The 57,225-nt window shown below is 57.4% G+C and carries 53 protein-coding genes, 1 pseudogene and 1 riboswitch (1 of these 55 only partly in view); of the genes and pseudogenes, 27 read left to right on the top strand and 27 right to left on the bottom strand.

From position 1 onward, the window contains the following. Positions 1-767, top strand: the 3' end of a protein-coding gene (locus ACR0BK_RS10180; protein WP_480554581.1) for a cyclic nucleotide-binding domain-containing protein. Its footprint begins 2,230 nt before the window's first position; 767 of the gene's 2,997 nt are visible here — the last part of the coding sequence; its start codon lies off the left edge, out of view; its stop codon occupies positions 765-767. Between the two features lie 6 nt (positions 768-773). Here the strand turns inward: ACR0BK_RS10180 and ACR0BK_RS10175 are convergent, their stop codons facing one another. From ACR0BK_RS10175 to ACR0BK_RS10135, 9 genes are all read right to left on the bottom strand, one after another. Then, positions 774-1,061 carry an ArsR/SmtB family transcription factor gene (locus tag ACR0BK_RS10175; protein ID WP_480473809.1) on the bottom strand — a complete coding sequence of 96 codons (288 nt, stop codon included), beginning with the start codon at positions 1,059-1,061 and terminating at the stop codon, positions 774-776. Between the two features lie 111 nt (positions 1,062-1,172). Next, the gene (locus ACR0BK_RS10170) at positions 1,173-2,405 is read right to left on the bottom strand and encodes a mandelate racemase/muconate lactonizing enzyme family protein (protein ID WP_480518703.1); all 1,233 of its coding nucleotides are present in this window, start codon (positions 2,403-2,405) and stop codon (positions 1,173-1,175) included. 23 nt (positions 2,406-2,428) lie between these two features. Continuing rightward, the gene (locus ACR0BK_RS10165; RefSeq protein WP_480518705.1) at positions 2,429-3,523 is read right to left on the bottom strand and encodes a Zn-dependent alcohol dehydrogenase; all 1,095 of its coding nucleotides are present in this window, start codon (positions 3,521-3,523) and stop codon (positions 2,429-2,431) included. 82 nt (positions 3,524-3,605) lie between these two features. After that, positions 3,606-4,805 carry a TCR/Tet family MFS transporter gene (locus tag ACR0BK_RS10160; RefSeq protein WP_480518707.1) on the bottom strand — a complete coding sequence of 400 codons (1,200 nt, stop codon included), beginning with the start codon at positions 4,803-4,805 and terminating at the stop codon, positions 3,606-3,608. A gap of 86 nt (positions 4,806-4,891) precedes the next feature. Then, complete coding sequence (locus ACR0BK_RS10155) at positions 4,892-5,608, bottom strand: alpha/beta fold hydrolase (RefSeq protein ID WP_480554545.1); 717 nt, start codon at positions 5,606-5,608, stop codon at positions 4,892-4,894. Between the two features lie 12 nt (positions 5,609-5,620). Beyond that, complete coding sequence (gene pcaD, locus ACR0BK_RS10150; protein ID WP_480554544.1) at positions 5,621-6,409, bottom strand: 3-oxoadipate enol-lactonase; 789 nt, start codon at positions 6,407-6,409, stop codon at positions 5,621-5,623. Between the two features lie 60 nt (positions 6,410-6,469). Continuing rightward, positions 6,470-7,444, bottom strand: a complete 975-nt coding sequence (locus ACR0BK_RS10145) for a threonine ammonia-lyase (protein WP_480554542.1) — start codon at positions 7,442-7,444, stop codon at positions 6,470-6,472. Further along, positions 7,441-8,271, bottom strand: a complete 831-nt coding sequence (locus ACR0BK_RS10140; RefSeq protein ID WP_480554541.1) for an alpha/beta fold hydrolase — start codon at positions 8,269-8,271, stop codon at positions 7,441-7,443. The genes ACR0BK_RS10145 and ACR0BK_RS10140 overlap by 4 nt, the downstream gene beginning before the upstream one ends. Next, positions 8,271-8,957, bottom strand: coding sequence for a haloacid dehalogenase type II (locus ACR0BK_RS10135; RefSeq protein ID WP_480473801.1), 687 nt, complete (start codon positions 8,955-8,957; stop codon positions 8,271-8,273). The genes ACR0BK_RS10140 and ACR0BK_RS10135 overlap by 1 nt, the downstream gene beginning before the upstream one ends. Before the next feature lie 125 nt (positions 8,958-9,082). Here ACR0BK_RS10135 and ACR0BK_RS10130 point away from each other — a divergent pair, with 125 nt between their 5' ends. Beyond that, entirely contained in the window at positions 9,083-9,511 is a 429-nt protein-coding gene (locus ACR0BK_RS10130; protein WP_480554540.1) for an FKBP-type peptidyl-prolyl cis-trans isomerase, read from the top strand. Between the two features lie 33 nt (positions 9,512-9,544). Here ACR0BK_RS10130 and ACR0BK_RS10125 read toward each other — a convergent pair whose 3' ends face one another. From ACR0BK_RS10125 to fabA, 4 genes are read right to left on the bottom strand one after another with little or no spacing between them, the layout of a single operon-like run. Further along, on the bottom strand, positions 9,545-9,724 hold the full coding sequence (locus tag ACR0BK_RS10125; RefSeq protein WP_267366102.1) for a hypothetical protein: 180 nt from the start codon (positions 9,722-9,724) through the stop codon (positions 9,545-9,547). A 58-nt stretch (positions 9,725-9,782) separates the two neighbouring features. Beyond that, positions 9,783-10,574 (bottom strand): enoyl-ACP reductase FabI, encoded by a 792-nt coding sequence (locus ACR0BK_RS10120; protein ID WP_267366101.1) that lies wholly within the window; start codon positions 10,572-10,574, stop codon positions 9,783-9,785. A gap of 5 nt (positions 10,575-10,579) precedes the next feature. Continuing rightward, positions 10,580-11,809, bottom strand: a complete 1,230-nt coding sequence (gene fabB, locus ACR0BK_RS10115; RefSeq protein WP_480518720.1) for a beta-ketoacyl-ACP synthase I — start codon at positions 11,807-11,809, stop codon at positions 10,580-10,582. 31 nt (positions 11,810-11,840) lie between these two features. Next, entirely contained in the window at positions 11,841-12,350 is a 510-nt protein-coding gene (fabA, locus tag ACR0BK_RS10110; RefSeq protein WP_209598228.1) for a bifunctional 3-hydroxydecanoyl-ACP dehydratase/trans-2-decenoyl-ACP isomerase, read from the bottom strand. A gap of 188 nt (positions 12,351-12,538) precedes the next feature. On the opposite strand from fabA, the gene irrA reads away from it, so the two are divergent. Continuing rightward, on the top strand, positions 12,539-12,955 hold the full coding sequence (gene irrA / locus ACR0BK_RS10105; protein ID WP_267366106.1) for an iron response transcriptional regulator IrrA: 417 nt from the start codon (positions 12,539-12,541) through the stop codon (positions 12,953-12,955). On the opposite strand, the gene ACR0BK_RS10100 is transcribed toward irrA, so the two are convergent. Beyond that, positions 12,933-13,856: a LysR family transcriptional regulator gene (locus ACR0BK_RS10100; protein ID WP_480473797.1), complete on the bottom strand. Its 924-nt coding sequence runs from the start codon at positions 13,854-13,856 to the stop codon at positions 12,933-12,935. The two genes, irrA and ACR0BK_RS10100, sit on opposite strands and share 23 nt — an antisense overlap. 83 nt (positions 13,857-13,939) lie before the next feature. Between ACR0BK_RS10100 and ACR0BK_RS10095 the strand changes: the two genes are divergently transcribed. Then, the gene (locus ACR0BK_RS10095) at positions 13,940-14,737 is read left to right on the top strand and encodes a phytanoyl-CoA dioxygenase family protein (RefSeq protein WP_480554539.1); all 798 of its coding nucleotides are present in this window, start codon (positions 13,940-13,942) and stop codon (positions 14,735-14,737) included. A gap of 6 nt (positions 14,738-14,743) precedes the next feature. Here ACR0BK_RS10095 and ACR0BK_RS10090 read toward each other — a convergent pair whose 3' ends face one another. Beyond that, the gene (locus ACR0BK_RS10090; protein ID WP_480554538.1) at positions 14,744-15,607 is read right to left on the bottom strand and encodes a hypothetical protein; all 864 of its coding nucleotides are present in this window, start codon (positions 15,605-15,607) and stop codon (positions 14,744-14,746) included. Positions 15,608-15,729: 122 nt separating this feature from the next. On the opposite strand from ACR0BK_RS10090, the gene miaB reads away from it, so the two are divergent. The 10 genes from miaB (at position 15,730) to cmk (ending at position 26,210) form a co-directional block, all read left to right on the top strand. After that, positions 15,730-17,049 (top strand): tRNA (N6-isopentenyl adenosine(37)-C2)-methylthiotransferase MiaB, encoded by a 1,320-nt coding sequence (miaB, locus tag ACR0BK_RS10085; protein WP_480554536.1) that lies wholly within the window; start codon positions 15,730-15,732, stop codon positions 17,047-17,049. Between the two features lie 115 nt (positions 17,050-17,164). Then, positions 17,165-17,986, top strand: coding sequence for an outer membrane protein (locus ACR0BK_RS10080; RefSeq protein ID WP_480554534.1), 822 nt, complete (start codon positions 17,165-17,167; stop codon positions 17,984-17,986). A 136-nt stretch (positions 17,987-18,122) separates the two neighbouring features. After that, on the top strand, positions 18,123-19,145 hold the full coding sequence (locus ACR0BK_RS10075; RefSeq protein WP_480494855.1) for a PhoH family protein: 1,023 nt from the start codon (positions 18,123-18,125) through the stop codon (positions 19,143-19,145). A gap of 36 nt (positions 19,146-19,181) precedes the next feature. Continuing rightward, complete coding sequence (gene ybeY, locus ACR0BK_RS10070) at positions 19,182-19,676, top strand: rRNA maturation RNase YbeY (protein WP_480473791.1); 495 nt, start codon at positions 19,182-19,184, stop codon at positions 19,674-19,676. A gap of 35 nt (positions 19,677-19,711) precedes the next feature. Further along, positions 19,712-20,599, top strand: coding sequence for a hemolysin family protein (locus ACR0BK_RS10065; RefSeq protein WP_480476819.1), 888 nt, complete (start codon positions 19,712-19,714; stop codon positions 20,597-20,599). Then, positions 20,596-22,110 (top strand): apolipoprotein N-acyltransferase, encoded by a 1,515-nt coding sequence (gene lnt, locus ACR0BK_RS10060; protein WP_480554532.1) that lies wholly within the window; start codon positions 20,596-20,598, stop codon positions 22,108-22,110. The genes ACR0BK_RS10065 and lnt overlap by 4 nt, the downstream gene beginning before the upstream one ends. Positions 22,111-22,140: 30 nt before the next feature. Next, positions 22,141-22,189: riboswitch (SAM-SAH riboswitch) on the top strand. A 5-nt stretch (positions 22,190-22,194) separates the two neighbouring features. After that, positions 22,195-23,376: a methionine adenosyltransferase gene (gene metK / locus ACR0BK_RS10055; RefSeq protein ID WP_480518737.1), complete on the top strand. Its 1,182-nt coding sequence runs from the start codon at positions 22,195-22,197 to the stop codon at positions 23,374-23,376. A 94-nt stretch (positions 23,377-23,470) separates the two neighbouring features. After that, complete coding sequence (gene trmB / locus ACR0BK_RS10050; RefSeq protein WP_480473788.1) at positions 23,471-24,181, top strand: tRNA (guanosine(46)-N7)-methyltransferase TrmB; 711 nt, start codon at positions 23,471-23,473, stop codon at positions 24,179-24,181. A 68-nt stretch (positions 24,182-24,249) separates the two neighbouring features. Beyond that, entirely contained in the window at positions 24,250-25,596 is a 1,347-nt protein-coding gene (aroA, locus tag ACR0BK_RS10045; RefSeq protein ID WP_480488258.1) for a 3-phosphoshikimate 1-carboxyvinyltransferase, read from the top strand. Further along, positions 25,593-26,210 carry a (d)CMP kinase gene (cmk, locus tag ACR0BK_RS10040; protein WP_480488256.1) on the top strand — a complete coding sequence of 206 codons (618 nt, stop codon included), beginning with the start codon at positions 25,593-25,595 and terminating at the stop codon, positions 26,208-26,210. The genes aroA and cmk overlap by 4 nt, the downstream gene beginning before the upstream one ends. Positions 26,211-26,234: 24 nt before the next feature. On the opposite strand, the gene ACR0BK_RS10035 is transcribed toward cmk, so the two are convergent. After that, on the bottom strand, positions 26,235-26,711 hold the full coding sequence (locus ACR0BK_RS10035) for a YHS domain-containing (seleno)protein (RefSeq protein WP_480473785.1): 477 nt from the start codon (positions 26,709-26,711) through the stop codon (positions 26,235-26,237). Positions 26,712-27,340: 629 nt separating this feature from the next. On the opposite strand from ACR0BK_RS10035, the gene rpsA reads away from it, so the two are divergent. The 6 genes from rpsA (at position 27,341) to ACR0BK_RS10005 (ending at position 34,280) form a co-directional block, all read left to right on the top strand. Next, positions 27,341-29,017 carry a 30S ribosomal protein S1 gene (rpsA, locus tag ACR0BK_RS10030; protein ID WP_480554531.1) on the top strand — a complete coding sequence of 559 codons (1,677 nt, stop codon included), beginning with the start codon at positions 27,341-27,343 and terminating at the stop codon, positions 29,015-29,017. A 270-nt stretch (positions 29,018-29,287) separates the two neighbouring features. Beyond that, entirely contained in the window at positions 29,288-29,572 is a 285-nt protein-coding gene (ihfB, locus tag ACR0BK_RS10025; protein WP_050603110.1) for an integration host factor subunit beta, read from the top strand. A 7-nt stretch (positions 29,573-29,579) separates the two neighbouring features. Continuing rightward, entirely contained in the window at positions 29,580-29,930 is a 351-nt protein-coding gene (locus tag ACR0BK_RS10020; RefSeq protein ID WP_209505811.1) for a lipopolysaccharide assembly protein LapA domain-containing protein, read from the top strand. Positions 29,931-29,935: 5 nt separating this feature from the next. Then, positions 29,936-30,580: a phosphoribosylanthranilate isomerase gene (locus ACR0BK_RS10015; protein ID WP_480473783.1), complete on the top strand. Its 645-nt coding sequence runs from the start codon at positions 29,936-29,938 to the stop codon at positions 30,578-30,580. Between the two features lie 98 nt (positions 30,581-30,678). Next, the gene (trpB, locus tag ACR0BK_RS10010; RefSeq protein WP_480554530.1) at positions 30,679-31,926 is read left to right on the top strand and encodes a tryptophan synthase subunit beta; all 1,248 of its coding nucleotides are present in this window, start codon (positions 30,679-30,681) and stop codon (positions 31,924-31,926) included. Positions 31,927-32,684: 758 nt separating this feature from the next. After that, on the top strand, positions 32,685-34,280 hold the full coding sequence (locus tag ACR0BK_RS10005) for an Ig-like domain-containing protein (RefSeq protein WP_480554528.1): 1,596 nt from the start codon (positions 32,685-32,687) through the stop codon (positions 34,278-34,280). Between the two features lie 28 nt (positions 34,281-34,308). Here ACR0BK_RS10005 and ACR0BK_RS10000 read toward each other — a convergent pair whose 3' ends face one another. The 7 genes from ACR0BK_RS10000 to ACR0BK_RS09970 all read right to left on the bottom strand — a co-directional run bounded on the left by ACR0BK_RS10000 (position 34,309) and on the right by ACR0BK_RS09970 (position 40,331). Further along, the gene (locus ACR0BK_RS10000; RefSeq protein WP_480473780.1) at positions 34,309-34,683 is read right to left on the bottom strand and encodes a DUF2237 family protein; all 375 of its coding nucleotides are present in this window, start codon (positions 34,681-34,683) and stop codon (positions 34,309-34,311) included. A gap of 9 nt (positions 34,684-34,692) precedes the next feature. After that, positions 34,693-35,856: a serine hydrolase domain-containing protein gene (locus tag ACR0BK_RS09995; RefSeq protein WP_480473779.1), complete on the bottom strand. Its 1,164-nt coding sequence runs from the start codon at positions 35,854-35,856 to the stop codon at positions 34,693-34,695. Positions 35,857-35,939: 83 nt separating this feature from the next. Then, positions 35,940-36,620, bottom strand: coding sequence for an aminoacyl-tRNA hydrolase (gene pth, locus ACR0BK_RS09990; protein WP_480554527.1), 681 nt, complete (start codon positions 36,618-36,620; stop codon positions 35,940-35,942). A gap of 142 nt (positions 36,621-36,762) precedes the next feature. Beyond that, positions 36,763-37,410, bottom strand: coding sequence for a 50S ribosomal protein L25/general stress protein Ctc (locus ACR0BK_RS09985; protein ID WP_480473778.1), 648 nt, complete (start codon positions 37,408-37,410; stop codon positions 36,763-36,765). A gap of 249 nt (positions 37,411-37,659) precedes the next feature. Then, positions 37,660-38,826, bottom strand: coding sequence for an alpha-hydroxy acid oxidase (locus ACR0BK_RS09980; RefSeq protein ID WP_480546307.1), 1,167 nt, complete (start codon positions 38,824-38,826; stop codon positions 37,660-37,662). A gap of 145 nt (positions 38,827-38,971) precedes the next feature. Continuing rightward, positions 38,972-39,763, bottom strand: coding sequence for a tryptophan synthase subunit alpha (trpA, locus tag ACR0BK_RS09975; protein WP_480518752.1), 792 nt, complete (start codon positions 39,761-39,763; stop codon positions 38,972-38,974). A gap of 79 nt (positions 39,764-39,842) precedes the next feature. Continuing rightward, complete coding sequence (locus ACR0BK_RS09970) at positions 39,843-40,331, bottom strand: acyloxyacyl hydrolase (RefSeq protein ID WP_480518754.1); 489 nt, start codon at positions 40,329-40,331, stop codon at positions 39,843-39,845. Positions 40,332-40,531: 200 nt separating this feature from the next. Between ACR0BK_RS09970 and ychF the strand changes: the two genes are divergently transcribed. From ychF to ACR0BK_RS09940, 6 genes and pseudogenes are all read left to right on the top strand, one after another. Then, positions 40,532-41,629 (top strand): redox-regulated ATPase YchF, encoded by a 1,098-nt coding sequence (ychF, locus tag ACR0BK_RS09965; RefSeq protein ID WP_480518756.1) that lies wholly within the window; start codon positions 40,532-40,534, stop codon positions 41,627-41,629. A 65-nt stretch (positions 41,630-41,694) separates the two neighbouring features. After that, positions 41,695-42,576 (top strand): LysR family transcriptional regulator, encoded by an 882-nt coding sequence (locus ACR0BK_RS09960; RefSeq protein ID WP_480476813.1) that lies wholly within the window; start codon positions 41,695-41,697, stop codon positions 42,574-42,576. Positions 42,577-42,661: 85 nt separating this feature from the next. Continuing rightward, a complete protein-coding gene (locus ACR0BK_RS09955) occupies positions 42,662-44,365 on the top strand; it encodes an NAD(P)H-dependent oxidoreductase subunit E (protein WP_480554525.1) in 1,704 nt (567 codons plus the stop codon). A 13-nt stretch (positions 44,366-44,378) separates the two neighbouring features. Continuing rightward, complete coding sequence (gene fdhF, locus ACR0BK_RS09950; RefSeq protein ID WP_480554523.1) at positions 44,379-47,162, top strand: formate dehydrogenase subunit alpha; 2,784 nt, start codon at positions 44,379-44,381, stop codon at positions 47,160-47,162. Between the two features lie 90 nt (positions 47,163-47,252). Continuing rightward, positions 47,253-48,062, top strand: a pseudogene (locus tag ACR0BK_RS09945) (cyclase family protein). 10 nt (positions 48,063-48,072) lie between these two features. After that, positions 48,073-48,594, top strand: coding sequence for a thioesterase family protein (locus ACR0BK_RS09940; RefSeq protein WP_480554522.1), 522 nt, complete (start codon positions 48,073-48,075; stop codon positions 48,592-48,594). A 21-nt stretch (positions 48,595-48,615) separates the two neighbouring features. Here ACR0BK_RS09940 and ACR0BK_RS09935 read toward each other — a convergent pair whose 3' ends face one another. Further along, on the bottom strand, positions 48,616-52,662 hold the full coding sequence (locus ACR0BK_RS09935; protein WP_480554521.1) for a translocation/assembly module TamB domain-containing protein: 4,047 nt from the start codon (positions 52,660-52,662) through the stop codon (positions 48,616-48,618). Positions 52,663-52,700: 38 nt separating this feature from the next. Continuing rightward, complete coding sequence (locus ACR0BK_RS09930; protein WP_480554520.1) at positions 52,701-54,452, bottom strand: autotransporter assembly complex protein TamA; 1,752 nt, start codon at positions 54,450-54,452, stop codon at positions 52,701-52,703. 385 nt (positions 54,453-54,837) lie between these two features. Here ACR0BK_RS09930 and ACR0BK_RS09925 point away from each other — a divergent pair, with 385 nt between their 5' ends. After that, positions 54,838-55,773, top strand: a complete 936-nt coding sequence (locus ACR0BK_RS09925; protein WP_480518770.1) for a LysR family transcriptional regulator — start codon at positions 54,838-54,840, stop codon at positions 55,771-55,773. 36 nt (positions 55,774-55,809) lie between these two features. On the opposite strand, the gene ACR0BK_RS09920 is transcribed toward ACR0BK_RS09925, so the two are convergent. Continuing rightward, the gene (locus ACR0BK_RS09920; RefSeq protein WP_480554518.1) at positions 55,810-56,796 is read right to left on the bottom strand and encodes a type I glyceraldehyde-3-phosphate dehydrogenase; all 987 of its coding nucleotides are present in this window, start codon (positions 56,794-56,796) and stop codon (positions 55,810-55,812) included. A gap of 53 nt (positions 56,797-56,849) precedes the next feature. Continuing rightward, positions 56,850-57,173, bottom strand: a complete 324-nt coding sequence (locus ACR0BK_RS09915; RefSeq protein ID WP_480554517.1) for a hypothetical protein — start codon at positions 57,171-57,173, stop codon at positions 56,850-56,852. Between the last annotated feature and the right edge of the window lie 52 nt (positions 57,174-57,225).

The raw sequence follows: 57,225 nt of genomic DNA, 5'->3' as shown, positions 1-57,225 counted from the left end.
AGGAGAACGGTGCGCGTCCTTTGGTGGTCGAGCTGATTTATGACATTCCGGTTGCTTTGGGTGGGCAGAGCCTTCCGGCGGTTTTTGCCGAACCGCTGGCGTTTACCCGCGCGACAATCAAGAAGCCAGATATCCTGATCCTGGAGCAGGCATTGGCCAGTTACGACATGAAAACGCAGGTATCGGTTTACAAGAAGCTGCGCGAGTTGCTGCCGGATGCCACGGTGTTCTACCTCAATGACCAGTTCGAAAACCCGGACGTATTCGACATGTTCGTGGAAATCCGGCAAGGTCGTGTCGTCTCGGATGGAGGACCGGTAGACGTGGGAAAAGACAGCGCATCTTCAGCAGACCTGGCGCGGAAACTGCGCGCGCTGGAGCAGACCCCCTTGTTTTCGGGTCTGGACCGGAGGCAATTGCGCCTTCTGGCTTTTGGGGCGCAATGGTTCGATGCCAAGCCTGGGCAGGTGGTGTTCCTGAAAGATGATCAGCCCACCGATGGGGCTTATGTAGTGCTGGAGGGAGAGGCAGGCCTGTACCTGCCACAGGAAGATGGACCCGATCAGTTGATCACCACCGTGGGGCCGGGCGCATTGGTGGGTGAACTTGGTCTGATCCGCAAAGAACCACGCGCGCTGAGCATGATAGCCGAAACACAACTATCCTGCCTTAGGATCGGTGAGGAAGAATTCCTGGCCGTTGTGGAAAACGATGCGGCAACCGCGTTCAAGCTGATGCAGGTGATCGCCGGTTACGTGTCCAATTAGGCGTGATCAGCTGGCAGGCTCGCAGAACAGCTCGTACAGCAGACCGATCATCTGCGCTGCATTTCCATCGCTTAGCGAATAATAGATCGTTTTGCCATCTCTTCGGGTGGTGACAAATCCTTCCTCCCGCAGACGGGCCAACATTTGGCTGACGGCGGCTTGTCGCAATTGCAGCAAATCCTCAAGCTGGCCTACCGATTTCTCGCCATTCCCAAGGTGGCACAGGATCATCAGGCGCCCTTCATGCGCCAGTGTCTTGAGAAATGCAGCCGCGCGGGCAGCATTTTCTTTCATTTCTGATGGTGTGTCCGAGGTGTGTGCCTGAGGTTCGGTTTCTAGGAGTGTCACGTTTTGACCGTTGTGCCGTTAATCTTGGGTCAATATGCCTCAAACCCGTCTGTGTTGTCACCCCTCGGTTGCAGGGGCACCGCCCTGAAAAGCATTGCCATTAACGTAATCGCACGGCTCTTCCTGCATCTGCAAGTGCAAGCCGCGACCTTCATACGGGTGCGCGCGGGCCAGGTCTTCGTCGACATCGATCCCAAGTCCTGGCGCTGTCGGAGCGATCACGAAGCCGTCCTCTATCTGAATGGAACCTTTGATCAGCTGGTTGTGGAACGGTGTTTCAATGGTTTCCAGCAACAGCAGGTTCGGGATCGACGCGGCCAGGTGGATATTGGCGGCCCATTCGACCGGTCCAGCATAAAGATGTGGCGCCATCTGAGCATTGAATATCTCTGCTATAGCGGCGACTTTCTTCATCTCCCAGATTCCTCCGGCTCGCCCCAGCGCCGGTTGTAGGATTTCCGCAGCCCCGGCGCGCAGAACGGCTCCAAACTCGGCCTTGGTTGTCATGCGCTCTCCGGTGGCGATGGGGATACGGACGTTGCGGGCGACACGGGCCATGTCTTCGATCATATCAGGTGGCGTGGGTTCTTCGAACCATAGGGGCTGATATGGTTCCAGCGCCTGCCCCAGCCTAATGGCACCGGCCGTGTTGAACTGCCCGTGTGTGCCAAACAGCAGGTCGGCCTTGTCCCCTACGGCTTCGCGAATTGCCTTACAAAAGGCGACGGACATGGAAATGTCACTCATCGCGGGCATGTGGCCGCCATGGATTGTATAAGGGCCCGCCGGGTCGAATTTTACAGCGGTATAGCCGCGTCGCACCATTTCAGCGGCTGTTTCACCCGCTTGTTCGGGAGAGGTCCAGAAGTCGGTCAGATTGTGATGCGGCAAAGGGTAGAGGTAAGTGTAGGAGCGAATTCGCTCGTTCACCTTGCCGCCCAACAGGGCGTAAACCGGGCGGTCGCGATCCTTGCCCAGAATATCCCAACAGGCGATCTCCAACCCCGAGAATGCGCCCATCACCGTCAGGTCGGGGCGCTGCGTGAAGCCGCTGGAATAGGCACGGCGGAACATAAGCTCGATGTTTTCGGGGTTCTCGCCCAGCATGTGCCGTTCGAACACATCCCGGATGACGTGGCGCATCGCCTCGGGTCCGACGGACGAGGCATAGCATTCGCCCCAACCGGTTATGCCGGTGTCTGTCGTCAGTTTGACCAATATCCAGTATCGCCCCCCCCAACCCGGAGCGGGTGGGGCGGTGACGATGATGTCGAGATCCTGCAGTTTCATCTCAGTTCCTCCGAGCCGGGAGATCAGGTTCTGTCGAACAGGATCACGTTGCGCTTGGCAGATCCGGTTTTGGTATCGGCAATGGCCTCGTTGATCTGATCCAGCGACCAGCGGCCCGAGATCAGCTCGTCCAGTTTCAACCGACCCTGCTCGTAAAGGTCGATCATCCAGGGGATGTCCCGCTGAATAACCACATCACCCATTTTCGAGCCGACAACACCCTGGCCGAGGGCTGCCAGAACAACCGGTTCATAGCTGGCCATGCCGCCCGAATGCGGCATTCCGATCATGATGGCCTTACCGCCGCGGCCAAGATAACGCGGGGCCTGATCATAGGCGGCGATTGCGCCGACCGTAATCAGAACCGCATCGGCACCGCGTCCGCCAAGGGCTTTGAACGCTGCCTTCCAGGGTTCTTTCAGGCTGGCCAGCACGCCATGGGTCGCGCCGAACTCCTTCGCGATTTCCAGCTTTTCTTCAGTCATGTCGACGGCCACGATCCGTCGTGCTCCTGCGATCCGTGCGCCCTGAATGGCGTTCAGGCCAACACCACCCGCACCGATGACAACGACATCCTGACCCGGACGCAAATTGGCGGCGTTTACAGCAGCGCCGACCCCGGTGATCACCCCGCAAGACAGAAGGCTGGCCAGGTCTTTGGGCAGGCTTTCGGGTATCCTGACGATCTGCCGATGGCTCACCACAACTTTTTCGGCAAACGCGCCGCAGGCCATGGCCTGTTCCAGCGGATCGCCGTCAGCCGTTTTTAGCGGGCCTTTGACGGTGTCGTAAGGTGTTTCGCAATTTGTCGGGTGCCCTCCGGCACAGGTGGGGCAGGACCCGCACGCGCGGATCAGCGTCACAACTACAGGTTCGCCAATCCTGAAGTCCCCGGCGGCCTCTCCAACTGCGGAGATCACACCTGCGGCTTCGTGTCCGTAAACGGCGGGCAGGAACCCTCCCCAGGCACCTTCGGCATAGGATATATCTGAATGGCAGATGGCCACTGCATCCAGCGTCACTTCGACTTCGCCCGTGCCGGGGGGCGCCAGCTGAACCTCTTCGATAACCAGGGGTTCGCCGAATGCCCGGCAGACTGCGGCTTTGATTGTTTGCATGTTTTCCCTCATTCCCGTTGGCCCCACGGTGGCGTGGGAAAGCGTTGATCGCAAGGCGAAAACCGCCATGTAAGTGTCGTTGTTAAGCCACGACAGGCGGGGACCGGCGAAACAAAACGAACCCGGCCAGCATCAGCGCCAGTGCCAGCAGGAAAGGAGCACCCGGCAGGTACAGCGGTGTGTCGGGGCGAATGAATTGCGCAAATACGCTGGTCATGACCAGGGGCGAGATTACCATCGAAAGCGCGTGGAGCGCGGCGAGGACGCCCTGCAACTCCCCTTGCTGCGAATCTGGTGTCGCTTTGGACATCATTGCCTGAAGTGCCGGTGTGGTGATTGCCCCGATTGCGGTGATTGGGATGAACAAAAGCGCAATGAACCCGTTGGTCAGAAAGGCCAGAATTGCGAAACTAAGAATTTCAAAACCCATCCCGTAGATGATGGCACCCCGTTCGCCGCACAATCGGATTGCGGGGCGGATCAGACCGCCCTGCACAACGGCCATGCCGATCCCATAGACGCCCAGTGACAGGCCGATCATCTGAGGGGACCATCCGAACCGCTCGGTGGTGAAAAAGGACCAGATAGCGGGGTAGACGTAGATTGAGACCGAATACAGAAAGTAGACCCACAGCATAGGTCGGATACCGGGCAGTGCAGCAATGGCGCGCAGCGAATTCACCGGGTTGGCGCGGCGCAGGTTGAAGGCGCGCCGGGTCTTGTCGGTCACGGTTTCAGGCATCACGAAGCAGCCGATGGCAAAGATCAGTGCCACCAGACCTGCCGCAGCCCAAAACGGGGCACGGGTTCCATATTCGCTGAGCAACCCGCCGATCACTGGTCCGAGCACAAATCCGACGCCAAAGGCCGCCCCTAACAGGCCAAAGTTTGCGGCCTTGTCCTTGGGATCGGAAATATCCGCCATGAACGCGGCGGCGGTGGAATGCGTGGCTGCAGTAATACCGCCGACAATACGACCGGCCAGCAACAGCCAGATACTGCCCGCCACTGCCATAACCATATAATCAAGCGCCATGACGAACAGCGACAGCAGCAGCACAGTTCTGCGGCCATAGGCGTCGGACAGGTTTCCAAGGATTGGACCAAAGATGAATTGCATCGCCGCAAAAGCGGTACTCAGCACTCCACCCCAGATCGCCGCATTGGCAAGCGAACTGCCCTGCACATCAACAATCAGTTGCGGCATGATCGGCATAACCAGACCAATGCCCATTGCGTCGATCATGACGATGCTGAGGATGAAGAGTGATGGCAGGCGCATGGAACTCGGGCTGGTGATCTGTTCGTGGCACCCTAGGCACAGTCACCGAATGTGGGAAGACAGAGTTTTGCGTGCAGTCCGCCGCATCACTCAAATTTGCTTGCCAATTCGCTCAGCAATCCGGCCAGTTCCTGTGGATGCGAGAAAAACGGAGAATGCGAACTGTCGATGGTTCGCCGCAGGTCCTTCGGGATAAACGCGCACATGTCCGTCTGATATTCCGCGGGGATCGTTCGGTCATCTGTGGTGCGGATATAGGCCTTGGGCACTTCGTTGAAATTCGTGCCGACCGGCAGTGGTGTTTCCTGGGGGCGAATGGCCTGTGGGCACAGGCGCGCATAGGCGTAAGGCAGGATATCGTCAGGGCAATCGTGGTAGAACAGCTTTGGGATGGCATCTACCGACACGGTGTAAGACAGCCCGTCAGACGATTTGTCAATCGCGTGGGCAATTGTCTGCTGCGGGCCGCGTCTGCGCATTTCTGCCAGCGAAAGGCCATCGTGAGGCACGTAGGCGCACAGAAAGATCAGGGCGCGGATGGCGTCCGGTCGAGCTTCGGCGGCGGCGCTGATCGGATACCCGCCCCACGAGTGACCCACGACAATCGTATCGGGCGTACAGGCGTTCAGAACGGCATCGCGGCAATTTTCCAGCGTCACCTCGGACACCGGCGTTGGATCTGCACCATGGCTGGGCAAGTCGATGGCCCGGGCCGAATGTCCCAAAGCTTCCAGCGCGGGGATCAGGTCGCGCCAGCACCAGGCTCCGTGGCAGGAGCCGTGGACCAACAGGAAAGACGCCATCGCTGTTCTCCTTCAGATATGCCCGATATCGGTCAGAAACCGGGTCAGGATTGCTGCGTATTCTGCGGGTTTCTCGACGCAGGGCAAATGGCCAGCTCTGCGGATCAGTTCGAACCGCGATCCGGGGATCAGGTCGACAGTTTCGCGCACCAGATCGGGCGGGGTCGAGCCGTCCTCGCTTCCGGCGATGCCGAGCGTGGGAAGGCGCAGGCCGCTTGTGGGTGTATAGAAGTCGGTCCCGGCGACAGCAGCGCAACAGCCCAGATATCCGTCAAGCGGTTGGCTGATCATCATGTCGCGCCATGGCAGGTGGTTTTGCGCTGCGCGGAAATCACGGGAAAACCAGCGTTCCATCGTGGCGTCTGCCACCGCTTCAATCCTGCCGCGACGCACAGCGTCGATCCGATCCTGCCAGACTGCGGGTGTGGCGATTTTGGCAGCGGTGTTCGACAGAACCTGCGCACGTATCTGATCCATACGTTTGACGGCCAGCCCCTGTGCGATCATCCCGCCAATGGACAGGCCGACAAAAACGCAGTCGCGAACCTTCAGGTGATCCAGCAGCGACTCGGCATCGCGGATCAGGGCGCCCATAGAATAAGGCGCCGGTGGAACCGAGGATTGCCCATGCCCGCGTTTGTCATACCGGATGATACGCAACCCTTTGGGCAGGTGCAGTAACACGGCGTCCCATATGTGCAGGTTTGTTCCCAATGAGTTGGCAAAAACCAGTGGCGCGCCGTCCGCCGCACCATCGACACGGTAATTCAGTTTCACGTCGCCCAGATCAGCGATCATCATGACTCAGGTCCTTGCAGCCCCGGCGTTCCAGGTGCAACTTGCACAGGTTTGGGGTGCCTGTCAGGTCAGGAATTCCAACGCCCTGGAAAAAACATCCGGATCGACGTTACCACCCGATGTGACTACGATCACGTCGTCGCCCTCAATCTCGTCGCCCCGGAACAGGGCCGAGGCCAATGCGACTGCGCCGCCGGGCTCCAGCACGATCTTGAGGCGCAGGAAAGCAAGTGCCATGGCCCGCAGGGCCTCTTCTTCGGTCACCGAAATACCGGGCCCGCAAAGACGGTTTAGGATGGGAAAGGTGATGTCGCCGGGTTGCGGTGTCAGGATAGCATCGCAAATATTGCCTGATGCCGCGTTGTTGTTCTGAATCCGTCCCGTCGCCAGTGATCGTTTGACGTCATCGAACCCTTCCGGTTCGCACGGGCGTGCCCTTAGGTCGGGGGCGTGTTTTTCCAATGCCAGTGCAATGCCAGAGGTGAGGCCGCCACCGCCGCAACAGACCAGAACATCCGCCTGAGATAACCCAAGTTTCGCGGCCTGTCTGGCGATTTCCAAGCCGGTGGTACCTTGCCCGGCAATCACCTGAGGTTCGTCATATGGCCGGATCAGAGTCAGCCCGCGTTCGGCGGCGATGGTCTCCCCGATCTCTTCACGGCTTTCGTTTGCGCGGTCGTAAAGAACGACCTCACCTCCAAGCGCGCGGGTGTTTTCGATTTTCAGGTGTGGCGCGTCCGACGGCATGACAATGACAGAAGCAATACCGTGTTTCGCCGCCGCCATCGCAACGCCTTGTGCGTGATTGCCCGAAGAATATGCAATCACACCGCGCTGGCGTGTGTCTTCGTCCAGCGCGGATATGGCAGACCAAGCTCCCCGAAACTTGAAACTGCCCGTATGTTGCAGGCATTCCGGCTTGACCCAAATCCGGCGCCCGGCGATCGCGTCAAGAAATGGCGACGACAGAATTGGTGTCTCGCGGACATGTCCTTTAAGCCGTATGGCCGCGGCTTCGATCATTTCAAATGTGCTCATGCAGCGTTCTTCAATACCTTTTTGATGACATCCAGAGATTGCGGCTCATTCAAGAACGGAACATGCCCGCGATCCGGTACTTCGGCCGAGATCAGACCGGGATGCCGCCGGTGCATCTTAGCCAGTGTTTCTGCGCTCAGAACGTCCGAGTTTGCGCCCCTGATCGCGCCGCATGGAATATTGCGCAGCGCTTCAAAAAACAACCAATAGTCGGGTATAGCACCGCTCGCGGCCTGTTCCAGAAGCGCCTTGCGCAGGGCCGGATCATAGCGCAGCGCCAGCCCGTCCCTTTGTTGTTCGTATTGAATTTCGGCCTGTTTGCGCCAGATCTCCAGCGGAACCCTGGGAAATTGCGGCTCCATCATATGTTTCAGGGCGGCAGCAGCTTCGTCATGGGTTCTCGCGGTGGGTTGCGCGCCCACATAGGCCATGATCTTGGCGATGCCTGACGTCTCGATGACGGGCCCCACATCGTTTAGGATCACACCGACCAAACGTTCGGGGTGGCTTGCTGCCAGTGCCATGGCAATCAGCCCGCCCCGCGAGGTGCCCAGAATGACCGCTTTTTCGATGCCCAGAATATCCAGCAGTTCAATCGCGTCATGGGATTCACGAAAGATGTTGTAGTTCATGAAATCGGGATCGTAGTCCGAGCGGCCGCGCCCCCTGTAATCCATCGCAATCATGCGCAGTTCAGTGGCATGTGGTGCGAAATACGAAAAATCCCGGCTGTTCCTAGTCAATCCGGCCAGACACAAAAGCGGCGTGCCCGATCCATGGTCTTCGAAATAGATGCGCTTGCCGTCCGAAGTCGTAAAGTCTGACATCAAAGACCAGCCAGCTTGGGAATGGTGGTCAAATCAGACAGAACATGCGCTGGCGTCCACGGCAGCCGGTCCATTGGTTCCCCGATCCGATTGACCCAGACGGTGACAAAACCATAACCGCTGGCCCCCGCGGCATCCCAGCCGTTTGAACTGACGAACAAGACTTCGTCGCGGGCGCAGTCAAACCTGTTCTGAACCAGATCATAGACACGGGAATGGGGCTTGAAGACCCCAACGCTTTCGACCGACAGCACGTCATCCAGCACATCGCCGATCCCGGCGGACTGAACAGCACCGTCCAGCATGGGCGGTGATCCGTTGGACAGGATGGCAGTCTGCATCCCGCCATCCTTGAGGGTTTTCAACATGGCAGGAACTTCGGGATAGGCCTGCAACTCCCAATAAAGATCCAGCAAGCGTTGGCGCAGTTCAGGGTTGCCCTGCAGGCCTGCAGCTTCCAGCGCCCAGTCCAGCCCGTCCTGCGTGACATCCCAGAAGTCCGCATGCGCATCAGCCACTGCACGCAGCCACGTGTATTGCAATTGCTTCAGGCGCCAATGTCCCGCGACCTCGGGCCATTTGTCTTTCAGTGCTTCGAATCCAGGTTCGCTTGCCGCCTGCCGGGCGGCGGCCGCAACATCAAACAGTGTTCCGTAGGCGTCGAACACGCAGGTCGTGACTGCCATATGACCCTCCTTTGATTGCGCGCAGGTTGGCACAACACGGAATGGGGGGGAAGGGCCAAGGGTTTACAACTTTGTGTCAATCTCTAGGGTTGGCCGCTTAACCCCTAAAACGGCCGGAGGCCACTATGACCGAAATCAAGCAAGGCGACACGGTTCGCATCCATTACACAGGGACATTGCTGGATGGCAAAGTCTTTGACAGCTCGGATGGGCGCGATCCGTTGGAGTTCGTGGTTGGATCGGGTCAGATTATTCCCGGTCTGGACAGTGCCATGCCCGGTTTGTCCGCAGGTGACAAGAAACGGGTCGAGATTGCCTGTACCGACGCCTACGGCCCGATCAATCCTGCGATGCGTCAGGAAATCCCCCGTGAGGGTATTCCCGAGGATATTCCGCTAGATCCGGGCACTCAACTGCAGATGCAGACACCTGACGGTCAGGCCGTACCAGTGACAGTTGTGGACGCCAACGAAGCGACTGTAACTCTGGATGGGAATCATCCGTTGGCCGGACAGGATCTGGTGTTTGAGATTGAAGTCATCTCGATCAATTGAGACTTAGTTCGGGTTGGAAATCCTGCACGGACTTCAGCCGATCAAAGCTTCAACAGCTGCACGTACCTGTGGCTGGGTGAAAAAGACAAACACCAGCAGCAATGAAGTCAGCGCGAGCAGCAGCACTCTGGCCCGCTGGCTGAGGAAACCGGACTTTTTCCGGCTTTGCACTGATCGTGCGTTGTTTGCAATGATTTGATCTAGCTTGCTCATATCGAAGTCCTGCCGCCCAAAGATGGTGAAATCTTGGCGGCGGCAGGGAAAGATATGGTCACATGAAATCGGGTTGCGGCATGCCCAGAACGTGGAAACCACCGTCAACTCGGATGATTTCACCAGACGTGCAGGCACCCGCATCAGATGTCAGGTAAACTGCGGTCCCGCCAACAGCTTCCAGTGTGGCATTCGAACGCATCGGCGCATTCTGATCACAGAACTTGTATGTCCTGCGCGCTCCGCCAATGGCCGCACCGGCAAGGGTTTTCATCGGCCCAGGTGAGATTGCGTTCACGCGGATACCATCCGGGCCAAGGTCATTGGCCAGATAACGGGTCGCCGATTCCAGCGCAGCCTTGGCAACACCCATGACGTTGTAGTTCGGTACGACCCGGTTTGATCCCTGATAAGTCAGCGTCAGCAGCGAGCCCCCATTGTCCTTCATCATCGGATAGGCGCGGCGCGCCACCTCGATGAAAGAATAGGCCGACACGTCCATCGAGTGTTTGAAGTTCGCCCGCGTGGTATTCAGAAACCGGCCTGTCAGCTCGGACTTATCCGAATACGCAATGGCATGAACAACAAAGTCGATGGTGGGCCAACGCTGAGCCAGCTCACCAAAGGCGCGATCCAGTGACTCGTCGTCGGTCACATCGGCATCCACCATGAAATCACTGCCCAAGCTTTGAGCGAGAGGTTCCAACCGCTTGCCGAACGCTTCGCCCTGATAGGTGAAGGCCAGTTCTGCGCCTGCCTCGTGCATGGCCTTGGCAATGCCCCACGCGATTGAGCGGTCATTGGCCACGCCCATGATCAGGCCGCGTTTACCTTTGAGAAGATCCGACATCACTTTCACCCGTTATACTTAGACAGAATCATGGACCCGTTAGTGCCGCCAAAGCCGAAGCTGTTGGTCATGACACTGTCCAGTCCTGCGTTTTCAACCACTTCAGTTGCAATTTCACCGGGCAAGATGCCTTGGGCGAGTGTGTCGACATTGATCGACGGCGTAATGAAATCATTGTCCAGCATGAGTAAGCAGAAGATCGCCTCAAGCGCTCCTGCCGCGCCTTGCGCGTGGCCAGTCATTGATTTGGTCGAGGAAATCGGCGGTACATTGCCTTCACCGAAGATGCGGCGCACAGCCTCTACTTCGCCCACGTCACCGACAGGGGTCGAGGTCCCATGTGCATTGATATAGCCGACCTTGCGACCTTCGGGCAGTGTGTCCAGCGCCAGCCGCATCGCGCGCTCGCCGCCTTCACCTGAAGGGGCCACCATATCATGGCCATCCGAAGTGGCAGCATAGCCGGTGACTTCGGCATAAATCTTTGCGCCGCGGGCCAGAGCGTGCTCCAACTCTTCCAGAACGAGGATGCCGCCGCCACCGGAAATCACAAACCCGTCACGGTTTTCGTCAAACGCGCGCGAGGCTTTCTCGGGCGTGTCATTGTATTTCGACGACATCGCGCCCATCGCATCGAACAGACACGAAAGCGTCCAGTCCAGTTCTTCGCCGCCGCCAGCAAACATGACGTCCTGTTTGCCCAGCATGATCTGTTCGGCCGCGTTGCCGATGCAATGCAGCGAGGTCGAGCAGGCCGAGGTGATCGAATAGTTGATACCCTTGATCTTGAACGCGGTCGCCAGGTTTGCCGAAATTGTCGAGCACATACATTTTGGCACGGCGAACGGCCCTATCCGTTTGGTTGCACCGGTGCTCAGAACCGTCTGATGCGCGGTCAGCATCGCGCTTGTCGACGGGCCGCCGGATCCGGCCACCAAACCTGTACGCGGGTTGACTACCTGGTCCTCGGTCAGACCGGAATCTGCAATGGCCTGAGACATGGCGATATGAGCGTAAGCCGCGCCCGGACCCATGAAGCGCAGGGTGCGTTTGTCTACGTGTTCAGCCACGTCAATCTTGAGCGTTCCCGCGATCTGACTGCGAAACCCGTGTTCTGCCATCTGTTCGCTGGCTTCGATCCCGGATTTACCTGCTTTGAGCGAGGCCAGAACCTCTTGGGCATTATTCCCGATCGAAGACACTACCCCCAGACCGGTGACGACTACTCGACGCATGTGCGCACTCCTTATTTCGGGTCGTACAGGCTCAGGCCTCGGACAGAACGACCTTCATATCTTTGACATCATAGATCATCTCGCCATCGGCTTCGACGATTCCATCTGCCACACCCATGGTCAGGCGACGTGTCTGAATCGCTTTTTTGAAATCGATTTTATACGTTAGCATCTTGCGGTCCGGACGAACCATACCGGTCAGTTTCACTTCGCCCACGCCAACGGCCATGCCGCGCCCTTGCCATCCACGCCAACCCAGGTTGAAACCGGTCAGCTGCCATAGACCGTCAAGGCCAAGGCAACCCGGCATAATCGGGTTGCCTGGAAAATGGCAGTCAAAGAACCAAAGGTCAGGGGTGATATCGAACTCGGCCAGCACATGGCCTTTGCCGTGCAGGCCACCATCATCCGAGATGTCGGTGATCCGGTCCATCATCAGCATTGGCGGGGCGGGCAATTGTGCATTGCCGGGGCCAAATAATTCGCCGCGGGCGCATTTCAGCAGATCGTCTTTGTCAAAACTGCTCGGGAACTGGGCCATTCTTGCCGCCTCTCCTGCCGTGGGTCCGTTCGTAATATCTGGCCTCGTCTAGCACCCGTTTGCAAGGTCCTGCAAGAGCAGCGGCCACATCATGTTGTGTATACCGCGTTCTTTGCGAATGAATTTCATTTGAAATTGCCAACCATGCGCTCCTATATATAATGGAAGTCACTATGGGTATTGGATCAATGACACCGCAGAGCGGCGATATAGCTACAGGTTGGCTGGTGAACGCTGGCCTGCGTCCGACGCGTCAGCGTGTGGCGTTGGCCGAGCTTTTAGTGGGCGATGGCCGCCATCGTCACGTTACCGCCGAGAGCCTGTTTGAATCGGCCAAGGCGAATGGTGACGCTGTATCACTGGCGACGGTTTACAATACCCTGCGCGCGTTTTGCGACGCTGGCGTTCTGCAGGAAATCACTGTGGACGGGTCAAAAAGCTATTTCGACACGAACACGCATGATCACCCTCATTTTTATTGGGAAGACGAGGCACGCCTGAGTGATGCGCCATCGGACCAATTGGTGATCCAGCGCCTGCCCGAAGCGCCCGAAGGGGTCGAGATTGCCTCGGTTGACGTTGTCATTCGCCTGCGCAAAAAGTAGCGCCAACACCGCCGTTCAAACTCGCCAACAACAAACGTTCAACCTGATCAATGGTCGCGTCAGCGGGCCCTGTTCCGTGGCGCGCAAGAACAACGGATTCAGTTGCGTCCTGATTGCTGATCGGAACACTGACAAGACGTCTGTTGTCATAACTGACCGCGTTGAGCGGGCTGGTATAGCTGATCCCGATCCCTTCGCCATGGGCGGCAAGACTGCGCTGAATCTCGATCGATGCTGCCCTATGTGCGACAGTCGGGTGCAGACCGTTGCGCCGAAAGAGACTGAGGATGTGTTGTGCCGACCAGCCTTCTGTTGACAGGATCAACGGGTGAGCAGCCAAGTCAGCCAGTGAGACCGTGCCCGCTGTCGCCAATAGATGATCTGGGGGGATAAGGGCCTTTGGCCGACTGTCGAACAGTTTTGCTCGTGTGAACCCCGCATCCATTGTCAGCTCGTAAGTGATGGCAATATCGATCTGGCCATCAATCAATCTGTTCAGCAGCCCTTCGAAGGAGGCGGCAAAGTAAGTGATAGCGATGTTTGGAAAAGCATTGCGCAAATGGTGCAGGGCGGGTGCCAGCAGGAATGGGGCGAGGTCCGTAAAACACCCCAGTCTTAGACGTGTCGTGCCCGGCGATGGAGTTTCTGATGACTCGATTTGGGCTGCGTCTTTCAGAAGGGTCTCGGCCTGATCGATGAATTTTCGCCCCTGAGGCGTCAGCGCCATGGCCGAGCCTCGGCGGCGGATAAACAGCGGGTGTCCCAAATGTGCTTCGACACGCGTCAGGGCTGTGGACAGGGCCGGTTGCGATACATTCAGGTATTGTGCGGCTGCGGACAGGCTGCCGTGGCGCCCGACCGCGCAAACATATTCGTACTGACGCAGTGAAATGTATAACATAAAGTTAATTATAACTTCGAAAGATATGATTTGAACAGAACACTCCTTCAACGCAAAAGATTGGAAAACGAATGGAGACCCGGATGCCTCACCCGCTTGTAACTCAAGAGATGATCACAACGTATCAGGATGATGGCGTCGTTCTGATCAAAGGGCTGTTTGCAGATTATGTGGATCAACTGCGCGACGGCATTGCCGCGAATATGGCAGAGCCTGGCCCGTATGCATCAGAAAACAAGAAAGAGGGTCAAACGGGTCTGTTCTTTGACGATTATTGCAACTGGACCCGCATCCCGCAGTTCCGCGAGGTGATCGAAAACTCGCCCGCGGCCGAGGTCGCAGCGGACCTGATGCAGTCGAAAAGTGTTCAGGTGTTTCACGACCACGTATTGGTAAAAGAGCCCGGGACATCCATGGCCACGCCCTGGCATCAGGATGGCCCATATTACTTCGTTGAGGGTCAGCAAACCATCAGCTTCTGGTCTCCGCTGGATCCGGTCAGGCAGGCGACGTTGCGCTGTGTCGCGGGCTCTCACCGGTGGGAGAAAGAGGTGCTGCCAACCCGCTGGGTTTCTGAGGAAGGTTTTTTCCCGGATGAAGGCCAGTACATCCCCGTGCCGGACCCGGATGCCGAGGGCATGAAGGTCGTCGAATTCGAAATGGACCCCGGTGACGCCGTTGCCTTCAATTATCGCACCCTTCACGGTGCGCGAGGAAACCACTCGGACAGCCGTCGCCGCGCCTTTTCTCTGCGGCTGGTCGGCGATGACGCAAGTTATGTAGAGCGTCCAGGCAGAACCTCTCCACCGTTTCCCGGCCATGACATGACGCCGGGGCAGCGTCTGCGAGAAGACTGGTTTCCGGTCCTGTTTCAGCGCTGAGGCGCTTCAGAACCATTGGCCTGATTCGATCAGGCCCAGATCCAGCAGCTGCCGCGAGTGCCATTCAAAAGGCACGGAGTTGCGCCAGCTAAAACTTGGAATGTCAAAAGTCGACCCGGCATTTGTTTTGAGCGCCTTCGCGGCGCGGAAGGAACAGATAGCCGCTGTCACGTTGTGATGCCATGGGCAGGAATAGGTATTGTATTCCGGCTCATTGAACGTGTGGTCGGATTTCAGGATCAGGCCCTTTTGCGCCTTGAACAGGGCGATGCGGTCGATGCGACGGCGTTCATAGGGAATGTGATCCTCGAACCGCCAGCGCAAGCCACCTGACAGGTCCACCTGACGGTCCAGTGGTTGGCCATCAGGGTCGTGGCGTGATTGGGCATAGTAACCCGTTTTGTCGAACAAAGCCTGTTCGGGGGCGACACCGTTGGGAAAAGCGGTCAGGTCCTCGGCATAAAGGTCGATGACGTAGCTCAGCATCGCATTGCGGCGTTCTTCGCTGTGAAAGGCCAGCATTTCGCTAATGCTGCGCGTTTCGCAAAACGGAAAGAACAGGTATTCGGCGTTATAGCAGTAATACATCCAGATGCCGGGTGCGGCCTGAATTATTCTGTTCAGGGTATCGAAAACCACCGTTCGGGGAACGCATTTCAAGGTGACCCGATGCACTCGGTCGGTCAACGCGGGCTCTAGTCGGAACTCCTGAGGCATGAAGGCGATAACGGATTTGAACCCTAGCTTCAGATGGTGATGCAGAGTGCTTTCCAACTCGACCTCGTCCTCGGCAAAGACCATCGCAACGGGGCCTTGCGCCATTGCGGGCTGCCCGGCTTTCAGGAAATGGTCGAGGGAATCGTATTGCATCGGCTGTTTTCGGTTTTGTCTTGCTGGAAAGTTCCGCCAAATTCGGGTAATTGCGCCCGCATTGCAAGCGGCGTTCGAAGCAGATAGACGACGCCGGTCCAGCGAATGCAAAGGCCCGTCTCATGTCCGAACCGAAGAAGCTGTTTATCAAGACCTATGGCTGTCAGATGAATGTCTATGACAGCGAACGCATGTCCGAGGCGCTGGGCGGGCAGGGTTATGTTGAAACCCAGACCCCCGAAGATGCGGATATGATCCTGCTGAACACCTGCCACATCCGCGAGAAAGCGGCAGAGAAAGTGTATTCCGAACTGGGGCGCTTCAAGGGTCTGAAGGCCGAGAAGCCTGATTTGAAAATCGGCGTGGCGGGCTGTGTCGCTCAGGCTGAAGGCGAAGAGATCATGCGCCGCCAGCCGCTGGTTGATCTGGTGGTCGGTCCGCAAAGCTATCACCGCCTGCCCGAGATGGAGGCAAAGACCCGAGCGGGCGAAAAGGCGCTGGACACGGATTTCCCCGAAGAGGACAAGTTCGAAAAACTGAAAAACCGCCCCAAGGCCAAGCGCGGCCCGACGGCGTTTCTGACTGTTCAGGAGGGCTGTGATAAATTCTGCGCCTTCTGCGTGGTTCCTTATACGCGCGGTGCTGAAGTCAGCCGTCCAGCGGATCGCATCATCCGCGAAGCCAATGATCTGGTCGAGCGCGGGGTGCGCGAGATCACGTTGCTGGGCCAAAACGTCAACGCCTATCACGGTGCCGGGGCAAATGGTGACATTACACTTGCCGGCTTGATCTGGGAATTGAACAAGGTCGACGGGCTGGAACGCATCCGCTTTACGACCTCGCACCCGAACGACATGGCCGACGACCTGATCGAGGCGCATGGCACCTGTGACAAGCTGATGCCCTATCTACACTTGCCGGTTCAGTCGGGTTCGGACCGTATCCTCAAGCGGATGAACCGCAGCCATACGGCGGAAAGCTATCTGCGGCTGGTCGAACGCATTCGCGCGGCGCGGCCTGATATCGTGATGTCGGGAGACTTCATAGTTGGTTTCCCCGAAGAAACCGAAGATGATTTTCAGGCCACGATGGATTTGGTCGAAGAGGTCAAATACGGCTACGCCTATTCCTTCAAATACTCCACACGTCCGGGAACCCCAGCGGCTGAACGAGCCCAGGTTGATCCGGCAGTGTCAGATGAACGGTTGCAGCGGCTTCAGGCCTTGATCACGCGTCATCAGCGGGAAATTCAGGACGGTATGGTTGGACGCACAGTCCGCGTTCTTTTCGAGAAACCGGGGCGCCTGCCCGAACAGATGGTTGGAAAGTCCGAATACCTGCATTCGGTGCACGTAAAAGGACCAGAGATCGCCACGGGTGACTTGAGAGAGGTCCGGATCACTGCGTCGGGGGCGAATTCTCTGGCCGGTGAGTTGCTGTAGATCGGTGTTTACACCTCCCGGACACCATAGTTGGTGTTTGTTTCCAAAATTTACCCTTGATTTATTGCTTGGAACTATGCTCCGAGAGGAGCCATGGTTTTCGGGGCGCAAGGATTTGCGCCTGCAAATCGGCAATATGCCGGTCCCGGAAAACGGGATGAGGGAGGTACGAGTGACGACTTTCAATAGCTTTACGAGCCTGAGCAGGTTGAAAACGCTGACACTAACTGCCGCTGTTACACTGATTGCCAGCGCATCCATTGCCGGTGATTTGAAAGGTGAGATAAGCGATCCGGAAGTGGTCAGCCCGAAAAGATTCAGCAGCGATGTCAGTGCTTTTTATCTGGGGCTTACTGGTGGTTATGGCGCTGGTGGGGACGATCGATTTGGCCTGACAACACCCGGCGGACAGTTTGATATCGGTGATCAGGATTTGTCGGGAGCATACGGGGGGGTCCGGGGCGGCTGGCGTGGCATTTTACCTGCAAGGGAAGGGCGCGACTATGTCTACGGCTTCGAAATCGGGTATGAATTCGGATCTCTTGACGACACTGTCAGCAGGCGGATCGGCAGCGTCAATGTGCAGGGCGGAACAAAGATATCGGATGTTCTGGCAGTCCGATTTCGCAATGGTCTGACGAACCGCAGCGGACGAATTCTGTATTTTTTTAGCGTCGGATATCTGTGGGGCGATGTGGAAACAACCAACAGTATTGCATCGGCCACCTCGGTTCAGAATTTCCCGGTGTCAGATCGGCGGAACGGCTATTCGGCAAGCATAGGGGCCGAGCATAGGTTGTCCGACAATTGGTCGATTACGGGCGAATATGAATATGTCCAGTTCCAATCAAAAGACATCCAGTTCAGTTCTGGCTTCTCCACAAAGTCCACACCAAAATACAGCGGATTAAGATTCGGGCTGAATTACACCTTCTGATGTTCATCCAATCGGCAACCAATCACCGTTAAATCGGCTGTTATGACATCTCAGCATTTATTTTTTAAACTGTGGCTTGCGCCTACCAAGATTTGTTGTCTACGCTCGGGGTGAACAGCCAAGACAGGAGAGCGGATTGGCCATCGGTGCCCTGACCCCACCGCAAGATGAAATGCCCCAACACGAGGCGTTCGTAGAATTTCCCGACAACCGATTGCTGATTGACCTGTGCGGTGAATATGACCGCAATCTGGCTGAGATCGAAACCAAGCTTTCGGTCCAGATTGTACGCCGCGGCAATCAGCTTGTTGTGATGGGCGATGAAGATGCTCAGAAACAGGCGGTTGAGGTGCTTCAATCGCTTTACACTCGGCTTGAAGGTGGGCGCGAGGTTGAGGCCGCAGACGTCGATCGCGAGTTGCGGATGGGTGTTTCGGAACAGGGAACCGGTAGCCGCGATGGCGATCAGCTTGAGATGTTCAAGGGCGGTTCGGTCGAGATCAAAACCCGCAAGAAGTTGGTTGAACCGCGCACCGACGCCCAGAAAGCCTATGTCCAGTCACTGTTCAAGAATGAGCTGGCCTTTGGAATTGGTCCGGCGGGGACGGGTAAGACCTATCTGGCGGTGGCGGTCGGGGTTTCGATGTTCATCGGCGGGCATGTGGACCGAATCATCCTGAGCCGTCCGGCGGTCGAGGCGGGCGAAAAACTGGGCTATCTGCCGGGTGACATGAAGGACAAGGTCGACCCTTACATGCAGCCGCTTTATGACGCGCTGAACGATTTTCTGCCCGGAAAACAGTTGGCCAAGCTGATCGAAGAAAAACGAATCGAAATCGCTCCGCTGGCCTTTATGCGCGGTCGTACGCTGGCCAACGCATTTGTGGTTCTGGATGAAGCGCAAAACGCCACCACGATGCAGATGAAGATGTTCCTGACCCGTCTGGGCGAAGGAAGCCGCATGGTCATAACTGGTGACCGGTCACAGGTCGATTTGCCGCGTGGCGTTCAATCGGGCTTGGCGGATGCTGAGAGGTTGTTGAAAACAATCCCGAATATCAGCTTCAACTACTTCACCTCGAAAGACGTGGTGCGTCACCCGCTTGTCGCTGCGATCATCGAGGCGTATGAGGCCGATGCGGGCCGTGAAACCACGTGAACACATAGCCCGCTAACGAGGCTGTTGCGCGGTAAGATGACCCTGGAACTCATTTTCGAAGACGAAAGGTGGCAAGATCTTGAGGTCTTGTCACAAAAGGCGATTAACGCCGTTCTGACCCATTGCGGATTGGCCCCGGAGCAGTGCGAAGTCAGTATATTGGGATGCAACGATGCGCGGATTTCAGAACTGAACGCTGAATTTCGCGGTAAACCGACGCCCACCAATGTGCTGAGCTGGCCTGCGGAAGACCTAGCTCCGGATGAGCCAGGGCAATCACCACGCCTGCCAGAGCCGGATTTTACCGGCGAGATTGTTCTGGGCGATATTGCGATTTCCTATGACACCTGTGCCCGCGAGGCGGCCGAGGCCAACAAGGCAATGAGTGACCATGTGACCCATTTGCTTGTTCACGGAACGTTGCATTTGCTGGGTTATGATCACATTCGTGACCCCGATGCCACCTTGATGGAAGGGATTGAGGTCAAGATACTTGGCAAATTGGGTATTGATGACCCATATAAGGTATAATGTGGGTTCAAGACCCGATCAGTTGGAACAAGGTAATGGGCGATATAGAAGGCAGTTCTAGGGCGGCGCAAAGCGCGCAACCTCAGGACAGCAGTACTGAAACGGAAGAGAAAACCGGTCTGTTTTCTCGAATCCTCGAAGTGTTTTCGAGCGATGATACTCAACCGGACCAGACGGTGAACGGACAAAACGCGGCTGTGGCGCAGCCACGCGGGATGATTAACCTGCGCCGGATGCGCGTTGAGGATGTTGCCATCCCTACCGCTGAAATCGTCTCGGTACCTTCAACGATCACAAAAGATGAACTGGCGGATGTTTTCCGGAGCAGTGGTATGTCAAGGATTCCTGTCTATGAGGGAACCTTGGATACACCGCTTGGTTTTGTTCATCTCAAGGATTTTGCCCTGACCCACGGTTTCAACGGTGGCGGCAAAGAGTTTGATCTGACCTCGATGCTGCGGACGCTATTGTTCGTGCCGCCATCCATGCCAATCGGCGTCTTGTTGACCAAGATGCAAACCGAGCGGCGTCACATGGCATTGGTGATTGATGAATATGGCGGCGTTGATGGACTGCTCACGATCGAAGACCTGATCGAGCAGGTCGTCGGCGAAATCGCTGACGAGCACGATGCGGATGAAGACCAGCTTTGGGTGCAGGAAAAGCCCGGATGTTATGTGGTGCAGGCGCGTGTGCCGCTCGAAGATTTCGAGGCCGAGATTGGCCGGTCTCTGACCAGTCATGAAGACGTCGACGAAGAGGAAATCGATACTCTGGGCGGGCTTGTGTTTATGCTCTCCGGCCGCGTTCCGGCGCGGGGTGAAGTTGTCATTCATCCAGAGGGTCCGGAATTCGAAGTGATCGAAGCCGATCCACGCCGTATCAAACGGCTGCGCGTCATGCTGCCGGACGTTGCTGCATGACCCCAGTACGGGGCTGGCCATTATCGTTGAGATTGTTGGCCGGTGCCGCCCTTGGCGGGGTAGGCGCGTTTGGTCAGGCACCTCATCTGTATTGGGGCGCAACCGTTTTGGTTCTTGTCCTGATTGTCCCGATCTTCCTTGCCAGCGAAACCCGAGGCCGGGCGGCATGGGTCGGCTGGGCCTTCGCGACCGGCTATTTTGCCCATGCCCTCGGCTGGATCATTGAGCCGTTTCAGGTAGATGCTGAACGCCATGCCTGGATGGCCCCGTTTGCGTTGGTGTTCATGGCGGGCGGGCTGGCCTTGTTCTGGGCCTCTGCATTCGGCCTGTCGCGCAGAATTGGTGCCACGCCAGTTCGTCAAGGCATATTACTGGTTGCAGTTTTGTCCCTGGCCGAAGTGGCGCGGGGATATGTGTTGACCGGCTTTCCATGGGCTGGGGTCGCGCAAATCTGGGTGGACACGCCAGTGGCGCAGATGCTGTCTCTGGTCGGGCCGTATGGGTTGAATGTGCTGACCTTTGCCGCAACATTCCTAATTGGCGCGGCATTGGTGCAGGACAAACCCTTGGACGGTTTGGTGCGGACTCTGAGTTTTACCGGCGTTATGGCAGCGATGGCGATTGCCTACGGGTCGACGCGACCCGTCGTTCAGGGTAGTTCGCATCTGGTTCGCGTGATCCAGCCGAATGCCCCTCAGCATCAAAAATGGGATCCGGCATATGCGCCTTTGTTTTTTGCGCGTCAGGTTGAGTATACTGCAGCCTCTCCTAGACCTGACCTGATTGTTTGGCCCGAGACCGCGGTTCCCGCATGGTTGGGCAGCGCACAACCGTTTCTGTCGACTATTGCGGATGCCGCGCAGGGTGCGCCGGTGATACTGGGGATTCAGCGCGCAGAAGGTCCGAGGATTTTCAACTCGCTGATCTATCTGGATGAAACCGGGCGTCTGGCAGGGGTGTATGACAAACACCATCTGGCGCCATTCGGCGAATATGTCCCCTTGGGTGATCTGATGGGGCGTTTCGGGATCAGTGGTCTGGCAACTACAACCGGGCACGGGTTCAGCGCGGGGCCGGGCCCTGCCCTGTTGGACCTCGGCAAGCTGGGAAAGGCGTTGCCACTGATTTGCTACGAAGCCGTCTTCCCGCAAGATGTGAACGGTGCGCCGGGTCGGGCTGATTTCTTGCTGCAAATCACAAATGACGCCTGGTTTGGAACTCGGTCGGGACCGTTTCAACACCTGGTGCAAGCCCGGATGAGGGCAATTGAGCAGGGCTTGCCGATGATCCGTTCGGCCAATACCGGTATATCGGCCATGATTGACCCATTGGGTCGTTTGACTGCGTCGTTGGCTCTGGGTGAGGCTGGATATGTGGACGCCGTGCTGCCGCAACCACACCGTCGCACGACTTATGCACGTATCGGGGACAGTCCGATCGTTGTTGTCTTACTGTTTATTCTGGCAATGGCGCTGTTTGGTACCCGCGGCAACCGGGCAATTAGAGATTGACCCCAACTTTGGGCAAGCGTATGCGTCTGTGGTCTGCCACAACGGCTTCCTGGCGTGGCGGAGAAACCTTAATGGAGCACATTTATGTCCCGACAGAACTATACTTTTACTTCGGAATCCGTTTCTGAAGGGCATCCGGATAAGGTCTGTGACCGTATCTCAGATGCTGTCCTTGATGCATTTCTGAATGAAGAGCCTGAAGCGCGCGTGGCCTGCGAAACCTTTGCCACGACCAACCGCATCGTTATCGGTGGCGAAGTTGGTCTGTCGGACAAGGACAAACTGCACGACTACATGGGCCGCATCGAAGAGATCGCGCGCGAGTGCGTGAAAGATATCGGATATGAGCAGGACAAATTCCACCACGAAACCGTCGAGGTTACAAACCTTCTGCACGAACAATCCGCCCATATCGCGCAGGGCGTGGATGCCGCGGACAACAAGGACGAAGGCGCTGGCGACCAGGGCATCATGTTCGGCTTCGCGACAACCGAGACGCCTGCGCTTATGCCGGCACCGATCCAGTATTCGCACGCAATCCTGCGGCGTCTGGCCGAAGTGCGCAAGAACGGCACCGAGCCTGCACTGGGGCCGGATGCGAAATCTCAATTGTCGGTCGTTTATCAAAACGGCAAACCGGTCGGCGTCAGTTCGATCGTTCTGTCGACGCAGCATCTGGACGAGGCGCTGACGTCGGATGACATCCGCGCCATCGTTGAACCTTATATCCGTGAAACTCTGCCCGAAGGCTGGTTGTCGGCTGATACCGAATGGCACGTCAACCCGACCGGAAAATTCGTTATTGGCGGGCCGGATGGCGACGCTGGTCTGACCGGTCGTAAGATCATCGTGGATACCTATGGTGGCGCAGCCCCGCATGGTGGCGGCGCATTCTCGGGCAAAGACCCGACCAAGGTTGACCGTTCGGCGGCCTATGCCGCGCGCTATCTGGCGAAAAACGTCGTAGCCGCCGGTATGGCCGAGCGCTGCACCATTCAGTTGAGCTATGCCATTGGCGTATCGAAGCCGCTGTCGATCTATGCAGACACGCATGGCACGGGCCAGATCGACGATGCTGCTATCGAAAAAGCAGTTGGTGAGGTCATGGATCTAACACCCCGCGGCATTCGTCAGCACCTTCAGCTGAACAAGCCGATCTACCAGCGTACAGCGGCTTACGGTCACTTTGGCCGCGAACCGGATGCGGATGGCGGTTTTAGCTGGGAACGCACTGATCTGGTCGACGCGCTGAAATCCGCAGTTTGATCTGAAAAATCCAAAGCGCGCCTTCAGGGGCGCGCTTTTTTTGGGGCGGTGCACGCCCTTGCAACGTACTCCACTGCGCAGTATGGCCACCGCCATGAGCACAGAGACCCCACAACGCCCGCGCAGAAACTTTTATGGCCGCTTCAAGGGCAAGACCCTGAAGCCCAGTCAAAAGACCTATCTGAACGAAGATCTGGCCGCCTTGTCGCCCGGCGCCGTGGACTGGGCCTCGAATCCCGAACGCAAGCCACTGGACCTGAACGATCTGTTCGGCGGCAAGCCGGTCTGGTTGGAAATTGGCTTCGGAGGTGGTGAGCATCTGGTGCACCAGGCGCAAAACAATCCTGACATTGGCATCATCGGGGCCGAGCCATACATCAACGGTGTTGCCATGCTGCTGGGCAGAATCCGTCAGGCAGGTGTTGAAAACCTTGCCGTGCACCCCGGCGATGTGCGCGATCTGTTCGACGTGCTGCCAGAGGCCAGCATTTCGCGCGCGTTCCTTCTCTATCCCGACCCATGGCCCAAAACGCGGCATCATCGCCGTCGATTTGTAACCCAGGAACATCTTGAACCGCTGGCGAAAGTGCTGAAACCCGGGGCGATCTTCCGGGTTGCAACTGACATTCCCGATTATGTGCGTCAGACCTTGGAAGAGGTTCCGCGCGCCGGGTTTGAATGGCTGGCCGAACGCCCTTCTGACTGGCGCGAGCCGTGGGGCGACTGGATCTCCACGCGATACGAACAGAAGGCGCTGCGCGAGGGTCGGACACCTCACTACCTGACCTTCCGACGCAAAGGCTGATTGCCGCTGGACCAACGGGCGTCAATTCGCTAATCGGCTTGAGCACTGATAGCGCAAAAGGAGCCCTCATGTCCGGACACGGCACGCCCATCCCGATGACCTCGCATCCCTGCGGCCCGCTGACCGGCACGGCCGAGGTGCCCGGCGACAAGTCGATTTCGCACCGGTCGCTGATCCTTGGTGCGATGGCCGTGGGTGAAACCAGGATTTCGGGTTTGCTGGAAGGCGAAGACGTACTGGATACCGCAAAGGCGATGCGTGCCTTCGGCGCTGAGGTCACAGAGCACGGAAACGGGGAATGGACAGTGCACGGCGTGGGTGTCGGTGGCTTCGCCGAACCGGGTCAGGTGATCGACTGTGGCAACTCGGGAACCGGTGTGCGGCTGATCATGGGGGCGATGGCGACCTCTCCGATCACGGCGACCTTTACCGGTGATGCCAGTCTGAACAAACGCCCCATGGCGCGGGTGACTGACCCTCTGGCCTTGTTTGGGGCACAATCGGTTGGGCGATCCGGCGGGCGCTTGCCGATGACCATCGTCGGCGCTGCGGACCCGACCCCTGTGCGATACGAAGTTCCTGTGCCGTCGGCGCAGGTGAAATCCGCCGTACTTTTGGCGGGTCTGAATGCCCCCGGAAAGACCGTTGTGATCGAGAAAGAGGCTACGCGTGACCATTCCGAACGGATGCTGGCTGGATTTGGTGCCGAAATCACGGTCGAGGATACCGACGAGGGCCGTGTTATCACTCTGACCGGTCGCCCGGAGCTGAAGCCACAGGTCATCGCTGTACCGCGCGATCCGTCCAGCGCGGCTTTTCCGGTTTGCGCGGCATTGATCACACCGGGATCGGATGTTTTGGTGCCGGGGATCGGTTTGAACCCCACACGCGCGGGCCTTTTTACAACCTTGCGCGAGATGGGCGCTGATCTGACCTATGAAAACGAACGCGAAGAAGGGGGCGAGCCGGTTGCCGATTTGCGCGCCAAGTACTCGCCCAACATGAAAGGCATCGACGTTCCTTCCGAGCGTGCCGCCTCGATGATTGATGAATACCCGGTTCTGTCTGTGGTGGCTGCAAATGCCACAGGCACAACGATGATGGGCGGCGTGAAAGAGCTGCGCGTGAAGGAAAGCGACCGGATTGACGCCATGGCCCGTGGCCTGCGCGCCAACGGGGTGACAGTCGCTGAAGGCGACGACTGGTGGTCGGTTGAAGGGCTGGGCATCGGCAACGTTCCGGGCGGCGGCACCTGCGAAAGCTTTCTGGATCACCGCATTGCCATGTCGTTCATGGTGATGGGTATGGGGGCGCAGAATCCCGTAAGCGTGGATGATGGTGGCCCGATTGCAACGTCGTTCCCGATCTTTGAACCACTGATGGCGTCGCTGGGCGCAAAGGTACAGCGCACGTGAGTTTCACGGTTGCCATTGACGGACCAGCGGCTGCGGGCAAGGGCACGATATCCAAGGCTGTGGCGGCGCATTTCGGCTTTGCCCATCTGGACACGGGCTTGCTGTATCGCGCTGTCGGAAGGCGGACCCTGGAAGGGGTTGACGCGCTTGAGGCCGCACAGGCCCTGACAGCGGAAGAACTTGAACAAGGCGACCTGCGCACCGCCGAGATTGCGCAGGCAGCTTCCAAAGTGGCGGTTCTTCCGGAAGTTCGTGCGGCCTTGGTCAATTTTCAGCGCGCTTTTTCCCGCAGGGCAGGTGGGGCCGTTCTGGACGGTCGTGATATCGGCACGGTGATTTGTCCGAATGCCGAAGTGAAGCTGTTTGTAACAGCCAGTGCTGAAGTGCGCGCCGAGCGACGCTTCCTGGAGCTAAGTGCAAAAGGCGCTGACGTAACCCGTGAACAGGTTCTGGCAGATGTCAGAGAACGGGATGCGCGAGATGCTGAGCGCAGCACCGCTCCGATGAAACCAGCTGAGGATGCCGTGCGGTTGGACACCACCGATTTGAGTATCGAGGCGGCGTTGGCCAAAGCCCTTGAGGTGATCAACGCAAAACTGCCCGCGACGCGTTAACGCCGCAGGCAAACGGGGCAGGTCTTACAGCTCGCCCACGGCGACGGTTTTGATATTCGCCCATTGGTCATCCGCCGTCTTTGCGGTGGCGACAACGTCCTTCAAAAAGGCTGCCCGGGTTTCCGCGTTCAGGAACAGAAACAGTTTTCCGTCTGCGACAAGGTATTGATCCGGGTCACCGTCAAACTTCTTGCCGACCGATACGCCGAATGAACAGAAGCCACCATGCTGCGGCAGGTATGCAGCAGGGTTTGCCTCGAACGCTTCACGGTTCGCGGCGGACGTGAAATAATAGGAGGCTCCGTCATAAGTTGACGAGTGAGTGGCGAAGCCTTCGACCGGGTTGCCATCATTGACCAATGCAACCAGATCAACGCCATGTGCGGCCAGTGGCGCACCAGCGGCTGAAATGCCGTTGGACACGTTGATTTCGTCAGCGGCAAAGGCCGGGGTGGACAGGGCAATTGCAGTCGCCATGGCGGCAAAGATGAGAGATTTCATAATATTTTCCTTTTGGTTCTGGTTTCGGGTCGACCTCTTTGTCGACCGATAAAGCTAAATTAGGGAAAGGATACGGAACGTTTAATCTCAGATACGTCACCAAATCTTGCAGATCGTACAAACAGTCGAATGGTTGGCGTTCACTCTCCAATTCTCCACCATCCATCCTGTGACGCAGGAAGCCGGGCGCCGCGTGACGCGCGAAAAGTTGAGACATATCACCTTTGCGTTGCATGCTGAGGCTTAGCCGCGTGGTTCGGTTCCCGGTACCAAGATTCCTTCGGGCAAGAACCTGCCGCGGACCATGCAGACTTTTTCAGTCAGAACCTGCTATCATTCAGGTTGCCATCTTGCATTGGGGATCAGCGCTAGGCAGGAGTTCCTGCGCGCGCTGCCGCGCACCATAGGCTTTGCACTTGCACCGGTTCAAGATTCAGCCTATACGCGCGCTGTCGATACAAGGGCGGTCAACGTCCGGATGACGTTTCTGAGCAGGGCCGGGTTAACTCGGCCCTTTGTGTTTGTTTGCTCGGGGCGCACCGGATCACGCCTGAAGACGTCATGAAACAAGACCGGCGGAGACAACCGCTCGGCCAGCAAAAACGTACTGTAAAGGAAATGAACGCCACATGGCTAACACATCCATGGAGGAATTCGAAGCCCTCCTGAACGAAAGCTTCGAAATGGACACGCCCGAAGAGGGTTCTGTTGTCAAAGGCAAGATCCTGGCGATTGAAGCCGGTCAAGCCATCATCGACGTCGGCTATAAAATGGAAGGCCGCGTTGATCTGAAAGAATTCGCAAATCCCGGCGAAGCCCCTGAAATCGCTGTCGGCGACGAGGTCGAAGTTTACCTGCGTGCCGCAGAAAACGCCCGTGGCGAAGCCGTCATCTCGCGCGAGATGGCCCGCCGCGAAGAGGCATGGGATCGTCTGGAAAAAGCATATGCCGACGACCAGCGTGTCGATGGTGCAATCTTTGGCCGCGTCAAAGGTGGCTTCACCGTCGATCTGGGTGGCGCAGTTGCATTCCTGCCTGGTTCGCAGGTTGACGTACGCCCCGTACGCGACGCAGGCCCGCTGATGGGTCTGAAGCAGCCGTTCCAGATTCTGAAAATGGACCGCCGCCGTGGCAACATCGTTGTGTCGCGTCGCGCAATCCTGGAAGAATCGCGTGCCGAACAGCGCGCCGAAGTCATCGGCAACCTGACCGAAGGTCAGAACGTCGAGGGCGTGGTCAAGAACATCACCGAATATGGTGCATTTGTTGACCTGGGCGGCGTTGATGGCCTGCTGCACGTCACTGACATGGCATGGCGCCGTGTAAACCACCCGTCTGAGATCCTGACGATTGGCGAAACCATCAAGGTTCAGGTCATCAAGATCAACAAAGACACTCACCGCATCAGCCTGGGCATGAAGCAGCTTCAGGAAGATCCGTGGGATCTGGTTGCCGCCAAGTACCCGCTGGGCTCGGTCCATCAGGGTCGCGTCACCAACATCACCGACTACGGCGCATTCGTCGAACTGGAAGCCGGTGTCGAAGGTCTGGTGCACGTGTCCGAGATGTCCTGGACCAAGAAAAACGTTCACCCCGGCAAGATCGTCTCGACCAGCCAGGAAGTCGACGTCATGGTTCTGGAAATCGACGGCGCCAAACGCCGCGTGTCTCTGGGCCTGAAACAGACTCAGCGCAACCCATGGGAAGTGTTTGCAGAAACACACCCCGAGGGCACCGAGGTCGAAGGCGAAGTCAAGAACATCACCGAATTTGGTTTGTTCATTGGCCTCGAGGGCGAAATCGACGGCATGGTTCACCTGTCGGACCTGTCCTGGGACGAACGTGGCGAGGATGCAATCCAGAACTACCGCAAAGGCGACATGGTTTCGGCCGTTGTCTCGGAAGTGGATGTCGAAAAAGAACGTATCTCGCTGTCGATCAAAGCTCTGGGTGGTGACAAGTTCGCAGAAGCCGTTGGCGGCGTGAAGCGTGGCTCGGTCATCACTGTCGAAGTGACCGCAATCGAAGATGGCGGCATCGAGGTCGAGTACGAAGGCATGAAGTCGTTCATCCGCCGTTCCGACCTGTCGCGTGACCGTTCCGAACAGCGCCCCGAGCGTTTCTCGGTCGGTGACAAGGTTGATGTCCGCGTAACCAACGTTGACAGCAAGACCCGCCGTCTGGGCCTGTCGATCAAGGCACGCGAGATCGCCGAAGAGAAAGAAGCCGTGGAACAGTACGGTTCTTCCGACTCGGGCGCGTCGCTGGGCGACATTCTGGGTGCAGCGCTGAAGTCGGGCGACTAAGCCCGGGGCGCATCCCAAGTATGATTTACGGCCTCGCATGGAAGTGCGGGGCCGTTTTTGTTGCGAATCAACATGTTCCAAACACACTGCTAAAACTCGATATTGTTCGCGCTTGAAGTGTGTAAATCGGCCTGTCGGGCAAAATTTCGCGTGAGAATATGGCAAAATAAGGCATCAACACGCAGAGTATCCGTTCCCCCGTTCTGGGTTTTTTCCTATACTGTCAAAACAGTAGACCTGTCACACCGGCTGCCTGGGAGGGTATCTCGAATGATCCGTTCAGAACTGATTCAGAAAATCGCTGACGAAAACCCGCATCTCTATCAGCGTGATGTCGAGCGGATTGTGAACACCGTGTTCGAAGAAGTCACCGATGCCATGGCGCGCGGCGACCGGGTCGAACTGCGTGGCTTTGGCGCGTTTTCGGTGAAAAAGCGGGATGCCCGCGTAGGGCGCAACCCCCGTACCGGTGAAACCGTTCAGGTCGAGGAAAAATGTGTACCATTTTTCAAAACTGGCAAGTTGCTCAGGGATCGTTTGAACGGTAAAGCCTGACCTCATGATGCGTTACCTTCGATATGCTTTTCTTGGGACTCTCGGGATCGTTCTGATTTCCGTGTCCTTGGCGAATGTTCAGTCTGTTGAACTGAAACTGATGCCCGATGCTCTGGCCGAGCTTCTGGGCTTTAACGTCAGTACCTCTTTACCGCTTTTTCTGGTCGTTCTCGGTGGCGTTGTCGCCGGTTTGATCATCGGTTTCATGTGGGAATGGCTGCGGGAACATAAACACCGCCGCGATGCGACCGTGAAAAAAGGCGAGGTCCGCAAGCTTGAACGCGAAGTCAAGAAGCTCAAGAAAAAGCAGAACGAGGGTAAGGATGATATTCTGGCCCTACTCGACGAGGCCAGCTGAGGCTTATGTCTACCGATGTATCCGTTAAAATCTGCGGTTTGACCGCATCAGAACATGTGCGTGCTGCGGTTGAAGCCGGCGCGCGCTATGTCGGGTTCAACTTTTTTCCCAAATCGCCCCGTTACGCACCAATACCGCAAGCCGCGGCCTTGGCCGCCGAAGTACCAGTCGGCGTTGCCAAGGTCGCTCTGGCCGTGAATTTCTCGGACGCGCAGCTTGATGAGATTGTCGCTGGGGTTCCGCTGGATATGTTGCAGCTTCACGGCGGAGAGTGCCCCGAGCGTGTGGCAGAGGTCAAGCAGCGCTATGGCTTGCCCGTCATCAAGGCGATCGGTGTGGCGGAGGCCGAGGACTTGGCAGCGATTGATCTGTATTCCGAAGTTGCAGACCAGCTTCTGATCGATGCAAAGCCGCCGAAGAATTCGGAACTTCCCGGAGGCAACGGTCTTCCTTTTGACTGGCGGCTGCTGGCAGGTCGCAAATACTGGCGCAGGCCGTGGATGTTGTCCGGTGGTCTCAACCCGGACAATGTCGCTGAGGCGATCCGCATGACTGGTGCGCGGCAAGTCGATGTGGCGTCGGGTGTTGAAAGCGCGCCGGGCGTAAAGGACGCGGGACTGATACAGGCATTTATTGACGCGACACGCTGATTTTGTTTGCCTCCGCAAGGGGGCAATATGGTGCGTTTTGCCATGGCAAATCCCGCGACGACCACCTATGACAGTCAGGTACGACGAGGGAGACACCCATGGCCAACGATCTTTTCAATTCCTTCATGTCCGGCCCTGACGAGCAAGGGCGCTTTGGCATATTCGGCGGGCGTTTTGTCAGCGAAACGCTGATGCCGCTGATCCTGTCACTGGAAGAGGAATACAACAAAGCCAAGGATGATCCGACCTTCTGGGCCGAGATGGATGATCTGTGGGCCAACTATGTGGGCCGTCCCTCGCCCCTGTATTACGCGGAACGCCTGACCGAGCATCTGGGCGGGGCGAAGATCTATCTGAAACGTGATGAGCTGAACCACACCGGCGCACACAAGATCAACAACGTGCTGGGCCAGATCATTCTGGCGCGACGCATGGGCAAGACCCGGATCATTGCCGAGACCGGGGCAGGGCAGCACGGTGTCGCGACAGCCACGGTCTGTGCGAAATTTGGTCTGAAATGCATCGTTTATATGGGTGCCCATGACGTGCAACGTCAGGCCCCGAACGTGTTTCGTATGCGCTTGCTGGGGGCCGAGGTGATTCCGGTCACTTCGGGTCGTGGTACGCTGAAGGACGCGATGAATGACGCGCTGCGCGACTGGGTGACCAATGTGCGCGATACGTTCTACTGCATCGGAACAGTGGCCGGTCCGCACCCATACCCGGCGATGGTGCGTGATTTCCAGTCGATCATTGGCAAGGAAGCGAAAGAGCAGATGATGAAGGCCGAAGGCCGCCTGCCGGATACGATCATTGCGGCTATCGGTGGCGGCTCGAACGCGATGGGCCTGTTCTATCCTTTCCTTGATGACAAGGACGTCAACATCATCGGTGTTGAGGCCGGCGGTAAAGGTGTGAACGAAAAGATGGAGCATTGTGCCTCGCTGACAGGCGGTCGCCCGGGTGTGCTGCATGGCAACCGGACCTATCTGTTGCAGGATGATGACGGGCAGATTCTGGAAGGCTATTCGATCTCGGCCGGTCTGGACTATCCGGGTATCGGCCCCGAGCATTCCTGGTTGCATGAGGTCGGTCGCGCGACTTACGTCTCGATTACCGACACTGAAGCGCTTGAGGCATTCCAGCTGTGCTGTGCCACCGAGGGAATAATTCCAGCTCTGGAACCCAGCCACGCCCTGGCGCATGTCATGAAGATCGCGCCCGAGTTGCCCAAGGACCACCTGATCTGCATGAATATGTGCGGACGCGGTGACAAGGATGTTCAGACCGTCGCAAAATATCTGAACTTCGATATGTCAGACACCGAAGGCCGCACTGCAGGGTGATTTCAACCAGGACCGCACCGGGGCCACATGCCCCGGTTGACAATCTTGATCGAACAAGTAGCGGGGAAAACCCGTCGGTCCACCCGTGATTGTAATGCCCCTTTGAAATGGCTTTCGAATCTGATTGCTGTTTTTCCGGGCGCAGCCGGATGTTGTTCCTGCCCTGGCGCGGCATCCGGTTTTGTCACGCGTGCTCGCCCTCGCAAGCGATCCTTTTGGACCCGATGGAGCCCGTGCAAAGAATCGTCCACAAGCGATATCGCCCTGTTCAACTTGTGCCAGAAGGTTTCCAAATGGTGGTCAGTGTAGCAACTGGAGCCACACTGTTGCAAAAATGCTGAACTGACAGCGATTATGTCCCTTCTGTCTTTGCAGACGAATTTCAAGCGCTGCCTGTCTCACGGTTCTTTCTCCACGCGACGACACAGTAAAAATTGGGTGTTTCAAGCTGTCTGAGAGTTGGTTCAGGTCAAAACCCGGTTGTTCCAACAACACTGTGTGGTCCGCACGCCCTAGTTGAATCCCGCAGCGTTCTATACAGCGTCTTCCAATTGAATTAACTTCTCATTAATCGGCGATTTGCCGCCGGTTCTGGGGATGTCTCTGCGAAGACGGGGCAAGGATGACGCTGCTTGGGATGTGATTTTGACCCCGGGCACTCTGGTGTTTGGCACCCACGCGGTGCTGTAGGAGGTAATATGGTTTGGTCCGCAATCACGAGGCTGTCATGTCTCTGTCTTCTGGTTTCCGCGCTTTTGATGGGAAGCGTCAAAGAGGGTCTGGCATTTGGCAACCCGTCCTTTCCGTCCCAGACAGTCGCAACACCTAACGGCGGGCAGATTTTCTTTTCCAATCTCCAAGGCACTGCAACAGCGTTTATGTCTTTGGGCGTTTCGGGAGAAGGCCCCGGAGGATCGTTCTATTTCAACAATGGTGTTTTGACTCAACCTGCTATAACGCCGGCAGGATTGGCCAATCTGGGGTATATTGGCGCGACGATACTCAGCCAGAACGGAGCGGACTCCACTTACGCCACTGATGGCTATCTTGGAGTCATGTTCACCGCGCGCGAAACCGTCGGAGGGCCGCTTTACCTTTATGAAATCGCGCTGTCCGGCGTCACGAATACCCAGATTATCAACACGCGGACTTTGGCCGACACGACGCAGCCGACGGCCTCAATCGGTGCACTGACAACAATCGGCAACGGTACGTTCCAAGCGGTGATCACACTTAGTGAACCCAGCACAGATTTCACAGTGGGCGACTTGTCGGTTACCAATGCTTCAGCCACCCTGACAGGGTCCGGAACCAATTATGTCGCAACGTTGACTGCGCAAAATAACGGTACAATTGAGCTGTTTATTCCCGCTGGCGTTTTTTCTGATGCCGCCGGGAACCTGAATCTTGCATCCAACAGGGTCAGCACACAACAGGGCGTAACGGATACACAGCGACTGGTGCAGGCCTTTCAGAACGCCCGGGCCAACAGCCTTGTGACCAATCAGCCAGAGCTGACGCAGTTTCTTCAGCAATCGGGATCAGGTGCGTTGGACTCATCAGTGACGCAGGGATCGGGGTATCTGAAATTTGCAAGTGATCCAACTCAACCGGTCTGGTTCAATCTGTCCGGTAACTGGAGCTCGCAAAACGATTACGACAGTTCTTATGCCTTGGCCGTGGTGGGGGCGCATGGCTGGGTGAACTCGAACCTTCTGATCGGTGCCATGTTGCAGATCGACTATGCCGAAACCGAAAACGGCCCGGCCAGCGTGGATGGCACAGGGTGGCTGGTCGGGCCTTATGTCGTCGCAAAACTACCTAGCCAGCCGGTGTTTTTCGAGGGGCGCGTTCTGTACGGTCAGGCCGATAACGATATTTCCCCGCTGGGCACCTATACCGACAGTTTCGATAGCGAGCGCTGGCTGATCCAGTCGCGCGTAACCGGAGAGATGAAGCGCGGGAACCTGACGCTTATGCCGTTGCTGGACATCAGCTATGCCAGCGACAATCAGGAGACTTATACTGATAGTCTGGGCAACCTGATTCCGCAGCAGGATTTCAGCCTGACCACCGCACGGTTGGGCATGGATTTCAGCCATCCAATCCAAGTGTCGCGCGGTCAGATGATGCTGACCGGTGGTCTATCTGGTATTTGGAGCACAACATCCGGCACAGGCACTGTTCCTGGCGTGACACCGATAGGGGATACGGCCCGTGCACGCGCTGATCTGGGTTTTGACTACCGACTGGAAAACGACAGCCTTCTGGCCGCAAATCTGTTCTATGATGGTATCGGTGAAAGCGGATTTGAAAACTACAGTGTCAGCCTGATCTGGCAAATGGCATTCTGAATCCGCCGTGTGCTATTTTGGGAGTCCGTCAGGTCTTCGCCTTGTTTTGGAGCAGAATGTCGAGCGGTACGATCTCAAGCGCGCGTTGATGTGTCGCCTCCAGATGAACCTGTGGCGCACATCCTTCGTCATGAGCTTGCAAAAACCGGCTTGCACATAAACACCAGCTGTCACCTGGGCGAAGGCCGGGAAAGCCGAATTCGGGCCGTGCCGTGCTCAGATCATTACCCACATATTTTGAGAACGCCAGAAATTCGGCTGTCATCACGGCGCAGACTGTGTGACTACCCTGATCCTCGGCGCAGGTATTGCACGCGCCATCCCGGAAAAACCCTGTCAAAGGGTCGCGTGAGCAAGGGGCCAAAAAGCCACCCAGTACATTTACACTGTCTTGTTTCTGCATAATGGCATCTTACAGACTTTCCGCAATCTTGCGGAACATTTCGATGTTAAGATCATTTACGCTGGGTTCACGGAACAGCCTGTCTGCACCAGTTGTCACAATTAGAACGCCCCTGGGCTGGTTGAAATAGATGTACTGACCATAGACACCGCGGGCCAGAAACTCTCCTTCATGTGCGCCGCGGGGAATCCACCATTGATACCCGTACCCGATCTCTCCTTGTGCGGTCGGTGCGCTGGGTTGGGTGGCTTCGAAAATCCATTCGGCAGGAACCAGTTGCTTTCCGTTCGCGATGCCGTCCTGAAGGATCATTTGTCCGAACCGGGCGAAATCACGCGTGGTGAAGTTGAGGCCACCCAAAACAAAAGCGACCCCTGCACCATCAGTGATGTAGTATCCGTCCCGCTCCAGCCCCAACGGTTGAAGTATCTTTTCCGTCAGAAGGTCTGCCACGTTCCGCCCGGTCGCACCGCGTATCACCATGCCCAGAACATGGGTGTCGATCGACACGTATTGCCAGGTTTCACCCGGCGTCGCAAAGCTGTCCCGCAGCGAGGCTGCGAAATCGTCCAACTCACCACCCAGCGCAACCACACGCCCCATCCGATTGATGTCGGAATTTGGGTCGAGATAATCTTCATCAAACGTCACGCCGCTTGCCATGTTCAGCACGTTGCGGATCGATGCAGCCTCATACGCGCTGCCCTTCAGTTTGGGCGCATATTTGACAACCGGGTCATCCAACGACCCGATTGCACCCTCTTGCAGCAGGATACCGAAAAGCGCCGAAAGATAGCTTTTGGCGACCGACCAGGAAATCCTCCGGTCATCAGACCCGGTTCCAAGATAATATTCCTCGAACCTGATTTTGCCGTCCTGCATAACCAGCAACGACGTGACCGCGCGTTCATCGATCCAGCTGTCGGTTCCCTCCGGCAGCTCGAACCCTTCGCCATAAGGCAGGTCCCAGGTAGGTGCGTCGCCACGCGGCAGGTTCACGGTTAGAAAAGCTTCGTCCATGTGCGAGAAATTGTGAACGATCTTCTCTTCAGAAAATAAAGAGTTTACGGCTAAAAGGCGCTGCAACTCTTCGCGTTTCCACAGCCCGACGGCAGTGGCGGCCAGAACCAGCGCCAGCACGATGCGCAGCACCCACTTCAAGATGGATTTCATCGCATTGCCTCCCTAGTTGAGCGGTATTGGAACGCGGGAGATCACATTCCGCAACCTCTACGTAACGGAAAGAGGCCGACGTGCTACCTGAATTTGTCCAAAAGCTTCTGCATCGCCGATCGGTCGTCGTCCGCGGCGTCGGGTGCGGCTATTGAAGGTGTGTCGATTTTTGGGGCAGCGGTTTTTGATGATCGCGGCGGGGCAGTTCGCAATGCAACCGCATTCATGAACTTGCCGCCCTCGTCCTGTGCCAGGTAGGGTGCTCCGTCCGAAACACCCCGAAGAACGTCGTCCAGCCATTCGGCTTCGGATTTTGCAAAGTCGTTCAGGACATATCCCGACACCATTTCCTTGCGGCCCGGATGCCCGATCCCAAGGCGCACGCGATCATAAGCCGCCCCGATATGCTCATGGATCGAGCGCAGACCGTTGTGCCCGGCGTGCCCGCCCCCTGCCTTGACACGCAGCTTGCCCGGAGCAAGGTCCAGCTCGTCATGGAACACAACAACGTCGGTGGAGTCGAGCTTGTAAAACCGCATCGCATCGCCGACGGATTGACCCGAACGGTTCATGTAGGTTTGCGGTTTCAACAGCAGGACTTTCTCGGTGCCAAGTCGACCTTCCGAAATCTCGCCCTGAAACTTCGATTTCCAGGGGCCAAACCCGTGATCCTCTGCGATCCGGTCCAGGGCCATGAACCCGATATTGTGCCGGTTCCGGGCATATTTCTGGCCCGGGTTTCCCAATCCAACAAACAGCTTCATGTTTCCGTTTTGCCTCTGTAGCTCCAAAGCCATTTCATGCCCGGAAATCGTCAGGAAATCCAGTCAGGCCTGATGACTGAACCCGCAAAAAAAACGGGGCTCACCCGAGCCCCGCTTCAAAGTCTGAAACATTGTTCCAGACTTATTCTTCTTCTTTTCTGACAACTTCGACTTCATCGGCTGCAACTTCACCATCTTCATCGTCGTCGCTGGTGGACAGACCAGTCGGCGCCGAGATGTTGGCAATCACAAAGTCACGATCGATGGTCGGTTTGGTGCCCTCAGGCAGTTCAACCGACGAAATGGTCACGACGTCATTGATGTTCAGACCGGTCAGATCAACAGTGATCTTTTCAGGAATGTCACCGGCGGTGCAGATCAGTTCGACTTCCGGGCGGACAACGGTCAGAACGCCACCCTTTTTGATGCCAGGGGCCACCCCTTCATTGATGAACTCAACGGGGATGAACAACGCGATCTTGGTGGTCCGGCGCAGGCGCATCAGGTCCAGATGGGTCGGCAGGTCTTTGACGACATCACGCTGAACGTCGCGGCAGATGACGCGCACGTCATCGTGGCCTTCAACTTTCAGGTTCCACAAGGTCGACTTGAACCGGCCCGCTTTCAGGCGCTTGAACAGGACGTTGAACGGGATCTGGATTGGCAACGGATCTTTGTCACCACCAAATACGATGCCCGGAACCATGCCGTCGCGGCGTGCCTGACGAGCGGCGCCCTTGCCTGTCCCCGTCCGTTCCAGAGCTACGAGATCAGGAATCTCACCAGCCATGATATATTCTCCAATGTTAGGGCGGGCATCCTCCAAGGCTGTATACCCGCGTGAAGCCGCGTCCTTAGCTTGATTCACACGATTTGGAAAGAGGTATTTCTTGCCATGCCGTTCGGCTGGGTTCCACCGCCTATCCCCGAGTGTCTATCTGGCGGACGGATGAAGGATCCCCAGCTTCATCTGGTCAAAAATATCCCGGGGGAGGCGCCCGGAACGGGCGTCGGGGGCAGAGCCCCCCTGTTTAACCGGTTACGCTTGCCAGCGGCCCCCAAAGTTTTCGGGTATCAGCAGATTGTGGCGCCCCAACGCGGCCACGTTTTTCTCACCACAAAGCGCCATTGTGGTGTCAAGCTCCCTCTGGATCAGCTCAAGCGCCGTGGTGACACCTTTCTGACCCATGGCACCCAGACCATACACAAACGCGCGGCCAACATAGGTCCCTTTTGCCCCAAGCGCCAAGGCTTTGAGCACGTCTTGCCCGGACCGGATGCCGCTGTCCAGATGCACCTCGATATCGCCACCGACCGCATCCATGATCTCGGGCAGGACACGAATTGAGCTTAGCGCGCCGTCAAGTTGACGCCCACCATGGTTTGACACGACAATCGCATCGGCACCCAGCTTGGCGGCCATCCTTGCGTCCTCCGCATCAAGGATGCCCTTGAGGATCACTTTCCCGCCCCATTGCTCCATCAGTTTTTCAACCTTGGACCAGTCAAGGCTGGGGTCGAACTGTTCTGCGGTCCAGGCCCCCAATGACGATGCGTCCGAAATACCATGCACATGCCCCACGATGTTGCCGAACTCGCGCCGCTGGGCCCGCAGCATTTCAATGCCCCATACCCATTTGGTCATCAGGTTGGCGATGGTTTTTGCCGTCAGTTTGGGCGGGGCCGACAGACCGTTTTTCAGGTCCTTGTGCCGTTGGCCCAGAATTTGCAGGTCGAGCGTGATCACCAGTGCGGAACATCTGGCATCTTTTGCCCGCTGGATCAGGCGGTTGATGTAGTCCGTGTCTTTCATTGTATAAAGCTGGAACCAGAATGGCTTGTCGGTATACCCGGCCACATCTTCGATCGAGTTGATGGACATGGTGGACAGCGTAAAGGGTACACCAAATTCCTCGGCGGCTTTGGCGGCCTTCATCTCTCCGTCTGCATGTTGCATCCCCGTCAACCCGACCGGGGCAAGCGCCACGGGCATTGAAACGTCTTCGCCAATCATTTGCGAAGTTGTCGACCGACCGGACATGTCGACCGCAACCCTTTGGCGCAGGCGAATTTTTTCGAAGTCGGTGCTGTTGTCGCGAAAGGTCTGTTCTGTCCAGCTGCCGCTTTCGGCGTAGTCATAGAACATACGAGGCACGCGGCGTTCATATATGCGTTTGAGGTCTTCGATATTGGTGATCACAGGCATGAAAACAGGGCTCCGCTCACTTTGGTTAGTTTTCCTTACCAATTCATTCCCAAGGCTGCAATGTCTTGACGTCACAGTGAAGGGTCACAAAAAACCCGCCGCGGTATCCGCGACGGGTCATCATTCTAGCATGTTGGCTGCGAAATCAGGCGCTGTGCGCGCCATCCGAAAGAGATTTCACAAAGGTCAGCACGTCGGCCACAGGTTTACCTGCGCCGATCTGGCTGACGATCGCTGACCCGACCACCGCGCCATCCGACACCGAGGCAATATTGCGCGATTTCTCAGGCGTGTTGATCCCGAACCCCACGATCACCGGCAGATCGGTCGCGGCCTTGATGCGGGCAACCTCGGGGCCAACATCGGTTGCTTCTGCCTCGGCTGCGCCAGTGATCCCGGTGATCGAGACATAATAAACAAAGCCAGAAGTGTTTTGCAGAACACGTGGCAGGCGTTTGTCATCCGTAGTCGGGGTCGCCAGGCGAATAAAATTCAGACCTGCCGCTTGCGCGGGCAGGCAGAGTTCTGCGTCCTCCTCGGGGGGAAGGTCCACCACGATCAAACCGTCAATCCCTGCCGCTTTTGCATCGGCCAGAAACGCGTCAACACCCCGGCTGTAGATTGGGTTGTAATACCCCATCAGGACAATGGGGGTTGTATCGTCCGTTTCCCGAAACGTTCGTGCCAGATCCAATGTGCGTTGCAAGGTCATGCCCCGCTCAAGCGCACGTTGGCCTGCGGCCTGAATAGTAGGGCCGTCGGCCATCGGGTCGGTAAAGGGCAGGCCCAGCTCGATAACATCCACGCCAGCACCAGGCAGGCCTTTGACCACTTCAAGCGAAGTGTCATAGTCGGGATCCCCGGCCATGACATAGGCGACAAAGGCCTTCTTGCCTTCAGCTTTCAGGGCGGCGAACTTGGCGTCGATACGGGTCATCGGATGTCCTTGCACTCGGGTTTCGACCTGATGTGCAGAAACTTTGACCGAAAATCAATCCCGCCCGGACAGGAATGGATCAGAAGCCCAGATGATAGCGTACCAGCAGGGCATTCACGCCCGGGTTCTCGTCATTTGTGCTGGCGTTGGATTTATGGGTAAGTGCGACAGACACGCTATTGCCATTGTTCAGGTTATAGCCAAGTCCCAAAAGGCTGCGAATCTGGAAATCGCCCCCCAAATCATTCAGGTCGTTGCTGGCGTTATAATACCCAGGCATCACGCTGCCTTCCACGAACCAGCGATCGCTTAGCGCATACTGCCCGATCAGGCCCGCGCCGATATGCGTGTCCCCATCCTCATCTACGGTTAGGGCCGCGCCCAAACCGGCGCGAAACCGCGTGGCCTGATGAAATGGCGTGTGGTGGTATTCGATCGAGATCAGACCCTGATCTTCAGATGTGTCTTCAGAATAGTCCGCGTATCCGGCACCAAAAACAACGGTCTGGGCTTGGGCTGACGCGCAGGCCGTTGCCGCCAGTACGGTTGCAAGAAAAAAGTGTTTCATCTGTGTCCGCCAACAAAAAGTGATCGTGCGCTATTAACTGGTATTCGTAGCCGTCGTTTTTCAATTTCGGCAAGAACACGTTTTCCAAACAATTTTGTGATGTGGCGAAATGGACTCTGCCAAAGAGCCGCCAGCAATCCCTTGCGCAATCAGGCGGACCTGCATAGAAGCTGCGATCGTATTCTATGCAGGAGGCCGTGATGGGCTTTAAAATGGGAATCGTGGGTCTGCCGAATGTCGGCAAGTCGACCCTGTTCAATGCGCTGACCAAAACCGCAGCTGCGCAGGCCGCGAACTTCCCGTTCTGCACCATCGAGCCAAATGTCGGGGATGTTGCGGTTCCCGACGCCCGCCTCGACAAGTTGGCGGCGATTGCATCCTCAAAACAGATCATCCCAACGCGGATGACTTTTGTGGATATCGCGGGTCTGGTAAAAGGCGCGTCAAAGGGCGAAGGGCTGGGCAACCAGTTTCTGGCGAACATTCGCGAAACGGATGCGATTGCCCATGTGCTGCGCTGTTTCGAAGACGGCGACGTGACACATGTAGACGGGCGCGTTGATCCGGTTGCGGACGCTGACACGATCGAAACCGAGTTGATGCTGGCCGATTTGGAAAGCATCGAAAAGCGTCGGGCCAATCTGGTGCGCAAGCTGAAGGGCAACGACAAAGAAGCGCAGCAGCAGGATCGCCTGCTGGCCCAGGCGCAGGCCATGCTGGAAAGCGGCAAGCCCGCACGTCTGGTCGACGTCAGCGACGAAGACGCCAAGGCGTGGACGATGTTGCAACTTCTGACCACCAAACCGGTTCTGTACGTCTGCAACGTGTCCGAGGAAGACGCCGCAAAAGGCAACGAATTCTCTGCCCGCGTGGCCGATATGGCTGCTGCTCAGGGCAATGCCCATGTGATTATCAGCGCCAAGATCGAAGAAGAAATCAGCCTGCTGGATGAGGACGAAGCCCAGATGTTCCTTGAGGAAATGGGACTGGAAGAGCCCGGCCTGGACCGTCTGATCCGCGCCGGTTACGATCTGCTAAAGCTGGAAACCTATTTCACCGTCGGCCCGAAAGAGGCCCGCGCCTGGACCATCCGCACCGGCACCGCTGCACCGCAAGCAGCAGGTGTGATCCATGGCGATTTCGAAAAGGGCTTCATCCGCGCCGAGACCATCGCCTATGACGACTATGTCGCTGCCAATGGCGAACACGGCGCGAAAGAGGCGGGTAAGATGCGGGCAGAGGGTAAAGGCTATATCGTCAAGGACGGCGATGTGATGCACTTTTTGTTTAATACCTGATCAATTGGGCTGTTCCTGTCGGGTGAGCGGGGTATCCTGCCCTATCCGCAGCATTGGAGCTTTCCTTGATCGAAATCCGCGACCTGCAACTGCTCAGCGCTTTGGCGCGGCATCGGCATTTTGCCAAGGCGGCCGAGGAGTGCGGGATTTCACAGCCTGCGTTTTCTATGCGCATCCGCAATCTTGAGGATCGGTTGGGTGTCTCCATCGTCCGCCGCGCCAACCGCTTTCAAGGGCTGACCGAAGAGGGCGAGATGATCGTCCAGCGGGCGCGGCGCATTCTGGACGACACCAAGGCGCTGGAACAGCAGGTGCTTGCTGCCAAGGGCGAGATTACGGGCACACTGATCCTTGGCGTGATCCCGACCGCAATCGCCTTCACGGGGCGGTTGGTCAAAAGGCTGCGTGACGCGCATCCTCGTATCGTCACACGCATTGAAACCATGTCCGCCACCGCAATTCAACACCGGCTGGACGAAGGCAGCCTTGATGCCGGGGTAACCTATGGTGACAGCATCGGTACCGATTTCCGACAGGTTCAACCCCTTTACGAGGAAACCTATGTGTTGTTGGTGCCCACGCATTTGACGGACCAGACCGGCCCGATTCCGTGGGCGCAGGTCGCAGAATTTCCGCTCAGCCTATTGGAGCCGCAGATGCAGAACCGGCGAATTCTGGACCGGGTGTTTGCCGAACAGGGGTTGCACCCAGATATCGTTGCCGAAACCAGCGGTTTCACGGCATCGATGGTCATGGTGCGGGAGGGGCTGGCGGCGACGGTTGTCCCTCGGGTTCTGGTGCGCGCGCTGGGCGATTTGAAGGGAACGAAAGTGTTGCCGCTGATTGAACCTGTTGTCAGCAAACCGATTTGTCTGGCAACCCTCAGCCGGGATCCCGAGCTGCCAACCGTCAAGGCTTTGCGGGATGTGGTGACCTCTTTGCGGTGATAAGGCGTCGTTATCGTGCGATTGCGAAAAGCGATTTGACGATATGTTTGCCTGATGAGAGACGGAACCTCAATCGGAGGGCATCATGGCACCATTAGATACCAAGCCATCAGGCACACCCAAGGGCGTCTGGAAGTCAGGTAAAGGCAAGGGGCGGCACACACCCAAGGGCCGTCAGTTCACGGATGAGGCACAGGCTGAAATCACACGCCTGCTGGGTGATCGCCCGCGTCGCCGTGACCTGCTTATCGAGTTTTTGCATTTGATTCAGGACGAACACGGTCATATCAGCGCCGACCATATTGCGGCGCTTGCTGTGGAAATGCGGATCGGTCAGGCCGAGGTCTATGAGACCGCGACTTTCTATGCCCATTTCGATGTGGTGAAAGAAGGTGAGACGCCTCCTCCGGCATTGACCATCCGGGTTTGTGATTCCCTCTCCTGCGAAATGGCCGGTGCCCAGCAGTTGCAGAAGGCGCTGGAAGACGGTTTGGACCCTGCCGAAGTTCGCGTTGTTCGCGCGCCCTGCATGGGGCGTTGCGATACCGCTCCGGTATTGGAGATCGGCCACAACCACATCGACCATGCGACCCCCGAAAAGGTGCAGTCGGCGATTGCGGCAGGGGACACCCATGCGCATCTGCCCGACTATGAGACCTTCGAGGCCTATGAGGCCAACGGCGGCTACACCAAGCTGAAAGATCTGCGCGACGGCGGGAACTGGGAAGAAGTCCAGGAAACTGTTCTGGCCTCGGGCCTGCGTGGTCTGGGCGGTGCTGGCTTCCCGTCGGGCAAGAAATGGGGCTTTGTTCGCATGAACGACGGCCCGCGCTATCTGGCCGTGAACGGCGATGAGGGTGAACCCGGCACATTCAAAGACCGCTATTACCTGGAGCGCACACCGCATGTCTTCTTGGAAGGTATGCTGATCGCGGCATGGGCGGTCGAGGCCGAGACCTGCTTCATCTACATGCGCGACGAATACCCGGCAGTACTGGAAATTCTGCGTCGTGAGATTGCGGCATTGGAAGATGCCGGTATCGTCGCAAAGGGTTACATCGACCTGCGACGGGGTGCCGGTGCCTATATCTGCGGCGAAGAATCCGCGATGATCGAATCGATTGAGGGAAAGAAAGGCCTGCCGCGCCATCGTCCGCCGTTCGTCGCGCAGGTTGGGGTCTTTAACCGTCCGACCTTGGTGCACAATGTCGAGACGCTTTTTTGGGTCTCAAAAATCTGCCGCGAAGGGCCGCAGATTCTGAACTCTGTTGAAAAGAACGGCCGCAAGGGCCTGCGCAGTTATTCGGTCTCGGGGCGTGTGGCGAAGCCGGGCGTTTACCTGCTGCCCGCAGGCTCGACCATTCTTGATGTGATTGATGCCGCCGGCGGCATGGCTGATGGCCATGTGTTCAAGGCGTATCAACCGGGCGGGCCGTCGTCAGGTCTTCTCCCCTCGGGCATTGACGACGTCCCGCTCGATTTCGACACGCTTCAGCCGCTTGGCACTTTCATCGGGTCTGCCGCCGTTGTGGTTCTGTCCGATCAGGACACCGCCCGCGATGCTGCGCTGAACATGCTGCGGTTCTTCGAGGATGAAAGCTGTGGCCAGTGCACCCCCTGCCGGGCAGGCTGCGAAAAGGCGGTCAAGCTGATGCAGGCCGACAAGTGGGATACCGATCTGTTGGAAGATTTGTGCCAGGTCATGGGCGATGCCTCGATCTGCGGTCTGGGGCAGGCGGCCCCGAACCCCATCCGTCTGGTCATGAAACATTTCGCTGACGAAATCTGAGGGAGACAGAGCCATGCTTGACGCAAGCCCAACCAAGACCGTCACCTTCAACCTGAACGGCGATGACGTCACCGTGCCCGAGGGCACCACGATCTGGGAAGCGGCCAATGGCCGGGGCCTGGTGATTCCGCATCTGTGCCACAAGCCTGCACCGGGATACCGCCCCGATGGCAACTGCCGCGCCTGCATGGTCGAGGTGGAGGGCGAGCGTACTTTGGTCGCCTCGTGCATCCGCCCGGCGGCCGATGGGATGGTGGTCAAGACCGACACCGACCGCGCCGAAAAATCGCGTGCCATGGTGATGGAATTGCTCGTGGCTGACCAGCCCGAGCAGCCGCATGACGTATCCAGCCATTTCTGGGATATGGCCAAGTTGAACGATGTCAGCAACAGCCGCTTTCCTGCGAAAGAGGCCGAGAAAATCCCGCTGCTGGATGACAGCCATGTGGCGATGCGTGTCAATCTGGATGCGTGTATCAACTGCAATCTTTGTGTTCGGGCCTGCCGCGAAGTGCAGGTGAATGACGTGATTGGCATGGCCGGTCGTGGTCATACGGCGCAGGTGGTGTTTGACCAGAATGATCCGATGGGTACCTCCTCCTGTGTTGCTTGCGGTGAATGTGTTCAGGCCTGCCCCACCGGTGCACTGATGCCTGCGACCGTGCTGGACGACCAGCAGCAGGGGGACAGCAAGGATTACGATAGCGAGACCGAAAGCGTATGCCCGTTCTGCGGTGTGGGCTGCAAGGTGTCGCTGAAGGTCAAGGACGGCAAGGTGAAGTATGTCGAGGGCATCAACGGCCCCGCAAACGAAGGTCGTTTGTGCGTTAAAGGTCGCTTTGGCTTTGACTACATCCACCACCCACACCGCCTGACCAAACCGCTGATCCGGCGCGAGGATGCGCCCGCCAAGGGGCTGAACGTCGATCCGGGCGATCTGTCGACCCATTTCCGTGAAGCGACCTGGGAAGAGGCGATGGATCTGGCCGCGACCAAGCTGATGGCCCTGCGTGCCAAAGACCCACGCTCGGTTGCAGGCTTCGGTTCGGCCAAGTGTACCAACGAAGAGGCGTATCTGTTCCAGAAGTTCATCCGTCAGGGCTTCAAGCACAACAATGTCGATCACTGCACCCGTTTGTGCCACGCCTCATCCGTTGCGGCGCTGATCGAGAATGTGGGTTCGGGCGCGGTGACGGCGACCTTCAACGAGATCGAGAACGCCGATGTGGCGATCATCATCGGTTCAAATCCGATCGAGAACCACCCTGTCGCGGCGACCTATTTCAAGCAGTTCGCCAAGCGTGGCGGCAAGCTGATCGTGATGGACCCCCGCGGCGTTGGTATGCGCAAGTTCGCCGACGAAATGCTGCAGTTCCGCCCCGGCGCGGATGTCTCGATGCTGAACGCGATCATGAACGTGATCGTCGAGGAAGAGCTGTATGACAGCCAGTACATCCATCGCTGGACCGAGAACTGGGAGGCCGAGAAAGAGCACCTGCGCGCCTTCACGCCCGAAGCGATGGCACCGATCTGTGGTATTGAACCGGATCAACTGCGCCGGGTCGCCCGCACCTTTGCGCAGGCCAAAGCGGGCCTGATCTTCTGGGGCATGGGCGTCAGCCAACATATTCACGGCACCGACAACTCGCGCTGTCTGATTTCGCTGGCTCTGATGACCGGCAATGTCGGTAAACCCGGCGCAGGCCTGCACCCGTTGCGAGGGCAAAACAACGTGCAGGGCGCATCGGATGCGGGCCTGATCCCGATGTTCCTGCCGGACTATCAGTCGGTGACTGACGACGGTGTTCGCGCCAAGTTCAATGATGTCTGGCATTCGGATGACTTTTCGAACGAGAAGGGTCTGACGGTGACCGAGATCATCGATCAGGCATATGCGGGCAACATCAAGGGCATGTATATTCAGGGTGAAAACCCGGCCATGTCCGATCCGGATGTGAACCACGCCCGCGCGGCACTGGCCAAACTGGATCTGATGATCGTGCAGGACATCTTCCTGACCGAGACGGCGAACTATGCCGATATCATCCTGCCTGCCTCGGCGCTCTATGAAAAGAACGGCACGGTGTCGAACACCAACCGTCAGGTACAGCGTGTACGGCCTGCCGTTACCCCTCCGGGTGAGGCGCGCGAAGATTGGAAGATCACGGTTGAGCTGGCACAGCGCATCGGGCTGAATTGGGACTACACCGATGTGTCGCAGGTCTTTGCCGAGATGAAACTGACCATGGCGTCGCTTGACAACATCACGTGGGAGCGTCTGGAGACCGAGACGATTACCTACCCGTCGCTCAGCGAAACCGATCCGGGTCAGGCCATCGTGTTCGGGGATGGTTTCCCCCGTTCGGGCGGCAAGGCGAAGTTCACTCCCGCCAGCGTCATTCCGCCGGATGAGGCCCCGGACGAGGAATACCCGATGATCGCCACCACTGGCCGTCAACTGGAACATTGGCACACCGGCTCGATGACCCGCCGGTCCAATGTTCTGGACGCGGTGGAGCCGGAGGCGAACTGTTCGATGAATCCACGTACGCTCAAGCTTATGGGAATCAAGCCGGGCGATATGATCCGCCTGACCACACGTCGTGGTTCGATTGAGATCATGGTTCGCGCGGACCGGGCGATTGCCGAGGATATGGTGTTCATCCCGTTTGCCTATGTTGAGGCGGCGGCGAACATTCTGACCAACTCGGCCATCGACCCTTATGGCAAGATCCCCGAGTTCAAGTTCTCGGCCATTCGCGTCGAAAAGATCGAAAGCGCAGTTGCGGCTGAGTAAAACCAACACATATCAAGCAAAGAAGGCGGCCAGATGGGTCGCCTTTTTCTTTTCTTGACAGGCGCTTGCGCTCGACCAACCCTGTCGTAGATGTTGGTGGAGGAATTTCTTATGGCACGCCGTTTCGTCGATCTGTCCGTTCCGTTGGAAACCGGGATCGTGTCTGACCCGCCAATCATGTTGCCGCAAATTGAATATCTGACCCATGATCAGACGGCAGAACAGGTCATGTCTTTCTTTCCGGGTCTGGAACGGCAAGACCTGCCGAACGGTGAAGGATGGGCAATCGAACGGTTGCAGATCGCGACCCACAACGGCACGCATCTGGATGCGCCGTATCACCATCATTCCACGATGAACAAAGGTGAACGGGCAATAACTATCGACGAAGTGCCGCTGGAATGGTGCATGAACCCCGGCGTCAAGCTGGACTTTTGACACTTCGAGGATGGGTATGTCGTTACCGCGGCAGATGTCGAAGCTGAATTGAAGCGCATCGGCCACGAACTTTGCCCGCTGGATATCGTCGTGGTCAACACTGCTGCAGGGACACGTTATGGTGCGCCGGACTATCTGGTCAAAGGATGTGGAATGGGGCGCGAGGCGACGCTTTTTCTGACTGAACGTGGCGTGCGTGTCACCGGCACCGACGCCTGGAGCTGGGATGCCCCGTTTCCGCTCACCGCCCAGGAATACGCTGAGACCCGAGATCCATCTATAATCTGGGAAGGCCATCGCGCGTCGATGGACATCGGGTATTGCCACTTGGAAAAGCTGACCAATCTGGAAGATTTGCCGCCCTCAGGGTTCGAGATTTCCTGTTTCCCCTTCAAGATAAAAGGGGCCTCTGCCGGATTTGTCCGGGCCGTGGCAATACTTGACGATGAAGACGCGCAGTAAAGGGGGTCAAATGCAGCCGAGTACCATACCTCCTGGCGGGCATGATGGCCCGTATGCCGCGCCGGTGGAAATTCGCGGCTTTGAAGTACGGCCCGAATGGATCGACTATAACGGCCATATGAATGTCGGGTTTTACGGTGTCGCCTTTGACATGGCGTTGGAAAAGCTGATGGTTGATCATCTCGGGTTGGGCGAGGTGCAGGTCAAGGCGTTGGGGCAGGGGCCTTACATCCTGCAGTCTCATCTGCATTTCGTGCAGGAGGTCAAAGACGGTTCATCGTTTTATTTCAGGTTCCGTATGCTGGATGCTGACAGCAAGAGAGGACATTATTTCGCGCAGATGCTTTTGGCAGAAACTGACGAGATTTGCGCGACGCAAGAGGCGCTTTTCATGAATGTCAGCCACAGCACCGGGCGATCCGTACCCTATCCGGATTGGGCAGCGACGCGTCTTGCGCAAATGGTGGTTGACCATAAGTCTCTGGGACCGGCTTCGCAGATCGGCCAACCGATAGGAATTCGCCGGAAATAGTTTCCAGGGTCAGAAGCGATCCTAATAGTCCTTTGAAAAGAACACTCCGATGCCCGTTTCGCCGCGACCGTCAACCGTGCCCTTGACCGAGAAATTGTCGGTGACATCAAGGTTCAGGTTCACCTCGGTATCGCCTTCGGTATTGACGGTAAAGTCGGTATAGAGGTTTTCACCCAGATAGGCCCCGGCACCCAATCGGCCCGCGCCACCGTCTGACGCACCAACATCAATCGTATCAACACCGGTAGAGTCGCGTAATCCCTTGGTCGCGTCCCCTACAGCACCGCTGAGTTGCGCCAGCGACGCGGCCATCTGCGCAATCAGGAAGGGTGAGATTTCCGAGAACCTGTTCCCAAAGAGCAGCATCGCCAGTGCCTCTTCCGCCGGGCGTTCGGGATCGGAAAACACGCTGACCTCGGGTGAATCCAGCGGCCCTGCGATTTCGATGGTCGCGGTGCCGTCCGAGGTGCTGGCAGAGGATTCAAACTCGATATAAGGCGTCAAGTCACCCTGTAGGGTCACGATGCCTTTGGTCAGGGCCAGCCTGCGGCCCAGAATATCGAAATTACCGCGGATCAATTCAATCTGACCTGATGGGACCACCGAGGTCGTGGTGCCACCAATGGAAATCCGGCCACCCAGTTCGGCATTTACACCGCGCCCCCGTACGAACACGGCTTTGGGTGCCAGCAAGTTGATGTCCAGTGCTATTCGGGATGTGCTTTGGCCCTTGTCTTTGGTGGTTACAAGACCTGCACGCTCGCGCGTGATGAAACTGGCACCGCTTTCGTTGACATGCTGTATTTCGGGGATCGGTGCGGCACCTACAGCCCCCGAAGCCGCAGCGAGGTTGATATTGGTCTCACCAAAGGTGATCTGCCCAGCCAGCGAACTGTTCCCGGCTAGAGCGCCGGTCATCGCAATCTGACCGTTCAAAGTCGTCTCGTATAAAAGCCGATCGGTCAGGACGAGGCTGTTGATTGTTGTCGTGATCTGCGCATTGAACGGGGGCGTCAGATCGACAGGTCCATTGACGGTAAAGCCACCACCGGCCCGCACCCCGCCGTTCAGCGTGATGGTTGCACGGCTTTGCGCCAGATCCACCTGTCCGTTGATCCCGGTGATGGTCTGGCCTGCGCCGGGAAGTGCAAGGGATGTTCCCGAAGTGGTAATCGATCCGCTTAGGGACGCCAGATCAGCCGGGCCTTTGAGGGCTAGATCAAAACGCGCGGACCCCTCAATCTTGTTAGGCGTGATGAAGACGTTTGCTATCCCCAGGTTTACGCCACCCTTTGCTGAAATATCTGCATTGCTGCTGGTTTCATCAAAGGTGCCTGCAACCGTGCTGACGATGTCTGCGGGACCTTGCGCCTTGGCGTCGATGGTCCAAACGCCACTGTCCCGCTTGGCATTGCCCGCAGCGGTAAGGGTGCCGGGAAACTCTGGCACAAACCTTTCGATGCGGTTGAACTTGGCATCGAAGTCCAGATCAGCGGATCCATTTGTGTCCACCGTACCGGACACTTTGGCATAGGAACTCTCTGGCCCAAGCAAGTGTGCTGTTCCTTCGAGCCCGGACCGTGTCGGAGCGACGTTGCCGTCCAGTTTCAGAGGCCCAGAGAGTGTTTTCGACAGCCGCCCCAGATCATCCAGCGCTGCGGAAAAGGTCAATCCGCCGGCATCGCGGTTCAGTTTGCCGGATGCATCCGCAGAAAGGGCGGTGCCGATCAGCTGGAATGTGCGAATATTCAGACCGGCCTCGTCATTCACCGCATCCACCGTCAGGTTCGTTCGCCCCTGGATCAGGTTGTCAACCGCGTTGATGCCGGACTTGATGTCATCAGCAGCCAAGTTGCCTTTGACGTCAAATGCCTTGCTGCCAACCGTACCTTTGCCTGCGACGTCCGCGATGATCGAACCTGCAAGATCTCGCCCGGCAAGAGTTGAAAAGGGTGACAGGTCCGGGATGTTCAGACTGACCTGCCCGTCCACGGCCAATGCATCCGTCGGATCATCAATTGTTGCCGCGGCGCTTGCCACAATGGCTGAACCTTTGATCACCGCGTCGCGGATTTTAATCTGCTTCTGACTCAGCGCGCCGTCGAAATTTATCTCGGTCCGACCGACCAGCAGCGGGTCAATCTCGGGTAGGCCCGTTTTGACATCCCGGCTCATCACGCTGGCTGTGCCATCAAACTCGAGCGTCTGAACAGTGCCTTTGCCGTCCAGTTTCGCCTGTACCGCACCGCCAAGCTCACGTTTGGCGAGGCCCGAGAACACGGAAAGATCCCGCGCGTTGACTGTTGCTTGCCCGTCAATCGTCACGCTGCCCTCAGGGGTGGTAACCGTACCATCAGCCTGCGCGCGCAGAGTATCGCCGATCAGCGTAAAATCCCGGATCGTTACGCCATCTGGACCGCGTTTTGCGTCCAGCGTGACTGTTGTGTTGCCCCGGATCACCGGGTCAATGTCATCGCGCCCTGTGGAAAGACCGCGCCCCTCGACCTCAAGCTTGCCATCGAAACTGCCTTCAAGAGGCGAACCCTGGCCCGTGAGCCGGGCAGAGGCCTGACCGCCCAGTTCCAGCTGCGCCAGACCCGAAAACCGTGACAGATCGGTCGCCTGCAATGTCGCGGTTCCATCGACGGCCAAACCACTGGACAAGCCGCTGATCTCGGCATCAACGCCCAGTTCATAGTCCGAGCCGACCATCTCGACCTCGGACAGGTTCAGGGCCTGATCCCTGCCATACTGGAACGTACCGTCCAGCGTAATGCGGTCTCCAATGGCTGCGTTCAGGGCATCGTCAGTCAGGTCGATACCGTCCAAAGCAGCTTGCAAATCACCGTCGATCCGCAAAACGTCACCCTGTTCCAAAGTTCCCTGCGCCGTAATCTGCGCGCGTTGCAGGTTCAGGGTATCGGATTTTACGGCGTTAGCGGTCAGACTTAGATCCCAGAGATTGCCGTTTTTCTCATCAAACAACGCAGAGACCTGCGCAGCTTCGATCGATGTGTCGCCACCTGACAACGGAAGGACGACGCTTTGCCCCTCGGGCGGTGTAATGCGTCCTTGCAGGGCCGCCAGTTGCAGCCGACCTCCCGGCGCCAGTTGCAGCGCCCCTTTCAGGTTCAGTGCCTGAGAACTGAGTTCCAGATCACTGATATCCAACGCGCCTTCAGGTAGGGTCCGTCCATCCACGATCAACTGCGTTTTGGGGCCGAAGAACGTATCCATATTCTCAGCGACAAAGGGCGTCAGGTCACCGCCCAGATCTGCGGTAAAGGCGATGCCCTCCTCCGCGCTAGCCGCGGCTGTTGGGGCCGAACGCAACCGAACCTGTCCGGTCACTCGTGGCTGCCCATCACTGCTCAGGCCGATATCGGCCGTAAAATCCGTCACCGGCCCGGACCCTTTCGCGGACAATCCGATCGGGGGCCTGTCCGGCATTTTCAAAGCGGTCGAGATCAGACCCCCCGCGGCTTCGGTGACCTGAAGGTCAAGATCAATCTGGCTGTCAGTGTTCCGAAAACCCGCAGCTATGGAGATTTGATCACCGGCCCGATCCAGTCGGGTGATGTCCAGTTTGGTGTCCAGCGTCCCGTCGGCCAGCGACAGGTTGCCATTGACGGCCAGTTCCGCCGCAATGCCGATCAAAGGTTTGCCCAAGGCCAGCTCGCCAATGTGGATTTCGCCGATTTCGATGGCCACGGGCAGTTCAGGCAGTTGAAAAGCTTGGGTCTCGGCAGAAGCGGACGGTGTGTCCTTGGTCGTGGTGCCCGGCGCACGGGCGACGTCGATTTCCTGTGCGGTCAGCGCGTTGACCGAGAACCGCCCACGAATCAGCGCCAACCGGTTCCAATCCAGTTCCGCTCCCCGGATGGTCAGCCAGACCCCTTCATCATCGGCCACCGTGATCTCGGTAATGGTGGCGCGTGAACTCAGCGCGCCTTGCAGACCTTTGACGGTAACATTCTGATCGTCGCCCGACAGCGTGTCCTGTAGGAACCGCTCGATCATGCTGCCGCCTTCGTCCTCCTGCGCGGGGCCGGCCACTGGCACAAGCATCAGCGTGCCAATCAGCAGAAGGTATGAAAGGTGCCGCCTCAAAACGCTTGCCCGATCCCGATATAGAATTGCAGACCGTTGCCGCTGGAGCCGCTTACCGGGAAGGCCAGGTCAAACCGCAGGGGTCCGAAGCCGCCCAAATCATATCTTACGCCGATACCGGCACCTGCATGATCTTCCGCGCCACTTCCTATAAAGGAAGAGGTATCGACGACACCGTAGTCGTAAAACCCAACCAACGACAGAGACTCTGTCACCTTGCCCCGGATCTCGCCTGAAAGTCCAAGGAACGATTTGCCGCCTGCGACACCGGTCCCGACCGGGATGCCAAGGCTTTCATAGGGTTGCCCGCGCACGGTTCCTGCACCACCGGAAAAAAACAGAAAGTCGGGTGTAACGCCATCTGCTGGCGGGCCAATGACTGATCCAAGTTGCGCCCGCGCTGCCAGCACAACCCTGCCGCCGGTTCCAAGGCTGGTATAGATCCGGCCGTCGACAAACAGGCGAATGCCCGTATCGGTGCCGGAAAAGCCAATGAAAGGCATGACTTCGGAATCCAGATAATAGCCGCGCGTGGCGCTGACTTTATTGTCGCGTTCATCCCTTTCCGAGCGGAAGGGCAGGATAAAGTATCTGAACTTGCGGCCACTTCCATAGGCGTCGTCAGCATCTGACCACTGTAACCCAGCCGAGGCTTCGGCATAGAGCGTGTCCGAGAATGTGCGGCGCGCACCATATGCCACAGACGCAACCGATACATTGTAGTTTTCAGTGTTGCGGCGCTCCAGCAACACGTTCCAGAATGTATTGTCGTCCGGACCCAGACGATCGGGCTGATCCAGACGCAATCCGATCCGCCCATCAAGATCTTCGGAACCACCGATATTTCGTATCGCGGCCTCAAAACGCAGACGCTCCGCGCGTTTGAACATGTTTCGATGTGTCCAGGTCGCGGTCACGTCGAGACCGTCGCGCGAGGCCAGCTCGAGCCCAAAGGTCAGCTGACGCTTTGGTAGGTCTTCGAATGTGGCGTCGAAATCCAGTGTCCCGTCGGGGTTTGCTGTCTCATGTTCCTGCAATGAGACGACGTTGAACGTGCCGGTTCGGCGCAAACGCGTTCCAACCTTCTGGATTTTTTCTGGTGAGTAAACTTCCCCGCTTGGGAAACCGGCGATTTTTTCGATGGACCGGTGGCGCACATCCGTGTCGCCCTTAATGAACATTCTGCCAAACGTCAGCCTGCGCCCCGGGTCCAGATCAATCTGCGCATCCAGACGGGCCTGTGCGTGACGGGCGATAATGGTCTGATCCTCAATTTTTGCTTTTGCGTGGCCTGCATTCCGCCAACCCTGCACACCGTCCGAGCCTGCTTTTTGAATGACCCCTGTTGTTGCTAGTTTGCCGGGGGCGAAACCTTCGGGCAGCACGGTGCCAGACGCCAGGGGCTGAACAATGGCCGTGCCGAATTTGAAGCTTGGCCCGGTTTCAACGGTAATTGCGGCCCTGTTGATCTGGGCTGGCACAGTCAAAGAGCTCAACTCAGCGGCTTCCTGCCCGTCAAGCTTAATGCTGACAACCGGGCTGAAATACCCTTCGTCATACAAGATCTGCACAAGCGTGCGGTAATCCGACAAGGCGGCAGACAGGATCTCAAGTGGCGTATCCAGACCCCGCTCTTCCGCTGTTGTCACCGATGATGTCTTTTTCAGACGTTCAACAAGTTCCTTTGAAGCGCCCGGCGCCGTCAGAGAGGTTTCCAGCGCCATCAGAGCGGTCGGGGTCAGTGCCATGACAATGGCACTCAGCCAGCACTTCAAACGGCCTTGCGGCATGCGCCCTTGCATGAATAGCCCCAACTGTCCCAGTTCCAGATCTCAGCTACCGTGTGATGCACGGTCTTATAGTGTCAGGTTAGAACATCTGAATGCCGTTGGGAAAAGGGATAAACGCGGGATCGGGAAATTTTGGTCGAATTGTCCCGGCCTTTGCTGACACAATCGCTTTGCCGCACCTCGATTGGCAGACCGGAATTGCCGCAGTCCGGGCCAAAGCCAACCGTATACAACCAATGTCCTGGCCAGTCCTTGGCTTCGGCCCTGTGTAATTCACTAGGCAAACGGGCGGTTCTTCGGTATTCCCAATATATTGTCAACTGGTATCAAAAAAACCGAAAAAATGTCCTATCTCGACAACATCCGAACCTTTGTCAGGGTTTACGATCTGGGCAGCATGTCTGCGGCCGGGCGAGATCTGAGGATTTCGCCAGCGGTGACATCGGCGCGAATATCGCAGCTTGAGGACCATCTGGGTGTACGTCTGTTCCAGCGCACCACACGTAACCTGTCCCCGACAGAGCAGGGAAAAGCATTCTACCCCGGTGCGGTGGCGGTTCTGGATGCGGTGGACGAGGCCGAGGCTCAGGTCACGCATCTGACCGAGGCACCGCGCGGGTCGTTGTTCGTGGCGTCTCCACTGGGGGTGGGGCGGCGATTGCTGGCACCGCATGTGCCTGAATTTCTTGCAGAATACCCCGAGATTGATGTCCGCTTGCGCCTGACGGATCGCTCGGTTGACCTGACGACGGAAGGTCTTGATCTGGCGTTTTTCATTGGCCAGCCCGAGGACAGCACGTTGCGTATTCGCAAGATTGCCGACTGCCAGCGTGTATTGTGTACTGCGCCGGATTATGTGGCGCGGCGCGGTATGCCTAAAACCGGAGCTGACCTGATTGCCGACAAGCATGAATGCCTGAATCTGCGCTTTCCGGGTGCGACCGAGTTTCAGTGGATGCTGAAAACGACCGATGGTCCGAAACGTTTTGCCGTGTCCGGGCGCTTCGAATGTGATGATGGGGATGTTTTGACGGACTGGGCGTTGTCCGGTCAAGGCATTGCAATGAAGCCGGTTTTCGAGGTGGCCGAGCATCTGAAATCCGGTCGCCTCGTACCGGTTGCGACGGAAACTCCGCCTGTTCCAGTTCAGATGGCCTGCCTATACACGCATCGGCGCCATCAGGACCCAAAGGCACGCCTGTTCATGGATTTCATGATTGAACGGATCAGTAAGGTAGTCCGCGTTACAGAATACCCTATCGCGGGGCCTAAACCATAGGCACTGACCCGACGCTGTGCACGAAGGTAAGTCCGGTCACGGCGCGGCCATCAGGCAGGCCACGTCCAGCATGCGGGCCGAAAAGCCCCATTCGTTGTCGTACCAGCCAAAAACGCGCGCCTGATTTTCACCGACCATGCGGGTTTCTGGCCCGGCGATGACCAGCGATTCCGGGCGCGCCCGCAAATCGGAGGACACCAGCGGCATATCCGTCCAACCCAAAACCGGCGACGCGTCAATGGCCTGACGCAAAGCATGATCGAAATCCTCGGCCCTCATGCCGCGTTCCAATGTGACCACGAGGTCGACCGCCGAAACGCTGGCTGTCGGGACGCGAACTGCGGCCCCCGAGATGCGCCCGGCCAGATGTGGAAGGACCACGTCGATCAGGTGTGTGGCGCTGGACGTTGTCGGAACCATGGACAACGCACCAGCCCGCGACCGGGCAAGGTCGCCGCGCGGGGCGTCAACCATGGGCTGGCTGTTTGTATAGCAATGGATGGTTGTCATATGGCCTGACAAAACACCACCAATGTGGTCCAGCACTTTGACCAGCGGTGCAAGCCCATTGGTTGTGCAAGAGGCGTTCGATACGATCCGGGCGCTGCCCAACTGATCCTCGTTCGCCCCCAGAACGACGGTTATGTCGGCCGCGGGCGAAGGGCCCGAGATCAGGACCTTGCTAGCGCCCGCAGATAACCCGCGACGCGCCACGTCGGATGTGCGCGCGACCCCGGTACAGTCCAGCATCACGTCAACGCCGGACAGGTCAACGCGTGTCAGATCGACACTGTGGGTCATAGGAACAGAGCGCCCGTCCACGATCAGCGTTTCATCCCCCTGTGACACATCGCCGGGATAAGGGCCGAAGGTGCTGTCGTATTTGAACAGGTAAGCGCAGGTCTCCAGCGGCGCGATGTCATTGATCAACACCAGCTCGATATCCGACCCTTCGGGCAGGGCCAGAACCTGCCGCAGGATCGTGCGGCCAATGCGGCCGAATCCGTTTATCGCGAGTTTCATGCGCAAGCTATGGCAGGGCGTCGGGGCGACCTCAATGCCTGATCAGCAACAGCTTACTTGCAACTGACCTGAGAAAAGAACTGACCCGAGATATTCTGGTACATGCTGTTGAAGATCACCTTGCAGCCCGTCGCTTGTTGAATGGCAACAATAGCTTGCGTCGTGCGAAGGCGTGGGGGCGGGCCGAACGGGTTCAGGTTGTTGTTGTCGCGTGTGGCGCGATAAATGACCGGTGCGTCAGCGACCTGTGTCACAGCCCAGTTGCGGCTCATGACGAAGACGGATTTGGTCTCTTCCCCCGCAATGGCGGGTGCTGTGTGTAAGATTGCAGAGGTAGAGAGTACGGCAACGGGTATCAGGGCAAGGCGCAGTTTCATGGACAAATCTCCAATGCACTAAACAAGAATTTACCTGGAGTTCAGCAAATTC

The organism is Ruegeria sp. AF1, assembly GCF_056542125.1.
The sequence above is the reverse complement of the archived record's forward strand: the minus strand, read 5'-3'. Positions and strand labels throughout refer to the sequence as shown.

Excerpts from the sequence above, each read along its gene's own strand:
- ACR0BK_RS10125 (WP_267366102.1), bottom strand. The coding sequence starts at position 9,724 with ATGAGCAAGCTAGATCAAATCATTGCAAACAACGCACGATCAGTGCAA.
- ACR0BK_RS09925 (WP_480518770.1), top strand. The coding sequence starts at position 54,838 with ATGTCCTATCTCGACAACATCCGAACCTTTGTCAGGGTTTACGATCTG.
- fabB (WP_480518720.1), bottom strand. The coding sequence starts at position 11,809 with ATGCGTCGAGTAGTCGTCACCGGTCTGGGGGTAGTGTCTTCGATCGGG.
- ACR0BK_RS09940 (WP_480554522.1), top strand. The coding sequence starts at position 48,073 with ATGCAGCCGAGTACCATACCTCCTGGCGGGCATGATGGCCCGTATGCC.
- ACR0BK_RS10120 (WP_267366101.1), bottom strand. The coding sequence starts at position 10,574 with ATGTCGGATCTTCTCAAAGGTAAACGCGGCCTGATCATGGGCGTGGCC.
- ACR0BK_RS09980 (WP_480546307.1), bottom strand. The coding sequence starts at position 38,826 with ATGCCTGTGATCACCAATATCGAAGACCTCAAACGCATATATGAACGC.
- ACR0BK_RS09985 (WP_480473778.1), bottom strand. The coding sequence starts at position 37,410 with ATGGCTGGTGAGATTCCTGATCTCGTAGCTCTGGAACGGACGGGGACA.
- ihfB (WP_050603110.1), top strand. The coding sequence starts at position 29,288 with ATGATCCGTTCAGAACTGATTCAGAAAATCGCTGACGAAAACCCGCAT.
- trpB (WP_480554530.1), top strand. The coding sequence starts at position 30,679 with ATGGCCAACGATCTTTTCAATTCCTTCATGTCCGGCCCTGACGAGCAA.
- metK (WP_480518737.1), top strand. The coding sequence starts at position 22,195 with ATGTCCCGACAGAACTATACTTTTACTTCGGAATCCGTTTCTGAAGGG.
- pth (WP_480554527.1), bottom strand. The coding sequence starts at position 36,620 with ATGAAGCTGTTTGTTGGATTGGGAAACCCGGGCCAGAAATATGCCCGG.
- ACR0BK_RS10015 (WP_480473783.1), top strand. The coding sequence starts at position 29,936 with ATGTCTACCGATGTATCCGTTAAAATCTGCGGTTTGACCGCATCAGAA.
- ACR0BK_RS10065 (WP_480476819.1), top strand. The coding sequence starts at position 19,712 with ATGGGCGATATAGAAGGCAGTTCTAGGGCGGCGCAAAGCGCGCAACCT.
- ACR0BK_RS09995 (WP_480473779.1), bottom strand. The coding sequence starts at position 35,856 with ATGAAATCCATCTTGAAGTGGGTGCTGCGCATCGTGCTGGCGCTGGTT.
- trmB (WP_480473788.1), top strand. The coding sequence starts at position 23,471 with ATGAGCACAGAGACCCCACAACGCCCGCGCAGAAACTTTTATGGCCGC.
- ACR0BK_RS09920 (WP_480554518.1), bottom strand. The coding sequence starts at position 56,796 with ATGAAACTCGCGATAAACGGATTCGGCCGCATTGGCCGCACGATCCTG.
- ACR0BK_RS10100 (WP_480473797.1), bottom strand. The coding sequence starts at position 13,856 with ATGTTATACATTTCACTGCGTCAGTACGAATATGTTTGCGCGGTCGGG.
- ACR0BK_RS10155 (WP_480554545.1), bottom strand. The coding sequence starts at position 5,608 with ATGGCGTCTTTCCTGTTGGTCCACGGCTCCTGCCACGGAGCCTGGTGC.
- ACR0BK_RS10130 (WP_480554540.1), top strand. The coding sequence starts at position 9,083 with ATGACCGAAATCAAGCAAGGCGACACGGTTCGCATCCATTACACAGGG.
- ACR0BK_RS10175 (WP_480473809.1), bottom strand. The coding sequence starts at position 1,061 with ATGAAAGAAAATGCTGCCCGCGCGGCTGCATTTCTCAAGACACTGGCG.
- ychF (WP_480518756.1), top strand. The coding sequence starts at position 40,532 with ATGGGCTTTAAAATGGGAATCGTGGGTCTGCCGAATGTCGGCAAGTCG.
- ACR0BK_RS09955 (WP_480554525.1), top strand. The coding sequence starts at position 42,662 with ATGGCACCATTAGATACCAAGCCATCAGGCACACCCAAGGGCGTCTGG.
- fdhF (WP_480554523.1), top strand. The coding sequence starts at position 44,379 with ATGCTTGACGCAAGCCCAACCAAGACCGTCACCTTCAACCTGAACGGC.
- ACR0BK_RS09935 (WP_480554521.1), bottom strand. The coding sequence starts at position 52,662 with ATGCTTGTGCCAGTGGCCGGCCCCGCGCAGGAGGACGAAGGCGGCAGC.
- ACR0BK_RS10005 (WP_480554528.1), top strand. The coding sequence starts at position 32,685 with ATGGGAAGCGTCAAAGAGGGTCTGGCATTTGGCAACCCGTCCTTTCCG.
- ACR0BK_RS10165 (WP_480518705.1), bottom strand. The coding sequence starts at position 3,523 with ATGCAAACAATCAAAGCCGCAGTCTGCCGGGCATTCGGCGAACCCCTG.
- irrA (WP_267366106.1), top strand. The coding sequence starts at position 12,539 with ATGACACCGCAGAGCGGCGATATAGCTACAGGTTGGCTGGTGAACGCT.
- lnt (WP_480554532.1), top strand. The coding sequence starts at position 20,596 with ATGACCCCAGTACGGGGCTGGCCATTATCGTTGAGATTGTTGGCCGGT.
- miaB (WP_480554536.1), top strand. The coding sequence starts at position 15,730 with ATGTCCGAACCGAAGAAGCTGTTTATCAAGACCTATGGCTGTCAGATG.
- ACR0BK_RS10145 (WP_480554542.1), bottom strand. The coding sequence starts at position 7,444 with ATGAGCACATTTGAAATGATCGAAGCCGCGGCCATACGGCTTAAAGGA.
- ybeY (WP_480473791.1), top strand. The coding sequence starts at position 19,182 with ATGACCCTGGAACTCATTTTCGAAGACGAAAGGTGGCAAGATCTTGAG.
- ACR0BK_RS09915 (WP_480554517.1), bottom strand. The coding sequence starts at position 57,173 with ATGAAACTGCGCCTTGCCCTGATACCCGTTGCCGTACTCTCTACCTCT.
- ACR0BK_RS10160 (WP_480518707.1), bottom strand. The coding sequence starts at position 4,805 with ATGCGCCTGCCATCACTCTTCATCCTCAGCATCGTCATGATCGACGCA.
- ACR0BK_RS09970 (WP_480518754.1), bottom strand. The coding sequence starts at position 40,331 with ATGAAACACTTTTTTCTTGCAACCGTACTGGCGGCAACGGCCTGCGCG.
- fabA (WP_209598228.1), bottom strand. The coding sequence starts at position 12,350 with ATGGCCCAGTTCCCGAGCAGTTTTGACAAAGACGATCTGCTGAAATGC.
- ACR0BK_RS10095 (WP_480554539.1), top strand. The coding sequence starts at position 13,940 with ATGCCTCACCCGCTTGTAACTCAAGAGATGATCACAACGTATCAGGAT.
- aroA (WP_480488258.1), top strand. The coding sequence starts at position 24,250 with ATGTCCGGACACGGCACGCCCATCCCGATGACCTCGCATCCCTGCGGC.
- trpA (WP_480518752.1), bottom strand. The coding sequence starts at position 39,763 with ATGACCCGTATCGACGCCAAGTTCGCCGCCCTGAAAGCTGAAGGCAAG.
- ACR0BK_RS10020 (WP_209505811.1), top strand. The coding sequence starts at position 29,580 with ATGCGTTACCTTCGATATGCTTTTCTTGGGACTCTCGGGATCGTTCTG.
- ACR0BK_RS09930 (WP_480554520.1), bottom strand. The coding sequence starts at position 54,452 with ATGGCACTGACCCCGACCGCTCTGATGGCGCTGGAAACCTCTCTGACG.
- ACR0BK_RS10090 (WP_480554538.1), bottom strand. The coding sequence starts at position 15,607 with ATGCAATACGATTCCCTCGACCATTTCCTGAAAGCCGGGCAGCCCGCA.
- ACR0BK_RS10135 (WP_480473801.1), bottom strand. The coding sequence starts at position 8,957 with ATGGCAGTCACGACCTGCGTGTTCGACGCCTACGGAACACTGTTTGAT.
- pcaD (WP_480554544.1), bottom strand. The coding sequence starts at position 6,409 with ATGATGATCGCTGATCTGGGCGACGTGAAACTGAATTACCGTGTCGAT.
- ACR0BK_RS10000 (WP_480473780.1), bottom strand. The coding sequence starts at position 34,683 with ATGCAGAAACAAGACAGTGTAAATGTACTGGGTGGCTTTTTGGCCCCT.
- ACR0BK_RS10035 (WP_480473785.1), bottom strand. The coding sequence starts at position 26,711 with ATGAAATCTCTCATCTTTGCCGCCATGGCGACTGCAATTGCCCTGTCC.
- rpsA (WP_480554531.1), top strand. The coding sequence starts at position 27,341 with ATGGCTAACACATCCATGGAGGAATTCGAAGCCCTCCTGAACGAAAGC.
- ACR0BK_RS10170 (WP_480518703.1), bottom strand. The coding sequence starts at position 2,405 with ATGAAACTGCAGGATCTCGACATCATCGTCACCGCCCCACCCGCTCCG.
- ACR0BK_RS10140 (WP_480554541.1), bottom strand. The coding sequence starts at position 8,271 with ATGTCAGACTTTACGACTTCGGACGGCAAGCGCATCTATTTCGAAGAC.